This window comes from Bacillus sp. RB3, assembly GCF_030164735.1.
Taxonomy (GTDB): Bacteria; Bacillota; Bacilli; order Bacillales; family Bacillaceae_G; genus Bacillus_A; species Bacillus_A cereus.
In genome coordinates this window covers 173,014-224,621 of sequence record NZ_JASNGE010000007.1, presented here as the reverse complement: position 1 = coordinate 224,621, position 51,608 = coordinate 173,014, and the positions used below count along the sequence as shown (strand labels likewise).

Genomic DNA, 51,608 nt, shown 5'->3' with positions numbered 1-51,608 from the left:
TACAATACCGGGCTCATACCCTAGAGGCTGCCTAATGAAACGACCTGTCTAACTTTCGGGGGTCACTTCAAATTAGATGGCTTTTGTATGTTACTCTATCGTTTCAACTTCACGTGGATTTTTCATCTCTTCCACATACACAACTCTAAATCCGTGATCTTCTAAATCTTCCAATAATGTCTCTAATTCACCGTCGTTAAACTCTTCTCCTAATGTAAACATAATTCTACGAACTAATAAGGCATCATTATCAAAAGTCATCAAACTTTGAATACCAGTGTATTTCTTTAAAACTGTCGATAACTTTTGGATTGCTCCATTATAGTCTTGCGTTCCAATCATGACAGAGTATTTACTAGAGTGAACGCCCCATGCATCCTCTAATAACTCAAAAACTTTTTTATGCGTTAAAATTCCAAGGAAAACCCCTTTTTCGTCAACTACTGATAAATAAGGCAATTTTTTTATTGTAAAAAATACTTTAAAGAAAGATGAATCTTCTCTCACAAACCCTTCTTTATCGTTTAATAATTGTATTACACTCTCATCAAGTGATCCTTTATATTCTAAAATATCTACTTTATATATATTCCCTAAAAATTTCTCTTTTTTTTCATCTAAAACTGGTACACAACGATACCCCGTTTTATTTAAATGCTCTAACGCTTCCCCTATCGTAATTGAACTTGAGCACAGTAAAACTTCCCTTTTCGGCACGTAATTCCCTTTAATCCTCATAAAAAGCCTCCTTATGTTAAAATACTTTCTGTGCCATAACTATATTATATTTTCAGAAAAAAATAAATAATTTATTTTATTTTCTGAAAATTATTCATTTTCTTGTCATAATTTATTCATGAATCCTTCACTTGTATATTTTTGCTATCAAATCTTCTCTCTGAATTACTAAATGAAAAATATATTGTAACTTCTTTCAAAAAAAGCTAAAATAAGAATAAGAATTTTCTGAATATTCTAAGAGTAGGTGGTTATATGTCCTTATTACGCTCACATATATGTAAATTTATAATTGGTATTATTGTTATTTTTGCCATAAGTCCTATTCCAGCTCTTTTTATTACACACAATTATTCTTATCAAAATGGATTTATTAGCATTTTTCAAAACTTCGCACAGCTTTCTTCTATATCAATTCCAAAGGTTGATTGGATGCATGAATCTATCTTTTTCTCAGCAAACCAAATGATACATACTTCTAATCATTCAACACCATTATTCCCTTACATATGGGAAATATATTTTATATCGATTGTTCGTTTTACTTTTACCCTTGCGATCGGATTTTTCATAAGTTTGGGTATCGGCCATTTATTTTTCAAAGTACCTAATTCGTTTAAAAAGTTTACTACTGTATTGAAATGGATACCTTACTCTTTTTGCACTGTAGTATTACAATGTTCAGTCTTATTACTACTTCTATACATCGCACAATTTATAAACCTTCCTTACTACTCATCATTTATCATCGTATGTAGTACTTCCATGATTATCGTTATGCAAGCAGTAAAAAAATGGATTCCTTTCTTAAAAAACACAAATGAATATGAAATAAAACATGATTCTTTTCTTGTGGATACATTGTTTTTGGCGCTTACTTCGAATCATAAATCAATTTTAGGTTCCATTATTCTTTCATTCGTTTTTATGGAATGCGTTTTTCATGCAAATGGACTGTTACAATTTATCGTTCAATTTGGCGGAAATTCACCCATAATTGTTACAATCGGCTTATTACTACTCTATATCCCATATAGCATACTTTCTTTCCTTCAAACACTATGGACCACAAACTACTCCAAGCAACAGTCATACACTTTAACGAGAAGTGTTCCAAAACCTTAATTTAAAATAACCCTCTATAATCTAAAAGTAGGGGGTTATTCCTTTTGTATAGCGGACAAAATAACAGCAAATTCAAAAACTATTACAGAAACATACCAATATTTACCCTTTTCCTTTGACTATTCTTTTCATTTGGATTTATTATAAAAGTATAACATAATTGCAGGAGGTGACATCTTTATTCCAAACCTTGGAATGGAGAACACGCTTGGACATATTAAATATTTTTCTCATCTTTGTACTTATTCTTATTTCTGGCTTTTTCGTTGCATCAGAATTCGCTGTTGTAAAAGTACGAAAAAGTCGAATTGACCAACTTGCAAATGAAGGTAATAAACAAGCTTTAGCTGCAAGAAGCGTCCTATCTAATTTAGATGTTTATTTATCAGCTTGTCAGCTCGGAATTACAATCACTTCTTTAGGGCTTGGTTGGCTTGGTGAACCGACTGTGGAACATATACTACGACCGCTCTTTGAAAAAATTAATATTACTGGAACAATGGCTAACACTTTATCTTTTGTTATTGCTTTTAGTGTTATTACATTTTTCCACGTTGTATTAGGTGAATTAGTTCCAAAGTCTTTCGCAATTCAAAAAGCAGAAGCAATCACACTCAAATTTGCAAGACCGCTTATTTTATTTGATAAAATTATGTACCCATTCATTTGGCTACTCAATAGTACAGCTATATTTTTCACAAAATTACTCGGATTAGAACCTGCGAAAGAAAGTGAACTTGCTCATTCTGAAGAGGAATTGCGACTCATTTTAGGTGAAAGTTTTAAAAGCGGTGAAATAAACCAAACCGAATATAAATATGTAAATAACATTTTTGAATTTGATGATCGAGTTGCAAAAGAAATTATGGTTCCTCGTACCGAAATGATTTGCTTATCTACTGAAAATACGTTAGAAGAAAATATGGATATCGTCGCTACTGAAAAATATACACGCTATCCAATTATCGAAAAAGATAAAGATGATATCATTGGGATGATCAATACGAAAGAAGTATTCCATGATCAAACGAAAGGTATTTATAAGCCACTTGAATCTTATATACATCCTGTTCTAACTGTATTTGAAACAGTTCCAATTCGTAAAACGTTAGTCCATCTTCAAAAAAATCGCGTTCAGATGGCAATCGTTATGGATGAATATGGTGGTACTGCCGGACTTTTAACGATGGAAGATATTCTTGAAGAAATCATTGGAGAAATTCAAGATGAATTCGATGCGGATGAATCACCTATGATTGAAAAGCGTACACCTAAGCTTACTGTTTTAGATGGAAAGGTGCTTATTTCTGAAGTAAATGATATGTTTGGCCTACATATTGATGATAGTGATTTAGATACAATCGGAGGATGGCTTCTTTCTCAAGCAGTTGACTTAAATATTGAAGCTGGCTATTCCATTGAATATGCTGGTTTTCAATTTAAAGTATTAGAACTTGATGGCCATCAAGTCAAAAAAGTTGCTGTACATAAACTAGATATTAAAAAGGAGCTATAAAGTGACTGTTTTATTAACAATTTGTATCATTGCCTGTTTCGTTGTTTCATTTCTCGCCTTTATTTATCCAATTATCCCTGGCATACTAGCTGTCTGGGCTGGATATTTGATTTACCATTTCGGTATAAATGGAGGCGAATTAACAACTTCTTTTTGGATTATTCAAGTCATTTTTACTCTTTTCATTTTCGTTGCTGATTTTATTGCAAATGGATATTTCTTAAAAAAATACGGTAGTTCTAAATGGGGCGAACGTGTCGGAATGATTTCTATCATTGTCGGATCGTTCTTCTTCCCACCATTCGGACTTATTATCATACCGTTCTTATCAGTATTTATAACAGAACTAGTGCATAAAAAAGCGCCAAAAGATGCCTTTCTAGTTGGAGTCGCTACTGTAGTTGGTTTTTTAAGCAGTACAGTAGCGAAAGCAATTCTCCAAATCATTATGATTATCATCTTCTTGTGTTATATCATCTTTTAACCATCCCGACTTCGGGATGGTTTTTTAATATGCAATACCTACTCGACTATTTTCATATATGTTTTTCTTACATAGATCCCATGCAAAGTGTGCTGTATCACCCACTGTAATTTTTGATCCACCCTCTGGCAATATATCTTTTTCAGTTCGATATACCTCTGTCGCCTCACCATCTATTAAATGTGTCGGACAAACAACTGTCCAACATAAATTATTACTATTACTTAGTACTTTATATGCAGCCAAATGATCTTCCGCTGCCGTTGTCGTTTTCCTTTTGGATTCCGTTGATTGAAAACGATATAAATTTAGATTTGTTCTTGCTTGTAAAATACCAGCTGTTCCTATTGTTATGATTCTACGAACCCCTTCTTCTTCCATTTGCTTAATGATTTGTGGCATACTCTTCCCTAATGTTCCATTTTGATCCGTTCCAAGTGCACTAATTACTATATCGCTTCCTTCTATCACTTTCTTTATATCATTTTCGTTCAATACATTACCTTCTATCACTCGTAGCCTTTCATGTTGTATTTCTATTCTATTTAAATCACGCGCTAATGCAGTCACTTCAGCTGAATCCTTTAATGCTAAATTAATTATGTTTGAACCTACTCGTCCTGTTGCTCCCAATATACATACTTTCATTTGTTTTCCCCCTCTTTCATTCTCTTTCTATTTTTCAATAATCTCAATAAATTTACAACAAAAAAGCTTCCTCATATATGAGAGGAAGCTTTATTATTACTTTATTTCTTTTCTTTAGAATCAGTAGACTTCTCGGTTCCGCTTGTTTCTTTATCCTTTTTATCCTCTTGTTGTGTTGTTGTGTCGTCTTCTTTCTTCTTGTCCTCACCTTTACTACAACCTACCATTAATAAAGAACTTGCAAGTGCCATAGCAGTTAATGATTTAACCCATTTGTTCATTTGCGTTTCCTCCTTGTGATAGAATATGTACAACCTCATATTACTCTCTATTTTTAAAGGAGAGATTGAAAAACAGTAAATATACGGTAAATTTTTGTAAATTTTCTGATAACAAAACCTGATTTTATTTCATTTCCAATCGATACACAATAAAACTAGTTTTTTCTCTCAATGGACGTAAAAAAACTAAGGCGCATACCATTTCGCCTTAGTTTCTCATGCAAACTTTTCATTTTCATATAGATGTGTAATATTATATTCCTTCTTCATAACATATTGCCACACACTATAAGCGTAACGGTTCATTTTCAGGAAACAATTTTCCAAAAATGAGCGAAACTCTGGATTAGCAACTTCCACTGCAACTTGAGCAAACTTTAAAGCTAATCGTTTCAAGTGCGCAATATAACTGGTTGCAATATGAATATCCCCTGTATATTTACTAACTGTTTCCTTTTCCATTTCATGCAAATCAAACTCCGTTGTTTCACAGGTTATATGCTGCACATTCTCTCCTTCTTGAAAATTTACTTGTTCATTATATGCTTGTAACATATATGGTAAATGGTGCTGTAATAGATTTTTTAATTCTTCGTCTCTGACCTTTCCAGCATACTCTCCAACCTTGTATATTAGCATATAACTATATCTCATTAATTCTTTCATACAGTCCATTAAAGCGCCTCCCTTCTCTTTTGTCCATATACTATAAATATGATGCTAAAACATTCGCTATTCTTGCTAAAAACCAATCCCATCTACTAATTTTCTCAAAATCTTCTTCAGAAAATCGTTTTGATTTATGAAAGTCTACCTGTAATCGACTCCATACTTCATCAACAACTGTTTTATCATATATGATACAGTTAGACTCGCAATTTAAATAAAAACTTCTATTATCAAAATTCGCTGTCCCAATATCAACAATTTCTCCATCAATGATTGTTACTTTCCCATGAAAAAATCCATTTCGATATTGATAAATCTCCGCTCCAGCATGTAACATATCTTTCAAATATGGATAGGCAGCTTGTTTTAACAATATGGCATCACTTTTAAATGGCACGAGAATTTTCACATTAACACCACGATTTAATGCAGCTTTTAACTCTTTCACCATTTCTTTACTTGGTACAAAATATGGTGTAGCGATAATTAAAGACTTTTTAGCTTTTTTTAAAAGTGCCCCATACTTTTCCCATAAGCCTTTTCCATTTGAAAATAAATATTGATATTTTATATTCCCTAATGTAGGTATACTTTCATGTATAGGCATTTTTTCTCCTGTATCTTCTTTCCAATCTTCGGCGAACTTTCTTTCCATATCCGATGCACCCTCACCATGGATACGCACGTGATAATCACGCCATGGCCCAAACTTTGGATTTTGTCCAAGGTACTCCTTTCCGATATTAAAGCCACCGACGTATGATACCTTTCCATCTATCGTAACAATACGTCTATGATTTCGTTGATGCAAAGAATAGAACATATTTTTCAGTTTCGGTTTTTTACTAAATGTAAACTTCACACCGTTTTCTTTTAATCGGCTAATTACCTTTTTCTTCAGCTTATATCCGCCTACCCGATCGACTGACAATTTCACTTCTACTCCGCTAGATGCTTTTTTCTCTAATAACTGTAAAAACTCTTGGCTTATTTCGTCTTTTCCTACAATATAAAAATGGATATATATATACTTTTCTGCATCGTTTATATCGTCAAATAATTTTCTATATAACTCTTCACCGTTCGTATATAGTTGAAATTCACCTAATCGAACTTGTCCTAATTCATATTCACTAGCCATTTCCTTCCCCATTTCCACATCGATGTTCATCCAAATGAATACACCTATTAAACAAAGGATTATAGCGAAAAAGTGCTTCATGGATAAATTCCTTTCTCCACTTACTGTTATTTCTATATCTTCCCTTTTTTATTACATTATCATTCAAGAAAATATGTCATTGCATGATATATGTCCATATCAAACAATAGCTCATTTGCATATTGTATGTTGTATCTTAAAATAAAAGGAGGAAATAACAATGGGCTTCGCACATGGTAATGGATTTGCGCTATTAGTCGTATTATTTATCCTCTTAATCATCGTCGGTGCTGCTTGCTTCTGCTAAGTAGCTACTGTCATATGATATGTGGATGAAAAAACTATAAAAGCGGACACCTATTTTAGGTGTCCGCTTTTCATTTTAAAACCATTTACGACTGCTATAGTAACTTAAATGGCTAAATATTCATCTCAAAAGGTTAACAATGTGGCTACTTTCTTACTCTCTGCCTTACGTATATGACGCTGTTCTGCACGTAACACAGCAATACGATGTAATTCTTTCTCTTCTTCGGTTTCAGGGATAACACGCGGTACTGGAACTGGATTATTTTCCTTACTAAGTGCCACAAAAGTAACGAATGACGTTGCCGCTATACGCTTCTCGCCTGAAATTAAATCTTCAGCCACTACCTTCACAAACACTTCCATCGAAGTTCTTCCCGTCCAAATTACGAAAGATTCATAACTAACACAATCTGAAGAACGAACAGGATGTAAGAAATCGACCCAGTCCATAGATGCTGTGACACATTCCTTTCTTGAATGTCTGGATGCTGAAATAGAAGCAACCATATCCATCTCCGCTAATATCTTCCCACCAAATAGCGTGTTATGATCATTTAAATCTGTTGGGAAGACTCGGCTCGTTTTGAACACCCTTGACTCATTGGCTGTTTTCCCCTTTACTTCTGTCATTGTTATCACCCCTTTAATGATCTATCCCTAATATTTCAATAATCACTATACTAAATGAACTACACGTTTAATATTAACAACATTCAGAACTTTCAGTCCACAAAAAAGAACCGATTTTATCAATCGGCTCCTCTAAATACATATTGTTCTTTCGGCTGTTCAACTTTATTCCATTTTGTTACTTCTAATACAGGAATATTCGCATGAAACGGCTGATAAAACTCAGTAGTTATCTCTCCTTCTACTTGAATCCAGTCATCATTATTCCACTCTACGCCTTCTGGTTTTTTCACTAACATACCATACACACCAGAATCTGCTACGCAATGTATAATACCGAAACGGAATAAGAAGTATTGTTCTTTTTTAGAAGAATCATCTCTAAAAACAAACCCTTTAAAAGATAATTTTTTCCCAGTAAACTCGCCAGGATAATTATAAATTGTTTCCATACCCTTTAGGAAGTCTTCATCTTTCAAATTAATATTGTCTTTCGTAACAAACTCTTTCTTCCCTTTTTCCATTACACCGCGGTATCCTTCTTTCCCGTAATAAATGCTCGTATCAGGTCTTAGGAATTGTCTTGTCATAAATGGATCCTTACTTTCTGCTTGTGCAACAGGAAAGTGAAAGCCCTTCGCTTTAACAATATCCGAATCTAGCGTCGCAATTGGGAAAAATAACCCTGAGATAATTGGAAAACAAAACAATGAGTACGAAAATGCTTTTTTCCACCATGTATTCTCATCTTTTGAATGATCATGCCCGCAATGGCTATGGTCGCAACTGCAATCATTTTTCTCTTTTTCCTTTTGGTGCTCTTTTTGGAAAACGACGATAATTTGTATAATCGTTAAGAAACCTAAAATAATTGCTGCTGTTGTTGATAAATAGGCATACTTCATATTGATATACTTCGTAATGTTACCAGAAATATGAAGCTGCGCAATTAATATTGTAAAACCTAATAATATATATGCTCGAAACATAACCTACCACCCCATCGCATAAATGAGTAGTGAGCTTGCATAAACAACAAGAGTAACTGTAACTATAACAACAATTACAAATTTCGTTTTAAATGTCGCAAGCATCATAAACATATTTTTAATATCCACCATCGGTCCGTAAACGAGGAACGCGACAAGTGAAGCTGTTGAAAACGTACTTTGGAACGAAGAAGCGATAAATGCATCTGCCTCTGAACAAAGTGATAATATATAAGCAAGTCCCATCATAACAGCTGATGAAGAAAACGGACCTTGTCCAATAGCAAGAAGTGTTGAAGTTTGTACAAACGTTTGTACCGCTGCTGCAATTAACGCACCTAGTACTAAATATTTTCCCATTGAGAAGAATTCCTCAACAGCGTGTGTACATACATCCCACATTTTTTTACGCAGTGGACGCTTATTATTCACTTCTGGGAAGTGATCATCTCTTAATTGATGTTCTTTAAACATAAAGGATAATATAATTCCAACGATAATGGCTACGATAATCGCTACAATAGAACGATACCATACCATGTGCATACTACTCCCAAAGGCAACATAAGTAGCAAATAATACAACTGGATTAATAATAGGTCCAGTTAACATAAATGCAATCCCTGCGTATGGTGGAACGCCTTTTCCAATTAATCGTCTTACAATCGGAACAATTCCACATTCACAACCTGGAAACAACATGCCTAAAAAAGTAGCTAATAAAACAGACAGAAATCGGTTCTTCGGCATCCATTTTGCCACCATATCTTCTGTCACAAACATTTGAATGAATCCTGAAATAAATACACCAATTAGCACAAACGGAAGTGCTTCGATTAATATGGAAATAAAAATTGTATTCATTTGCAGGAATGCTTTCGGTAATTGAAACAATTCCATGATGTATTTCCTCCAACTTTTCATTAACAATATGTAATTTTAACCCCATTTCATTAATTGAACAAGGCTTATATGGAATACATACCCTTTATATACATTACATTGTACAAGTTATATTCTATTCAAAATTTGAGATTTCATAGCAAAAAAGCTGCTCTAGCGTAGTTGTATAACTATGCTAGAGCAGCTTTCTTATCGTTAAAAGTAACGTTTCTTCCAAAAAACAAAAGCTAACGTGAAAGATAGTGTTACACATATGATGAGTACAATTACAAAACCGTGGGCTTCTCCTTCAAACGGAACCTTTACGTTCATTCCAAAGAAACTAGAAACCATCGTCGGTAAAGATAAAATGATCGTAATTGACGTTAACAGTTTCATAACACTATTTAAATTATTTGATATAACGGAGCTAAAAGTATTCATCATTCCACTTAAAATGTGACTATATATTTCCGCCATTTCAATAGCCTGTTTATTTTCAATTAATACATCTTCTAATAAATCTTGATCGTCTTCATACATTTTTAAAAATGTACTATTACGCATTAACTTTTGAATTACAATTTTATTAGCCTTTAATGACGTTGTAAAGTATACTAAACTTTTCTCAAGGCCTAACAATGTGAAAATCTCTTTATTTTTCATTGACTGATTTAATTGATGCTCTAAATCAATTGTTTTTCGATTTATTTGCTTTAAGTATCTTAAATAATAAGTAGAAATTGTATATAAGAGCTGAAGTGCAAAGCGCGTCTTCTTAAACGTATAAAATTCTTTAATACGTTGATTAATAAAACGTTCAAAAATTGGATTCTCTTCTAAGCAGATTGTAACAAAACAATCCGGCATCACAATCATACCTATTGGAATCGTGTCATAAATCGAATTTCCTTCTTCGTCATGTCTAACTGTCGGAATATCGACGATAATTAAAGTATTATTGTCTTCCTTTTCAATACGAGAGCGTTCTTCATCATCCAAAGGGTCTTTAATGAAATCTAAGTCTACATTTAAAGTTTGTACTAGATATTGAATTTCTTCTTCTGTTGGATGAAGTACATTAATCCAGCACCCCTTTTGCATTTCCTCAATCTCTTGTAGTTTTCCGTTTCGGTCTGTTAAATATATATTTAACATACTATCACCCCGATTCTTTTTACATGTAGGAATCTACCTCTCTTAAATCACAGTTTTTAAACCGCCATTCTCAGCATATGAAACATACGTTTAAATTTCAATAGAAAAATTATTTTGAAAACGTTTTTATAAGAAAAATATTATAAAGTGAAACTTTAATCAGTGGGGGCTTCATCCCCCCCACTGATTTTCAGCCCTCACCAATCGGGCTTTTACAGGCTGCCCGCCCCCAACCAAACTTCTTTTCTTTCGCTGAATTTTGAGATGAGGATCTTACTGCCCGTTAGAGCGGGATAAACATAGAAAAAGACAGAGTGCTCTCTGCCTTAAAAGCTTATGTTGCCTTTATAACATATTTAGAAAGCATCCACAAGTTAAACCCGACTGAAATCGTATAGCCCGCGTATGTTGAAATGATAAAACTTACATAATCGAAATACGGAAGCAATACAATATTTAAAACTATCTTCACAATAATTCCAATCACTAGTCCTAGCACCGTCTTCTGCTGTTGATTGATTCCTTGTAGCATAGCAGCCGTTACTGTAAAAAGAGAAAATAGTATGCAAGCAGGAGCATAATACTGTAAAATGATTCTCCCCATCTCTGGATCATTTCCAGCACCAAATAAAAGGGTATATACAGGCTTGGCTAACACCATCATTCCAATTGCCGCCGGTACCGTAATTGCTACTACTAATACATTTGTTCTCGTAAAATGTTTGTACAATAGCTTCGTATTTCCTGCTGTGTAAGCTTTCGTCATCTCTGGTACGAGAGACATACTAAAAGCTGTCGCAACGGATACCGGGATAAGCACAACCATTTGAACAAGGCCAATTATCGCATTAATTTTTTCCGCTTCGCCTTGCATATACCCTATCTGTATAAGTAGTTTATTAATTGTAAATGTATCAATCGTCTGATACAACGGAATTGCTAAGCCTACTACAACAAAAGGAATAGAATATGTAAAGAGCTCCTTATAAAGCGAGAAAAAAGATTTCGTTGTTTGTGGTATACTTGCCATTTCTTTTTTCTTTAAGTGCCTTCTCCTTCTCATATAATACGCACTTAAAACAGTTAATCCACCTACAGCTCCCATAAAGGCACCGAACGTTGAAATACCAACTGCTAGCGAAACAGAAGCTTTTAAAACATATAAAACGACAAAGCTTCCTATTAAAATGGTTAAAACCCGAAAAAATTGCTCTACAACGACACTTAATGCAGAAGGCCCCATCGATTGGAATCCTTGAAAGAAGCCCCTTAATAAACTCATTACTGGCACAAGTATTAACGCAAAACTTACAATTCGAATATTAGTAGTAACCGCTCCTACACTATTCCCCGTTTGATCATTCCCATCGATGACAAGTTTAGCTAAATGCGGAGCTAGCATATATAACGTAAAACACGAAATGACTCCCATTATAAACATAAACACGATTCCACTTTTCAACACTCTCTTAACCGTATGATAATCATTCAGTTGATCATATTTTGATACCATCTTTGAAACAGCTAGCGGTAATCCCATTGTTGCTATGCTGAGCATGATGGTATAAGGACGATATGCGTATGTGTATAGAACGTAACCACTCGTACCGACCATCGCTGTAAATGGTATAACATATATAAACCCTAACATTTTTGATATCATCGTTGCCATCGTTAAAAATATCGTTCCACGTATAAACGGTGACCCTTTCATCACATTCCTCCGCTACGCTTTATTATTACACATTATGGACAACTCCTTTTCTTTAGAACCGAAACAAACAAAAAAAGCCAATGAAAAATCATTGACTTTAACGCGCTGCTTTTTTCTTTTTGAAATACTTTAAACCAAAGTATAGAGCAATAAAAAGAACAGCTCCTATAATTATGTAATGTGTGTAATCAGATGCATACTCTTTAATTTGTCGCCAATTCCCACCAAGTTTTTCACCTAAGTATATAAATAGAATTGACCATGGAATGATCGCTACAACCGTATAAAGTGTAAATAGTTTTAATGGCATCTTAGCTAGTCCTGCTGGAATAGAGATCGCATGACGTACTACTGGGATAAAGCGCGCAGAAAATATTACACCTGCTCCATAACGCTTAAACCAACCTTCCGCTATGTCTAAATGATGTTTATTAATAAGTAGATATTTCCCATATTTCTCTACAACCGGACGCCCTCCGTAGTATCCAAGCCAGTATAAAAAGATTTGCGCTAAAGTACCACCAATCGTTCCGGCGATAACTGCACCCACAAAACTAATTTTACCATTTGCTACTAAAAAGCCAGCATACGAAAGTACAATTTCACTCGGGATTACTTCAATCATTAAAGCAAGAGCTACTCCAAAGTAACCTAAGCTTGCAAAAAATTGCAATAACTGATCTATTATGTTTGCTAACATGTTCTTTTTTATCTCCTTTTTTCTTCACATACCATCCCATTATTACATAAAGGCTGCAATCTGCCAATATCTTCATTTTAACAATATGTACAATTCAAGCAGGATTAATCTATTAATTTCTCTTTCTGCGGGTCTTTCATGTAGGCAAACATCTCTTTAATTTGGTCTTCTGTATTTCTAGCAATTGATAAATTAGGCAATTCATTTTCACCAAAAAACTCCACCTCTTCTGTTTCAATGCTAGTTTTCTTTTCTCCACCAATAATCTCGCATCCAATGAAAATCTTATATACATGCGTCGCCGATGGAGATGGTTGATGTTTTTCTTTATCAAATATAGCTAGTAACTTAAAATGATCTACCTCATAACCAGTCTCTTCGAAAACTTCTTTTGCTGCAACTTCGGTTGGCGTATAACCGACATCAGCCCATCCACCTGGCAATGCCCATTTCCCATCGCTTTTTTCTTTCACAAATAATAACTTTTCATTTTGAAAAACAACCGCTCTTATATCAACTTTAGGTGTTTGATAGCCTGTCTCACTTGCAAATAACTTCTCTACGATTTCCCAATCTGTTTTCGTGTAATGTGACATCATTGAAATAGAAATATCTCGTAATTGCTGGAAACGTTCAATATCATACACATCCTTAGAATACGTTAAACCTGCTTGAGCTATAGATTGTATTTGTTTTACCCAATCAATCCATTTAATCGTCATATATCCGCATCCCCATTCTCTATCAAATATATTACTTCATTTTTATTGATACATCTTTATTATACAAAAAAAAAAGAGATTGATAACGTTTCAATCTCTTTCAAAATTAATCCAATTCATGTAAGTGGTCTTGTATATACTTTCTTCTCTTATTTATATATTCATAAATCATATCAGCCTCTTGATCAAATGTTTCTAATTTTTCTTTCATGTATGGATCTTGTAGTAAATATGGACGAATCAATTCACACAACCCTTCTACTTTCGGCCTCATAAACGAAACTGTAAATTGATCTTCTAATATTTCTTCCAAAATACTTCGATACTGCTTTCTAAATACAGGTATGTCTAGCAATCTTGCACTTAACGTATTATACCCTTGAATGCGAATATATTCATGATTAAGTGGTCTCCCTTGTACATCTCGCCCCCAAGTCGCATCATAATCCCACGGTATAACTTCAAATAAATTTGTTTCATCGTTATGATATAGTGCATAGTTATGAACGAAACCATCAAAGTTTTGCGTAAAAATAACTCCTGCTAACCATCGTAAATATTTATCTACATGTAGAAACTTCCCAATCTCTTTTTCATAGGCTTCCCTCGTCAAAGTATTCGCTTGAAATACAAATTCACTCAGCTGTTCTTCACTATTTTTATTCGAATATTTAAATTCATAACCCGCAAAGAGCTCTGTCTTAACATCTTTATCTCGTTCACTCATTAATGAAAAATTCGCATCATCATCTATCGCATAATAAATAGAACCACTCGGTAATCCTCTATTTTTTAAAAAATTTTCATCAACCGATTCTAACTGTAAATACACACCTTGAATTTGACCATTAATTTTTATAAATACATGTTGTGATTTTGGCGAAAGTACACCAATATCATGAAAAAAATCTAAAGATAATTTATTTCGTATGAGAGACGGATCCATAAACTCCGAATTCAAATGAAACTCTTTCGCACCTTGAAATTTTTTAGGCTTATAAAACATAACATGATAAGACTTTTTCTCAAATTCGCGAATATGAGCTCCTCTGTATACGATATCAATATCATACTTCTTTTTTCCATAAGTCAATTTTGCTGGTACTGGACTATCTGACCAAATGTCCTTTTTCAATTCCACTAAGTACATTGGATGAACAAAAAAATCATATGAAGGCAGCATGTTTTCTCATCCCTTCTCAGTTCTCTTCATTCAATGTATGCGCCTTGTCTTGTCCATACATCCGCAATCATCTATTTATATAAAATTACACTCTTGTCCTGTTCAGAAAGATGCCTACATACATATCATGTTAAGGAAAAAGAATACCTTTTCACTTTAATACATGATAAGGAGGATTTCTATGAAACGTGATATTAGAAAAGCTGTCGAAGAAATCAAAAGTGCTGGGATGGAGGATTTCTTACACCAAGATCCAAGTACATTTGAGTGCGATGATGATAAATTCACTCATCATCATTGTACAACTGGATGTAAATGTACAACTGGGGGTAAATGTCCTAGAACAAGATGTACTCGCGTGAAACATTGTACGTTCGTTACAAAATGTACGCATGTAAAAAAATGGACATTTGTTACGAAATGTACACGTGTACGTGTTCAAAAATGGACGTTCGTTACGAAAGTAACGCGTAGAAAAGAATGCGTATTAGTTACAAAACGTACTCGCAGAAAACATTGTACATTCATTACAAAATGCATACGCTTTGAAAAGAAATTTTTCTGGACAAAACGAAGTTTCTGTAAAAAATGCGAATTCTTCCCTAACAGACACGGTCACTCTTGCGATGATTCATGTGATCATGGTAAAGACTGTCACGATAGCGGACACAAATGGAATGATTGCAAAGGCGGACATAAATTCCCATCTTGCAAAAATAAGAAATTCGATCACTTCTGGTATAAAAAACGTAACTGCTAGTTTTTATACCACCCAAAAAAGGCCGTTTTGCGGCCTTTTTTACATTTATTGAAAGTGACTTATATCTGCAAATTGTTTCACTTTACCAATACCCTCTTCAAATTCTATTATGCTCAAACTGGCACTATGCATAAATGGATCATCCCACACATTTTCTATTTCAATTCCCGCGAAATGCCCTACAAGTAATTTTGCTGCTGCCGCATGAGAAACAATCAATATGTTTTGTCCTTTATGCTTCTCTAAAAGAAGCTGCATCCCTTCAATTACTCTTTCATAAACGGCCTCAAAATTTTCGCCTGATGTTGACTGAAAAAGATGTGGCTCATTCCAAAACAGATGTACTTCTTCTGGAAATTGCTTTTCTATATCCGCGATTGTTTGTCCTTCCCATATACCCATGTTGATTTCATAGAAATGCTCATCCGCTATAATAGGTATATCACGTTCCCCCTTTATTAACTCTGCCGTATGAAGTGTTCTTTCGCTCGGACTACTATAAATCGCATGGATTGGTAAATCTTTCATTCGATTCCCTAATTGTTTCGCCTGAACTATACCATTTTCAGTTAAAGCAGAATTTTTCCGTCCCTGCATTCGCTTCGCTACATTCCACTCTGTTTCACCATGCCTTGTTACATATATAGTTGTTTTCATTTCTTACTCCCCCTCACCATGTTGGTCGTAATTCCCACGGTTCAACTCTCCCTACAATCCACTCCGCTCGTTTACTTTCAATCCCTTTTATAACTCCATCAGCTATCTCTTCATGAGTAAGCCATCTTCCATATGTATCTTCTAAAATAAAACCTAAAATAATTCTATGATAAATACATCGCATACTCCCTATTTTTTGTGCAGGCATACGTGATGCTTTACTACCTAAAATATGAAATAAACTATATGTTTTAGACGACAAATTTAGTTCTTTACAAATATTTGATAGTGCATGCTTTGCACTTGTGTGTACCCATGCAACAACTAATGTGATCGGGCCATTTTTCTTAATTGTACTTTTAATAGCTAGCTTTACATCTTCATCATTATGATAATCTAACGAAAGGCATGTAATATTTTCTGGTGCAGAACTCATTCGCTTAACATTTTCTAATTTCACTTCATCTCGCCCGATAATAGAAACATAAAATCCTTTCTCACAAAGCCACATAGAAACTTTCTTTAGCATTCCTGTTCCACCAATTACAAGTGCATGCAAATGCTATCCCTCCCTAATAAAATGTCATATGAGGTTTCTCATCTCTATAATAATTTAAACGGTCTTGCAGTGTCCCTGAGTGAAACTCAAATTTATGACCGTCAGGATCAACAAAGTATATAGATTCGCAATCTCTTACATCACGTTCTCTTCCTTGTAAAATATGAACATCATTTTCTTCTAATCGCTGTATTAGACATTTAAAGTCTTCTTGTTCAACAGAAAATGCAATGTGCGTATAAGATTGATGAATCTCATTTCTCGGAATATGCGTCTCTTCATTAAGCGCTATCCATACTCCACATATGTTAAAATAAGCTAATTTTCTTCCTTTAACTAGTAATTCTCCTTCTAATACTTTTTCATAAAACATAATAGAGTTTTCTAAATTAGATACCGAAAAACAAATGTGATTGATTCCCCTTAACAACTATAATTCCTCCTTATACAAATAAAAGATGAGCGAAAATTCACTCATCTTTTATTATACTATTTTTTTGTAATATATGCCCATTTATAACTGAAGTCCCCGCCAAACGTATGGTTAGCAATGCCTTTTACAAATGGCTTCTCTAAATAAGCTGTACTTTGTTGGTACGTAGGAGAAATTGCTGCGTCTTGACCAATTAAGATTTTTTCAGCTTCCGCAAGTGCATTCCAGCGTGCTTTATCATCTTTTAATAGCTCTCCTTTTGATTTCGCTACTAAATCATCATACTTCGGATTAGAATAATCCATTTCATTAAATGAGCTTCCAGTAACAAACATATCAATATAAGTCATTGGATCCGGATAATCAGGGCTCCATGCAGATAATGAGAATTCATATTGGAATTTCTTTTCTAAATCTAGCTTCTGCTTGTATGGTTGCTGTTTCAAATTCACTTTAATACCAGGCAAGTTTTTCTCTAGTTCTTCCTTAATAAAGTCGCCTACTTTTTTACGGCTACCGTTATCATCGTTTAGTAATTCAACCGTAATTGTATCTTGACCAAGCTCTTTCTTCGCTTCTTCCCATAATTTTTTTGCTTTCTCTGCGTTATCTTTACTATCACGGAAGTTTTTATTTACAGAGCGGAAATCTTTTCCATCCGGACCTGTCGTGAATTTTTCAGGTACTAAGAAATATGCTGGCAATGAACCGTCATTTAAAATGACATCAGCAATTCCTTTTTTATCGTATGCTAAATCAATCGCTTCACGTACTTTTTGGTTTTTAAATGTTGCATTTTTTTGGTTAAAACGTAAGAAATATATGCGTGGATCTAACTTCGTTTTAAATTCATCTGGTTTATTCTTTTTATATTTATCAACAAATTCAGAAGTTAAAATAACTCGATCTGCTTGATCACTATCATATAAATTTACTCCCGTGCTTGTTTCCTTCACAATACTTACATTAATTTCGTCTAACTTTACAGTATCTTTATCCCAATAATTAGGATTTTTCTTTAACTGATAATTTTGTTCATGTTTCCATTGACTCATTGTAAATGGTCCATTATATACTAATTTATCTGCTTCTAATCCGTATTTATCTCCTTGCTCTTTCACATATTTTTCATTTAATGGGAAAAATGTAGGGAACGACGTAAGCTCAAGAAAATAAGGTGCTGGTTGCTCTAATTCTACTACCAACGTTTTATCATCCTTCGCTTTAACACCCAGTTGATCTAATGGTAATTCTCCTTTATTTACTTTCTGTGCATTTTTCACATCAAATAAAATGAATGCATATTCTGCCGCTGTTGCTTTATCTAATGTACGTTGCCATGCATATACAAAATCTTGTGCTCGAACTGGATCACCATTTGACCATTTCGCATCACGTAATTCAAATGTATATGTCTTTTTATCTTCACTAATCTTCACATCTTTTGCCATACCTGGTGTTGGTTTATTATCTTTATCTAGACGATATAAACCTTCCATTGCATTTACAAATACACGGAAAGATACAGAATCCGTTGATTTAGATGTATCCATTGAAGGAATTTCAGCTGTTTCTAGCAAATTTAAAACTTGTTTATCGGCCATTCCCTTATTCGATTCTTTCTTCGTTGTCGAAGCCTTCTCACCATTCCCACACCCTGCAACCAATACACTCGTCGTTAACGCAAGTGCAGCAATTGTTGTTGTCTTTCTCTTCATTCTTCCTTCCCCCAATCTATATGTATAAGTTAAATCCTATATAATATATTTTATTATACAAAAGATTCTGATTATTTTAAATATTTATTTTAACAAACATAGAAAAAAGCGATCGGAAATTTCTTTCCAGCCGCTTTCTTGAATAGCATTTACTTGTAATCCATCCTCTATATCAAATGGATTTTGAACTTTAAATATTTCTTCCATTAGCTTCAAAAACTCTTCTTCAGTTTTAGATTCACCATTAACCATAAATGAGTATGGTTCCACTTCACCTAATTTATAATCGACAACAAATTGAATCTTCACCTTTTGTCTTGGCGTTCCGGTGTTATATCCTTGGAATTCTACTAATTCTAACCCTTCCGTTCCACGATAATATATCCAACCTGAATTTTGAAAATAATTTTCGAAAGATTCACCTATTGAAAAGAAAGGATATTCATAAAGCGAGCTTGTACGAACCTTTTGAATAACGTCTCGATCAGTCGGAAAAAAGAAATGACTAAAAAATATGCTAGCAACTGCTAAAATAGTAACAATTGTCGCTCCCATTTTGCTCGTTCCGCCGCTATCATTGATTAGATAGTTTTCAACTGATTTATCTTTTATTTCTCTTGCTTTTATTCGGTATATACGTCTTTCCGCAAATTGATAGTACAATCCATTTGCAAAAATCCCCATTCCAAACAGAATAAAAATGAGTAATAAAAACGTAAGAGGCACCATATTAATGATTGGCAACGCTACATTAAATCCCATATAATACGAAAATGCATCACACGCTACTAATAACAACATAAATAAAGCAGCTGGTACATAATACTTACGATATCCTAGCCAGCCTATATTGAAAATAGCAGCCCAACCATTCCAGCTCCACCTAGCAATCCGCTTATTCTCAAGCTCCCATTTCCTTTTGTAATACGGATATTGTCTCCCTACATATACTTCTAGTTCTTTATCTATTAACGAGCTACCTTCATCTTGTTCATTATCCAAGTTTCGCTGACAACTTGCACAATTTAACTGTTCCTCCTCGCAAGGTTGCCCACAATTTATACATTTCAAAACAATCCCTCTTCCCATCCATACGTCATTTCAAAATACCTTCGTGTTTTAATAACCACTCTTTCCTCCATAAACCACCAGCATATCCAACAAGCTTTCCACTCTTCCCTATTACACGGTGACATGGAACAATTATTGAAATTGGATTCCGACTATTTGCCCCTCCTATTGCCCGTACAGCTTTTGTATTTCCAACTTTCTCTGCAATATCTAAATATGAAGCACTTACGCCGTATGGAATAGTATAAAGTGCATCCCATACATTTTTTTGAAATGCTGTTCCCTCCGCAGACAGCGGGACCGTAAACTCTTTTCTTTTCCCTTTAAAATATTCATCTAACTCATTTATACATTGTTCTATCATTTCATTTTTATTTTCTTCTTGTCGTTCATCAACAAATATAACAGACGTAATTCCTTCTTGATTCGCTGTAATTTCAAGCAAACCTACTTCGCTTTCATAATAAGCCTGGTACATATGCCATCCTCCAATTCAGTTCATATTAGTCATTGTAACACGAATATACAAAATTTTTCGTATAAGCGTTTTATTAGAGAAACAAAAAAGAGAATGATACAATGTAAGAAAATTCAATCTAGGAGGCTATTGGATGAATTCCGAACTTTTTTCACCTTATACAATTAAGGACGTTACATTAAAAAACCGGATTGTTATGTCACCTATGTGCATGTATTCATCGGAAAACAGGGATGGCCAAGTAACGAATTTCCATCTCATTCATTATGGAACAAGAGCTGCCGGTCAAGTTGGTTTAGTTATGATTGAAGCAACAGCCGTGTTACCTGAAGGTCGAATTTCAAATAAAGACTTAGGCATTTGGGATGACAACCTAATTGAAGGCTTACATAAAACGACTACTTTTATACATGATAATGGTGCAAAAGCTGCCATTCAACTCGCTCACGCCGGAAGAAAAGCAGAATTAGAAACAGATGCGTTAGCTCCTTCAGCCATTCCATTTAATGAAACAATGAAAATGCCAATAGAAATGAGCAAACACCAAATTAAAGATACTGTATTAGCTTTTCAGCAAGCTGCAGTACGATCAAAACAAGCTGGATTTGATGTTATTGAAATACACGGTGCTCACGGTTATCTTATTAATGAATTTCTTTCTCCGCTTTCCAATAAGCGGACTGATGAATATGGTGGTTCACCTGAAAACCGCTATCGTTTCTTACGCGAAATCATCGACTCTGTAAATGAAGTTTGGGACGGACCAATATTTGTCCGTATTTCAGCAAATGATTATCATCCTGACGGGCTAACGGTTCAAGATTACGTTCAGTATACAAAGTGGATGAAAGAACAGGGAATAGATTTAATCGATTGTAGTTCTGGCGCAGTTGTACCAGCACATATTGATGTGTATCCTGGTTATCAAGTACAATATGCCAAACATATTAAAGAGCATGCTAACATTGCAACTGGTGCAGTTGGATTAATTACGACCGGAGTACAAGCAGAGCAAATTTTAAATAATAACGAAGCAGATTTAATTTTTATCGGACGTGAATTACTTCGCAATCCGTATTTTCCGAGAATAGCGGCCAATGAACTTGGCTTTGAATTGCAAGAACCTCACCAATATAAGCGAGCATCAGGAAAAATTCATACGAATAAATAAAACCGAGAAGTCATTCTTCTCGGTTTTATTTATTCTATCGTTGTAATTTCATTTGAATTATAAGTATGGATACCCGATTCTTCTCGCAGCGCGGTTATATACATCCCTTTCGCCACATCTTTAGCTGAAATTGGTTTATATTTTTTGAAAGCTCCTTTAAAGATAAACGGAATAATACGAGATAACTTTTCGGCCATTCGTTCGCCGAAACGAAATTCTTGTCGATTTCCTACTAATAATGATGGTCTAAAAATGTGAATACCACCAATCACTAACTTTTGCAATTCTTCTTCCATTTTTCCTTTCACTTGTGAATAAAAGAAGAATGATTTAGGATTCGCTCCCATAGAAGACACGACAAGGAAATTTTGTACCCCTTGTTTTTCAGCTAAACAAGCAGCTCGTAACGTATATTCATAATCTACTTTTTTAAAATTTGCTTTTGTTTTTGCTTTTTTTATTGTTGTTCCTAAGCAACTAAAAACATCATCCACAGCAAAGAACTCTTTATATTCCTCTAATACCGAAAAATCAACTTGTTTCTGCTGTAACTTCTCATGTTGCAATTGCATTGGCTCTCTTACAAAAATAGTAACCGAATCGTAGTAATCTGATTCAAGTAATAGACGCGTTATCTCTTGTCCAACTAAACCACTTGCACCGAGTATTAACGCTGTTCGCTTATTCATATATGCATATACCTCTTATTTTACTTTTCTCTCCTTTAGTAAAATACAACCTTTAGGAGTTTCCTGCTCTTATTTTACCACAAGTAAAACACTATGCGTACGCATAGTGCTTTACTCACTCTTTTTTCTCATCTCTCTCTTGTAATTTCGTTATTGTTGTAGCGTCCCCTAAATTACTTATTAATCTTCTTAAAAAAATTAATACGAAAGATAATGGCAATACTACCGCTAATATTAATAAAATAGCTTCCATTAAGTAACCCAAGCGCTCATCCCCCTCTTTACCTCCTTTTCAATATATGAAAACAGCGTTGTCACATATGCATGCATTTGCAAAAATAATACCCCTATATTTGACAACTTTATAACAAAAACAAATCGGAATGATTATTATTTATTGCAACTTTATTAAAGATGTATTATACTAAGTTCGCAAACTAAAACGTAATTATTCCGTTTTGTATTAAAATGATATTTTTCTTCTATAATTGGGGAAAATATATCCGTAAAAAAGAAAAGAGGAGAACTTCATGCCTAAAAGATTGACTATATTTTCATTCTTACTTATTTTTACCTTAATTTTCGCTGGCTGCTCAAATAAAAAAGAAAGTAATGCCAAGAAAGATGGAAAGCTAACAGTTTATACAACGATTTTTCCGCTTGCTGATTTCGCAAAGAAAATCGGTGGCGACTATGTAAATGTTGAAGCGATTTACCCACCTGGTGCAGATTCACATACATTTGAACCAAGTCAAAAACAAACAGTACAAGTTGCAAAAGCCGATTTATTTGTTTATAACGGCGCTGAATTAGAACCATTTGCTGAAAAAATGGAAAAAACATTACAAAAAGAAAATGTTAAAATTGTAAATGCATCTAAAGGTATTGAGCTTCGTGCTTCTACTGAAGAAGAGCATCATGATCATGGAGATGGCCATAAAGAAGATGAACATCATCACGATAAAGACCCGCATGTTTGGTTAGATCCTACTCTAGCAATGAAACAGGCAGAAAAAATTAAAAATGCACTTGTAGAGTTACAACCTGAACATAAACAAGAATTCGAAAAAAACTTTGCAGCACTTCAAACTAAATTTACTGATTTAGACGATGGATTTAAGGCAGCTGTAGCGAACGCAAAAACGAAAGAAATTTTAGTTTCTCATGCTGCCTATGGTTACTGGGAACAACGATACGGCCTAAAACAAATTCCTATCGCTGGAATTTCAGCTTCTGATGAACCATCTCAAAAGCAGCTTGCTGACATTACAAAAACAGTAAAAGAACATAATCTAAAATATATTTTATTCGAAACATTCTCTACTCCAAAAGTAGCATCCGTAATTCAAAAAGAAACTGGTACAAAAGTTTTACGCTTAAATCACTTAGCTACTATTTCTGAAGATGATGCAAAAAATAATAAAGATTACTTTACTTTAATGGAAGAAAACGTAAACACATTGAAAGAAGCAACAAACTAATCCATTATACTTTCTAGGCAACTGAATTTGTTATTCAGCTGCCTTTTTATGTATTTATCCTTGACTTGACCAAAATAACAAGTAAAATTATCCATATTAGCTTTAAAGCTATATTAATTTAGAAGGTGAGTTGGAATTATGAATCTTCACATTTGTGAAGTAACAGCAAAAAATTGGCGTTCAGTAGTTGCTTTAGACGTCGCAAAAGATCAGCAACAATTTATTGAAAGTAACGCGTTTTCTTTAGCAGAATCATTATATGAAGGAAACGGAACGTCAGTAGGTTTATATGATGGAGAAACACTTGTAGGATACGCAATGTATGGATGGTATTCAGTAAAACATAAAAGTGTATGGCTCGATCGCTTTATGATTGACCAACAATATCAAGGAAAAGGATACGCAAAACGTTTCCTTCGCTTACTCATTCAATTCTTACAAGAAAAATTTGAATGCAAAATAATTTACTTAAGTTTACATCCAGACAACAAACTTGCAATTGGACTGTATGAATCATTTGGTTTCCGCTTAAATGGGGATATTGATGATGAAGGTCCAGTTGTAGGTGTTGTAATGGAGTTACTAATAGACGAAAATACAAGCCTGTGAAAACAGGCTTTTTATTATACATTTATCAATTTTTAGTTTCTCCCCCTTATTTAATTCTGTTTTGCAATCTAATAGAATGCTCATAAAAAATAAGCCTGCAATTTACGCAGACTTATTTCACACACTCCTCGAAATGTTCTTGGAACCACTCTTTATTAATATCTCTTCCGATAAAAACTACTTCACTTACTCGCTCTTCGCCCTCTTGCCACTCTCTATCGTACGAAGCAGCAAATAACGTATGTACGCCTTGGAAAACGATACGTTTATCTACTCCATCTATCGATAAAATTCCTTTGTAACGATATAAATATTCCCCTAGCTCTTGAACGACAGCTGACATCCACTCATTAAGCTTTTGTAAATCCAGCGGACGTTCTTCACGTAATACAAATGATTTCACACCTTCTAAGTGGTTATGTTCTTTATGAGGGTAAATTTGCAACGTATCTTTCGTTTTAAACGTTTGGATTTGTAATAAAGATGGTATATCTACCTCACAGTTAGTCGCCTCAATTAACTTTGCAGTCGGGTTAATTCCTTGAATTTCATGCAAGAGATTTTCTTTCTCATTCTCTTCAATTAAATCTAATTTATTTACTAAAACGACATCAGCAAACGCAATTTGCTCTTTTGCTTCTAATCCTTTTTCAAAATGTTTATGTATATGATAACTATCTACCACCGTTACAACACCGTTAATTTGGTAAGCAGATTGGATGACTGGATCTAAAAAGAATGTTTGAATAATCGGCCCTGGATTTGCAAGGCCAGTCGTTTCAATTACTAAACCATCAAAATCCATTTTCCCTTCTGCTTTTACGTCCAATAACTGTTTTAAAGCAACAAGTAAGTCTTCACGTACAGTACAGCATAAACAGCCATTTGTCATTTCCATAATTTCTTCTTCCACATTCATAATCAACTGATTATCAATGCCAATTTGCCCTATTTCATTTACAATCACCGCTAATTTCTTACCGTGATTTTCTGATAAAATACGATTTAATAATGTCGTTTTCCCCGATCCAAGAAAACCAGTTAATATTGTTACTGGAATCATTTCGTACATCTCCTTATAGCTATATGTTTCTACATTATAGCATATAGAGAAAATCGTTTTTGTAGCAAAACATATTTATTGTCTGTACACCTAATTAACTATATAATAACATGTAGTAAGAAAGCCTTTTCAAAACATTATTATTCTTCTAGGAGGTACTTATAATGGAGCGAGTTCAAATGGCTGAGACGCTAGAATTTTCTCGTATTATTCAAGGATTTTGGCGTTTAGCAGAATGGAATATGACGAAACAAGAATTACTTTCTTTCATTGAAGATTGTATGGATATGGGAATTACTACTTTTGATCACGCTGATATTTACGGCGCATATACGTGTGAAGGGTTATTTGGCGAAGCTTTACAATTAAAGCCTTCCTTACGAGAAAGCATGCAAATTATTACAAAGTGTGGAATCGCTCCCCCATCACCGAAATTTCCAGAGCGATATGTTGCTCACTACAATACTAGTACAGAGCATATTATGCAAAGTGTAGAAGCATCACTTAAAAATTTACATACAGATTATATTGACGTATTACTTATTCATCGTCCCGATCCTTTTATGGACCCAAATGAAGTGGCAAAAGCATTTTCACAATTAAAACAAGAAGGAAAAGTTCGTCACTTCGGTGTATCTAACTTCTTACCTTCACAATTTAATATGTTAAGTTCGTACTTAGATTTCCCACTTATTACGAACCAGATTGAAGTTTCTGCATTACAGCTTGAGCATTTTGAAAAAGGGACAATTGATTTATGCCAAGAAAAACGAATCAATCCAATGATTTGGTCACCTCTTGCTGGTGGGGAGATTTTTACTGGTCAATCAGAACGCGCCGTACGTGTACGTGAAACTGTGCAAAAAGTTGCTACTGAGCTAGGTGTTTCTAGTATCGATACGGTTATGTATGCTTGGTTACTTGCTCATCCAGCTAATATGATGCCAATCGTTGGCTCTGGTAAATTAGATCGCGTAAAAACTGCCGCTCTTGCTACAAAAGTTAACTTAGACCGTCAACAATGGTTTACAATTTTCGAAAGCTCTAATGGACATCCTGTACCATAATGCATAAAAAGAAGAGCTGTTTTTTTACAGCTCTTCTTTTTCATATGTATTTCTAGTCATGGCAAATACACACATATCCCTTAATCCGTTTCCATCTACCGCAACACTCGCACTTTCTAACGTACCTTCTAACTTAAAACCTAATTTCTCAGGTATCGCTCTACTCTTCTTATTGAAAGAATCACAACGAATTTCTACACGATTTGCTTTTAATTCAGAAAAAGCGTAATCCGTTATACCTTTCGCAGCCTCTACCATATAGCCTTTTCCGCTAAACCTTGTATCAATCCAATATCCGATTTCAAATTGAGGTATATCCCAATTAATACGATGTAATCCGGCTGAAGCAATAAATTCACCTGTTTCTTTCGAAAATACTAGTAATCTTAAATCCTCACGTTGCAAAAATTGAATATGTGATTTTCTAATACTTTCTTCTACTTCTTGCTCTGTTTGCTCTTTTTGTGCAAACACCATCCAAGGTTTTAGTTCTTGTATTGAAGCCTGAATTGCATCATATACAACTTTACCATCTCCTGGTTTCGGCATTCGAATAAAAAGCCTGTCAGTATAAAATTCAGAAGGAAAATCGAATAATAACGGATTCACTGTAAACACTCCCTATATTTCTTTTATATATAATAATATCCATCTGAAGTTATATAGTAAAGAATTTTCTGAATTGAAAACCTTTTACTCATTCACTTCCACCGCTACACGAATTCCAGATTCAATCGCACCTTGAATCCATCCGTGATATAGCGTTGTATGATCTCCAGCGAAGAATATTCTCCCCTCTGGTTTGACAATCGCTGGTTGCAGCTCAGATTCTTGACCTGCTTGAAAAAGTGCAAATCCTCCAAGCGCATACGGATCCAATGTCCAGCTTTTTGAAATTCCAGATATGAACTCATCATACACTTGACCACCTAATATTGTTGCTAAGTTGTGTAATGCGTAATAAATACGATCCCCTTTTGATAAACCATCCCATAACAACGCGTCATAAGACCATGTATAGCTACCTAACATCATAGCCGGTCCTTTCTCCCCAATTCCATAACTTGGATAATAGGCATAACGAATTGGCAAATCTGTTATAATTCTGCCACCTAATTGTCCTTGTTCTTCCCAAAATCGGCTTTTAAATTGAATTCCTATTTTCGTCGCAGGCATATAATGTAATTCACGAATTGCTTTCCATTTTTCATGAGATATAGAATCAAACGGATCTACTTCTACAAAACGCATTGTCGAAAACGGAATGGTAACAATAACTAAATCTCCTGTAATACTACTATATTCAAAAGTTTCCTCGTTCCGATAGAAAGCTGTCACACCATTATCGTGTTGATGTAACTTCATTAATTTTTGATTATATATAATATTCTCTTCTAATTGCGGTAAAAATGACTTTGGCAATCTATCATTCCCGCCCACAATTTCACAAAATCCGCTCTCCTCTTGCATAATGTATAGAAAGCGTAAAGTCTCTACAAACGACCGTTCCAAAAAACCTTCTAAATCTAATAAAACACCAATCATCTCAATTGTTACTGGCGAAAAGTAAGTATTATACTGATAAGGATGATACTTTAAAAATTGTCCAGTAGAGTATCTCCCAAAATCCTTTACAACAATATCCCAATTTTTTTCTGGGTTCTTTTTTATAAAATTTATAATGGGCTGTACCGCTAACAATAATAATTCCTCTGACGTTTTTCCAACTTCATTCATTTCCACAGGATATCTTAGAATACTTGGATCTTTTTCATATTGTTTTAACGTCGTTTTCCGTCCATTTACGTATATAATATCCGTCTCATTCCTATTAATAAAAGGACTCACCTGTAGCCCAAATTTTCTTATATATGCCATCGTTAATGTATGCGAATACGGAATTCTCATTGCTCCAACATCTAAATATAATCCGGTATCTTCCATTCTCACTGTTTCTATACGGCCACCTACCCGGTTATTTGCTTCAAAAATTTTCACATCATGTCCTGCAGCCTTTAATAAAGATGCTGAAACTAACCCAGCCATACCAGCTCCCACTACAATAATCTGTTTTGGGCTTATCGTCTTCTTCAATCCTTTATCTATAACTTTTAACGCTTCATCCATTTCAGTGTTATACATTATATCTTTCTGCACAATTCCACCCCTTACTTCATCAAATGGACGTTAGTGGTTTAGTGCATTTTATTCATAAATCCCCATAAACATAACACCATTGCAATTTGAATATTCACTAAAAGTACATAAGAGACAGATCTCACTTTTCTTTATACTTCGTATAATATAGCAACTACAAAGAAGGAGTGGTTAAAAATGAAACATACTTATGACTACGATGCTACAAAAAAACATTTAGAATTAAAGAAACAAAACTTATGTAAAAAACTTAGCAATATGACACTATCTGAAAAAGAACGTGAACAACTAAAGCGTGAAATTGACAACTATGAATATATTTTAAATCTAGTCGAAATGAATCATTATGAACGCGGATTTTCTCGTTAAAAGCGGAAATAAGATTATCCGCTTTTCATTTTGAGCATTTCACTACGCATTTTTCATAAGTAAATATATAATAGGATGTACATTAAGATTGAGAGGTATATTCTATGATCAAGTTAAGTGTATTAGACCAATCACCTATTTCAGATGGTAGCACAGCAGCCCAAGCTTTTTCACATACAGTTACGCTTGCACAAGAAGTTGAAAAACTCGGATTCACACGTTTTTGGGTATCCGAACATCATAATTCCGTAAGCTTAGCTGGTTCAAGTCCAGAAATACTTATTTCTCATATTGCCGCAAAAACGGACCGTATTAGAGTCGGTTCAGGTGGTGTTATGTTACCGCATTATAGCCCATATAAAGTTGCTGAGAATTTCCGTGTTCTAGAAGCATTGTATCCGAACCGCATCGATCTCGGTGTTGGTAGAGCACCTGGTGGTATGCCAATAGCAACTCGCGCACTTCAAGAAGGGAAAATGGTCTCACTTGATCAATATCCAGAACAAATTGCAGACGTTGCAATGTACTTACATGATCAAATACCAGAAAACCATCACTATGCAAACTTAAAAGCCACTCCAGTTATCCCAACATCTCCTGAAATGTGGATGCTCGGTTCTAGCGGAGAGAGCGCTAAAATTGCTGCAAACAACGGAGCTTCTTTCGCATTTGCACAATTTATTAATGGCTTCGGAGGCCCTGAAGTTATGAGGGCTTACCAAGAACAATATCAACCTTCATTTTTAGGAGATAAGCCTGATTCAATCGTTGCCATCTTTGTTATATGCGGAGAAACAAATGAAGAAGCGGAAAAAATTGCTTCTAGTTTAGATTTATCAATCTTATTATTAGAGCAAGGAAAACGAACTACTGGTACACCTTCTATTGAAACTGCTCAAAATTATTCATACAGTGCTTATGATTTATTCCGTATAAAAGAAAATCGTCAACGTATGATTGTTGGTGATCCGTCTTCTGTAAAAGAAAAAATAATAAACTTAAGCAAAGCATACAATACTGACGAATTTATGATTGTCACGATTACTCATCAATTTGAACATAAATTAAAGTCTTATCGCTTACTAGCAAATGCTTTTAATTTATAATTCTAAAAAGAGATGCATCACATGTGATGCATCTCTTTTTCTTACTACTTATTGTTTTCATTTCCTATATATTCAATAGCTTCTTTTAATAGCTCTTCAAAGTTAATAGGATAATCATGATCTAAGTCAGGCACAACTTTATACTTATGTTCTATATTTTTCTCTCTTAATAGTTGTACAAATTGCTGCGTGGATTCGAAACAATCTTCATCTTGATCCCCGCATACTATATATCCTTTTATATGTTTATCCTTCAGCACTCTTAGCAACTCATCCCATTCTTCAATCTCGGGAAGCCATGGTGCCATAAAAACAAAACCATCTACATTTATATCTTGTTGTAAAATCGTATATAAAGCTACTCTCGCCCCTGCAGAAAAACCACCAATGATTACACTTTCTACTGTATGATTTTCTATAAACTTATTGTAATGCTCTTTTAATTCCTCTTTCCCTCTCTCTATATCCTCCCAAACAAATCCATCTGAAAACTCAATTTGTGAAGACTGTGGTAAAGCTAACATATAATCTTGTATCAAAACAGATTTCCAATATGGTTCTACTATTTGTATATTTTCTTGGTTACCATGCAATGTAAGTAGTAGATTTCCCTCTTTCTTACTGTATATATATTTCACATCTGGTCTTTCCTTTTTATGTGCTAATTCTTCTCTTTCTTTACATAATTGCACCATTGTATGAAATTCTTCAAATTTATGTAGTGATTTTAAATCTTCGTCGGAAATTAAATACTCATTTCCATACCAGAATCCCTTTTCTATAATGGCCTCTCTCATTAAATGTAATGCTTCTTTTTCAAGTCCCGATGCACTTGCGAGTGCATACTTAAAATTATATATTTGCGCCTCATTCCCTATTACACCTGTAGCGTTTTCCATTATATAATTGTACGCTTCAAAACTTCCTTTATTTGCATAACAACGTAACGTTTCATTTAATAATTGAATGTAAGTCATACTATTTTTCATGTACCAATTCCCCCGAAACCTTTTATAATATTTGTTTGCGAATCTTTATACCACTTTGTATAACCCACGCTAACAATACCTTATTCTCAGAATGATGCTTAATAGTTGCTCTTCCCTGTCCAATACATTTAGTATAAATAAGAATAGACTGAAAAATCGATATTTTAACAAACAAAAAAAGACAACAATATATGTATTGTTGTTTTCATTACGTCTACCCACTCTTTTGTTTTTTTCTATCTGGTTTACTTGAAACTAAATAATGTTTTTCTGAAATATATAAGTCTCTTTTTAAGCTACGATTTAAGTAAGGTCCTAATTTCATTCCACATATGAGGCGATCTTCGCTACCTTCAACAATTGGGAACATTTCTTTTTCTGTTACGTATTGATCTACTGCTTTTTGTACGACATCAATTTCTTTCACTAGGTTTAAATTTTCTGCTGTATGTTCAAATACCTCAAGCGTTTCCTTCGTTATGAGAAAAACATTTGTTGGAAATGCAGGTAAATATGGTTTTAACAAATCATAATTTACTGTATAATCATCATTTACTAATACTGTATAAACGATATTAGCATTCGTTTCTAAAAACTGAGCCATCGCTTGTTCTAATTCATCTTTCGTAATTTCCCGCTCTTCTTTTCCAGTTCTGAAAAAGCGAAACATCGCATCGCCTCCTTTTTACTATATTATAGCATAAAAGAAAACTGAAAAATCATAAAAAAACCCATTGAAATAATTTTTCAATGGGTTTCTATATATTTATCGTTATTTTAAGAATGCACTTAGCATCCATACATGCTGTTCTAATGTTGTATGAATTGCTAACAGCATGTCAGCTGATGTTTCATCGCCAGCTTCACCCGCAACTTCCATACCTTCTTTTAATTCTTGAATAAGTGCAGAATAATCATTCACTAATGTTTGCACCATTTCTTCTGCAGATTCTTTGCTTGTCCCTTCGCTGACACTAGATGTTGCGAGATATTCTTTCATTGTCGCTAATGGTTTACCTTCTAAAGCTAAAATACGTTCTGCTAACTCATCAATATACGTTCCAGCCTCATTATAAAACTCTTCAAATTTCTCATGTAATGTAAAGAAGTGTGGCCCTGTCACATACCAGTGATAATTATGTAATTTAACATATAACACATTCCAGTTTGCTACCTGCTTGTTTAATACTTCAACAACATTTGTTTTCGTACTCATACAATCACTCCTCTTATCATTTTGTAATGTTTATCTTTTAATTACTTAATTACATTTTACCATACATTCCCTTTCCTTTCGAACAATTGGCTTATATGTAACAAAGTTTTAACACCTTTAATGCTTCCCTAATATCATTTAATTCATGTATTTTTTCAACCACTTCATACGTCTAATTGTCCAAGCTCATACATATGCATAATAGTACATCAAGCTCATCATAGTAGAAAGAGGGATAACATGGACAATCAACAATGGCAAGTAGCAAAGAAAGTAGCTGCTACTTATATCGGAACTGTCGTTGGAGCTGGATTTGCTACTGGACGAGAAATTGTTGAATTTTTCACAGTGAATGGATTATACGGGACAATTGGCATATGTGTAAGTGGATTTTTTTTTATTTGGCTTGGTACAAAGATGATGTTACTTTCATCACAAATCGGGGCATTTTCAGCGCAAGAATTTAACAAATATTTATTTGGGGATGTATTTGGGAATGTTGTAAACACATTATTATTACTCGTTTTATTCGGCGTAACGAGCGTTATGTTATCAGGCGCTGGTGCAGTATTTGAAGAGCAACTTCGCTTACCAAGACAACTCGGTATTCTCATTACAGTTATCGCTTGTCTCATTATAAGTAGCCGCGGGTTACAAGGTGTTTTTGAAGTAAATACACTTGTCGTACCTATTATGATGATTTTTATTATAGGACTTGCTATTACAACCTTTTTTCACGGTACACCTCCTATTAATAACACTATTCCTGCAGAGAGCTGGAATATGAAATGGATTACTAGCCCTATTACATATGTCGCCTTAAACCTTTCTCTCGCCCAAAGTGTTCTCGTCCCATTAGCCAGTGAAGTAAAGGATCGAAAAGCCATTTTTTGGGGTGGGATTTTAGGTGGTGCTGGACTTTCTTTAATTTTATTATGCAGCCATTTAGCAATCTTATCAGTCGATCAATTTTATCAATATAACATCCCAATGGCTGAAGTCATAAGAAGATTTAATGCAACTTTTCACTTCTTCTTCGTTCTCATTATTTTCGGTGAAGTTTTCACAACTTTAGTTGGTAATGTGTTCGGAATGACAAAACAGATGCAATCTATTACTGGGTGGAAAAATCACAATATTATTTTCTTCATTTTACTAATTAGTTATTGCTTTAGTTACATCGGTTACAGTGACTTACTTCACATTCTATATCCTATCATCGGATGGGTAAGTATTGTTATACTTCCAATCATTGCGTTTAAACAACTTCAAAAAACATAAAAAAGCATCCATGTTATTGGATGCTTTTTTATGTTCATTCACAATCATCACATACTTCCCAGTACGGTCCCATTTCTAATGCTAAATACGGCTTTAACTGCAACCGGATCATTCGACTAGGCATGCGTTCTAAAACAAATTGAATACCTTCTTCATCTTCGTCTAATTCAACTTTTGAAATCGTAATTTTTTGCATAGTCGTAATGGGAATTCCATCTTTATATAAAGTGATTTTCACCTCATCGTATTCATTAAAATACAATTCGACACTCATTTGATTTTTCAGTATTTCATCACCAATTTTAAATGTATCATTTTGTTCTTGGATTATATATTTCCATCCGCCTCTATCTTCTTTCGGAGCTGTTTGAAATAATGTCTCCAAATCCTCGTATAGCATAAGATAACCCCTCTCTTACTAAAAAACGATGAGTATTTTATATACCCTTTATCTCTATCACTATCCATAGCTATTGTACCATATATCACCGTTCTTACCGTATTCATTTGCTTCATACACACTTATAAAATAACTAATTCTATCTCCATTATTATGTATATTACCTCATTACTCCATACACTCTTACAAGTTCAAATAACGACAGACTTTAATCCATGCAAATATTGTCTACTCTCCGCTTTTATTAGCTCACAGCATTCACACTTTTACATATAGTAAGACTACCACAAATAAAAAAGGAGAGTGACTTATACCACTCCCCTTAAAAGAACTTCCCTATAGCTGCTAAAACTAATACGATTATTAAAATTGCAAATAATAATGAGACAATGAAACTAAAAATAGGTAACGCTTTCTTTTCATTCTTCTTAAATAGTAACTTTAAACTAAGAAAAATATTTACTGGTACAAGTATAAAATAAAAATATTTAACAATTTGCACCGAGCTATTCGAAAGTGTTTTTAATATAAACACTTCAATTAGAAAAACAATAAAAAATGAAATACTTAGCCAAAATGAGACGTAACTAAGCCAAGAATGTCTTTTTGTCCCCCAATACACTCCCATAATACTCTCCTTTTATTTGTATTCTATAGGTTAATAATTATACACAAAGCTAACAAACACCTCTATTTTTCGACAAATATTATGCGAAATACCATTTTAAACGTCATAAAGGAAGTTTACATCTCCATTTGATTTTACATAATAAAACAGACTACCCTCTAGTGTCATAATGCTACTAGGGGGAGTCTGTTCTCTATTAAACTTTAAATCTCTCAATTAATACTTGCAATTCTTCAGCCATTTGAGATAGCGTACCCGCCGCTGATCCAATTTCCTCCATCGAAGCTAGCTGTTCTTCAGCTGAAGCCGCAACATTTTGTGTGCTTGTCGCATTATTTTGTGCTGTCATTGCAATTTGTCCTACTGAAATAGATACTTCATTTGCACCTTTTGACATTCCATTAGCCGTTTCAACCATCGTCTTAATTTGATTAGCTATTTCATTTGTAGATTGTAAAATTTCAGCAAAATTTTGCTTCGTTTCATTTGCAATAACAAGTCCAGATTGAACTTCTTCATTTACATGATTCATTGATTTGACTGTCTTACCCATATCGTCTTGTATTTCGCCTATTAATTTACTAATTTCACTGGAAGATATGCTAGACTGCTCTGCCAATTTACGTACTTCATCTGCAACAATTGCAAAACCTCTTCCATGTTCACCAGCTCTTGCCGCTTCAATTGCCGCATTTAAAGCTAGAAGATTTGTTTGATCTGCAATGTTTTGAATTACTTCCAATATATCACCAATTTGTTTTGATTTATTATTTAATAACTGTATAACAGCATCTGATTGTGAAACCGATTCTGCAATAGACTGCATCTGGTTTACTGTTCTTCCTACTAGTTTCCCACCATCTTCTGCTTTTTCACGAGTATGAGCAGAAGCGATATTAATAGATGATGAACTATTTGCTACATGCTGAATTCCTTCCGTTACATCAAACAGTAACATAGCACCATTTTCTACACTTGTTGTTTGCGTCGTTGCCCCACTTGATATTTCATCCATTGCTGTTGTAATTTGCTCAGTTGCTTCACTCGCTTGTCTTACACTTGCAGTTAGTTCTTCTGATGCTGCTGCAACATGTCCTGCCGAAGTGTTAATCCTTCCAATTAACGTCCGTAATGAATTTGTCATCTCGTTAAAACCTTTCGCAAGTTGACCAATTTCATCATTAGAATGAATTTCAATTGTTTGCGTTAAATCCCCTTCACTTATTTCTTTAGAAGTGATAACTAATCTCTTTAAAGGCTTCGTAATTGAAAGTGTCACAAAATAAATAAGTACTCCACCTACTACTAACGAAATAAGCATAACAATTAACATATTATAAAATACAGGTTGAGCAGCTTCAATTACTTCAGTTGCGTACATCGTCCCACCAATTTTCCAACCTGTTTTTACGTTTGTAGCAAATACCATATTCTTTTCACTACCACCATAAGAATATGTAAAAGCACCATGATTATCTTCATAAATTTTCTTTGCCCAAGAATCAGCTGCTTTATCCCCTGATTTTTCTTGTGGATGAGCAATGATTTTTTGCTTTCCATCTAAAATGAAGGCATATCCTTTTTTACCAATATTGATTAACTTTGTTGTTTTTAATAAATTGTCTAAACTTAAATCTAGCGCAACAACCCCATTTTTATCTTCTGTTTGTTTTGCAATCGTTACGACAATATGTCCATTTCCTTTTGCCTTATATGGCTCGCTAACAACAATACCACCTTGTTTTGCCACTGCATCTTTATACCAAGGTCGTGTTGTTGGATCATAATCTGCTGCCATTTGTATATTTGGTTCCTGTACAAATTTCTTATCATTACCGGCAACATACACTTGTTCAACATCTATATTCAAATTGATATACTGAGATAATGTCTTTCTTAGCTCATCCTGATTATCCCCTTGATACATATTCCCTTGAATTACTCGTGCAAAGTTATTCACATCGTTAAATTTTGCTTCAATCATTTGATTGATTAAATTATCTAATATTTTTATATTATCGTTAGCACTACTCGTAATTTGTGATTCAAAATTCTTTTTAGCAGTTTGATAAGACATGCCCCCGATTATAGAAACGGCTGCAATTAAAATTACAAAGAATGAAATTAATAGCTTTTTTGCTACTTTCATATCACGAAACAAATTTAATAGTTTACCCATTATGAACCTCCTAATTTTCAAATTTAAAAGTTAAATTGAGTTAATTATGAATATTTCCCGTTCCCTAATTATTATTTTCATAACCTATTATGGTGAATACTTTGTAAAGTTTAAACAATTAATTTCCTTTTGTCTATATATACGAATAATATTATTATAAAATTTACAAATAGAAAAAACCAAAGGGGCCCCTTTGGTTTTTACATTTTTTTATGTTGTTTAGAAATTTTCTTCCATTTATCACGCTCTGCTCTGGCAAGGATTGCATCTTGTTTCCTCATAAAATACGCCAGTTCTCTTTGTAATTTTTTATAGCTTTTCAAACGATCTATCGTAATAAGTCCATTTTCAATTGCACTATACACCGCGCATCCTGGTTCATTCTCATGCTTACAATCACGGAAACGACATGTTGTCGCAAATTCTTCAATATCAGAGAATGCTGTTTGAATCGCTTCGCTGCCTTCCCAAAGTTGCAATTCCCTCATGCCAGGCGTATCAATCACGAGAGCGCCACTAGGCAATTGGAATAATTCTCGATGCGTTGTCGTATGCCTCCCCCTACTATCCTCTTCACGTATATCTCCCGTTTTTGCTACATCAATTCCTATTAGAGCATTTAACAAAGTTGACTTTCCTACCCCTGATGATCCAACTAAAGCAATTGTTTTCCCTGAAGAAACGAATTGTTTCAACGAATCTATACCTGTATGCTCTAAACTATCAACAACGAAAATAGGAACACCAATTGCTATAGCTTCCGTTTCTACAATTTTCTCTTCCACATCATTACATATACTACTCTTTGTTAAAACAATAACTGGCATAGCGCCGCTTTCATACGCTAATAATAAATAACGTTCCATCCTTCTAACATTAAAATCATGATTAAGTGCATTCACTAAAAATAAATAATCTACATTTGCTGCTATAATCTGTTCTTCTGTTCTTGTTCCAGCCTCTTGTCTTGAGAAAGAGCTTCTTCGCTGGAAAATACGATGAATAATCGCTTTCTTTTCATCTTCTATTTTCTTTATATACACCCAATCACCAACTGCTGGATAATCGCCTTTCGTAATCGCTTCATGCCGAAACTTCCCAGACAGTTCTGCCATATATTCACCATCATTACAAATAATGCGATATATATGCTTATGCTCAAGTAAAATACGACCTACTTCATAATTTTTCTCTGTAACTTGTTCTTCAAAAAATGAATCCCAGCCGAAAGATTCTAAAATATTTTGATTCAAATAAATATCCTCCCTAGTTTGTACTAAGTGGAAGGATTGCGAATTACCTTATATAATATCGCCCTTTCCATCCACCTTTGTATTTGGTTGATTATTCATATAAGTTATTTTCGCCATAATACATCACCCCGTTCTTATTTTAATTATTCTCATTATATGGAATTCTCCTATAAAAAGCTACATTATTTTACGTAATTTTCAAATAACTTGTTTTTGAGCATTCTAATTTGTCCTCGATGACTAATTTCATCTTCTAGCACATGAAACCATAGATAGTGCTGGTTATATGCTACACCGTTAGGCCACTTTCTTTCTAACATGAGCCACTCATCACCTTGTTCACTTAAATACTTCAGAGATTCTTCTCGAACACTTTGTAGAAGTTGTACATAATACTTTATTTCATGACCACGGATTGCTCTACCCGCTTCCCCTAAATACAGTGCATCTTCCCATATTTCTAATTCTTCTTTTGTAAAGTCACGATCTTGAAATGAAATAAGCTGATGAACTTTTTCAATAGCTGCTATATGCTTTAATAAGGCGCCAATTGAATTTCCGCTGCTTTGCATAATTAAATCTAATTGCTCAACTGATAAATTTTTTACTTCGCCTAATGTTACAGCTCTCGTATGCTCAAACAGGCTTACTAATTCCCCTATTTTTTTTGTATAACCATCTACACTTCTTATTCGATAATCTATATTCATATCACGCACCCCTTTCTGCATTCATATTATTGTAAAAATGATTCATATAATAGACTGAAATCTATCTAAATTTTCTGTTATAATTAATTTGAATACAAAATATACCCAAACAAACTTTCTCAATATGCTTATATGAAATATTAAAAGGAATCAATATGAAATAATCGAATCTTATTCACTAAAAGGAGTGGATTCGATGGAAATGTATCAATGGCTAACCGCTGTTCTCGTTGGTGGCATTACCGGCTTCGTTTCCCATCTAATCAATAACCAAGGTAAGTTATTGCTTCCACGCCGTTTGAAAACATTTTTTCATTTTGGATTTTTAACTGATATTTTTACTGGTAGCCTAGCCGCACTTCTTGGGCTCGTTTTATTCGATGTCACCGCAATAAAAGAAATTATAAAAGTATCCATTGTAACTGCTATTTCCGGTCAAACTTTTTTACTACATCAAGCTCTTGGTGGCGAACAGGCTAAAAATACGCAAATTGGGAAAGCTGATGAGAAGATTCAAGAAATTGACAAATTATTGCGACGTTAGTGTATACTTTCTTTTAAAATTATTGTTATAATGAGAAATAAATATTTTCTATTGCGTCGTTTGTCAGGAGAAAGGGTGTTTCGTATGACAAAAAAGAAAATAGAAGATTTCTTAACAAACTCCGAAAAAGAGGAACTGCTAGAAAACTATAAATGTTTACGAGAAGCCCGCACAAAAAGCGAAGCTAACTATTTTGGCGAAGCAGTAAACCATCTATTAAATAAAGCAAAACAACGAATTATTAAAGATGCAGGTATACATGATGAAAATGCTGCAACTGTTCAATCAAAGAGAAAAGCACTGTTTTAGCTACATTAGCTAAAACAGTGCTTTTTATTTAGAATTTTTTTCTTTCCATGCTATATTCTCTCTGCCTTTATCTTTCCATTTTTACAGTTTCAAAAGTCATCTAGACCTAAAGATCAACCTAATAATATTAGCCCACGCAAACCATTTTAATAATAGATAAAATAATTGAACTAGTAATGCTACAAACTAAATAAGTTTATTAAATCGCTTCTTTTAAATCTGAATGCGGATTTGGTCCGTATTGATTGTCATTTTCTTCACTTTCAATGATAAAAAATACAAGTAAAACAATGCTACCAAACGGTACAAAATTTAATAGTTGCCACCATCCCGTTTTCCCAATATCATGTAATCGTCGTGCACCAACCGAAAAACTTGGTATAATCATTACTAACATAAATAGCAACGCAATAATAGCAACTAACACCTCTGAAAATGATGATAAAAATAACAGTAGCCAAAAAATTACGATATTGGATAAACTAAAAATCCAGTACTCTTTTCGCGTAGCTCTACCACTAAAATTCCCATAATTCTTTAGAGCTTTCAAATACCATTGCATTTAAACCTCTCCCTTTTATCCCCAATAAAATTAAAATATGTAATTATTAACAGATAAGTAGAAATATAACACAACATTTATGTAAAATCCATATCCCCATCTAAATTGCCCTCTATTTAAATAGTTTTTTCCTTCGGCATTTTTCACATTACTTTCACATCTATTTCACAAATATAAGTAGTCCGATATGCTAAACTAAGTATATCTTTTTCCAAGGAACTATATGCCGATATATAAATCCCTATCTTTATAGGGATTTTTATTTTTTGATTCCTCATAACTTTGTTACAATACATTTCTTCTACTATTTCTATACTTTTAGTAACCACTTTAATTAAAAGCACATTCATGTATTCACACTCTTATTAATTCTGATTTGCGAAATATTTATACAAGCTTTATGATGCAATTCCTGTTTCACTACTTTCAGTAAGTTTTTCACTTTTTCTAAACAAAAATAAAGCTCCTATATATAGTAACGCAGTAAAACTACCTATAAGTATAAAATTGTGAGATACTGCAAATAACATTCCTGCTATTGCCGCACCAATCATTTGACCAATATACATAGAAGCATTTGCAAGCGCGGCTCCTGTTCCTCTTGCTACACTAGATATGTTTTGTAAGTGCCTCATCATTAATACAAACAAAATTCCTGTCCCAAAAAATAAAACAAAGAAAAAGTATTCAACAAAAATAAGACTCTTTAAATAGGGAAGTATTACATGCGACAGAGCCATATTAAAAAAACATCTCATATGAATATGAGATGTTTTTTTAATATGGCTATTCTTTTAATAAATCTATTAATCCATTCCCTTCAGATGTACGTTCGTACCCTAAAGGTACAGTTCTTTTAATGAGTTGTGCATATATTTCCGGCTCCGATAACTTTCGACCGTATTCTTTCTCACACTGTTTAATGAGCAAGGCGAGCGCTCCAGCAACATGCGGCGTCGCCATGGAAGTTCCACTTAGCACAGCATATTTTCCTTCTGGATACGTAGATAATATTTCATCACCTGGCGCTACTAGATCAATTTCTTGATTTGAATTACTAAAACATGCAATCTTCCGCTCTAAATTAACGGCACCAACTTCAATTACCTCGAAGTACGCACCCGGAAAGTCTAGTTCCTCTGTTTCATCATCGCAATCTCCATTATTTCCAGCAGCACATACAACGAGAACATCCTGCTTTACCGCATTTTGAATTGCTTCATGTAATTCTGGAACATCTTGCGGACCACCAAGTGACATTGAAATAATTCTCACTTTCTCTTGATTCGGCCCTCTCCAATTTACAGCATAATGAATTGCCTCAATAATTTGCTCATAACTTCCAGAACCATCTCCCGCTAAAACTTTTAATACTAACATTTTAGCAAGTGGTGCAACTCCTAATACACCGACACCATTTTCAGTCGCGGCAATCGTTCCCGCAACATGAGTACCATGTCCGTTATTATCAAGATACACATTTGGATCAGCTTCATAATCTTTTGTGAAATTTCTTCCGCCGATAATACGATCTTTTAAATCTATATGATTAGTATCACACCCTGTATCTAATACGGCAACGACTACATCTTGCCCCTTCACACTCTTTTCCCATACTTGCGGAGCGTGAATCAGTTGTACACCTGGTGGAATTTCATTTACTTGTTCTACCACCTTATTTACGGTAAACGGAATCAATTGTATACCTTTTTGTTTATTCACTGTACTACTCATCGTAATCCCTCCTGAAAATGTATTATTTTCATTTCAGACCACTTTTGAATACGTGTAAATGTAACATTCGTTTTATTCTTTTTGTTTTCCTTCTTTTCAAATATTTCTCAACATCATTTACTACCTCTATAATACTTCTTTATTTTCCCTATGATTTGTAGGAAGTAACAACCCGAGTCGTTCAACTAATAACCAAAATAAGAGGACCAATTAATGGTCCTCTTACAGTCTTTTAAAAGAATGATATGTATTTGAAAAATAATATAAATTAAGACTAAACCTCACTCTTGTTTAAAAACTTTTCTATTTCTTTTACTAAATATTCCGCTCCCTCTATGCCAACTGTAATATTTCCATTTGCTAATGTAATATTCTGCCCTGAAACATCACCTGTGATTTGGCAAGCATTGTAAGGTTGATATTTTTGTAAAATGATTTTATCTGCTTCTACAAAAATTTCAAGCGGTGATTTGATTTGTATTCCCAATACATCGCGTAATTCTTTAGGGATAACAATTCGTCCTAATTCGTCTACTTTTCGAATAACTCCTGTTGCTTTCATATTTCTCCCCCCTTACTCTCTATTAATTTTTTCACCTCGCTTTTTCCATTTTATCACTTTTTGACAATACTTGCCTCTTTTTAGAAAATTTTGTACTCGAGTTAAAAAAACACATTTAATGCATACGTAATCTCTCTTTTAATTGTTTTACATAACGGGATCTTATAAGTAAGAAGTATACAACTTGAATAACTATGAAAATACTTAATACAACTGTATTTTCTTTAAACAATGAGTACTCAAACATTTGCCCTAACGCCGTTAAGGCTACTGCTCCATGTAATGTTGCAACACCAATTGGAACGAAGAATAAAAGCGCCAATCGAATTGTAACTACCTTCGATAATTCCCTACTTGTCAATCCAACTTTACGAATCATTTCGAACAAACGAACATCATCCTCCAAATCGGAGAATAAACGGAAGTAAAGGAAACTTCCTGCGCAAACGAAAAATACTATACCAATAAAGAAACCTACAAATAAAATCGGTCCTGCAATTTGTAAACTTTGGTTTTGCTCGTACTCTTCCGCACTAAACGTTGAATATTCTTGATACGGTTTAATTTGATGCGTAAGCTCTTTACCAATTTCAATCTCATCTTTCGTTCTTTCAGTTTTATACATATAATCTTTTGTCTCTATAAACCCATCTTGTAATGAATCATATTGACTATTAGAGATTACATAAACATTTCCTCTTAATATTTTCCCCAATGAAGATGAAGTAACTTTTTTCACTTTTAAATTTTCATTCATATTAGGTAAAGTAATTTCTTTTCTTTCTTTCATCGTTGGCCCTGGTATATTAGCTGACAAAAATACAACTTCTTTATTTGCTACAGTATTAAATGGTTCTTCTGTTAACTTTGCATATTTCTTATAGTCTGATTCTTTTATAAAAATGGCGCTTCTTAACGACTGTTCCTCCGTTTTCTTTGTCGAAATATTAGTTTTTGAAGCTGCTATACTATGTTTCTTTAATCCTTTGTCAATCATTTGTATATGCTGTGATTCGTTACTATTCCCTTGCTTAGAATGGTAATGAAACGAAATCGGTCTCTCCATTATCCCTTTCGTCATGGATGCGAAGCCAACTAATGTCCCTATTGCGGAAAATGCTACAGTAGAAATAATGGTTACAATAAAGAACATTCTTGCGTTATCTCTCATGCGATACGCTAAATCTGATAACGTAATAATATTAGTCTGTGTCCAATAGAAACGTTTACTTTTTTTACATAATCGAATAATAAAGACACTCAGCTGCTTGTACAACAAATACGTCCCAATAATAACTACCGTTGTAACAGGAATCATCATAATAAATACCATTGCTCCATGTGATAGAAGAGCTCCTACATAGCCAGCACTAAGCAATACTACTGCTAATATGGAAGAAATGATTGATGCTTTCGGTTCCGGTTTCGCCTCTGCTGATCCTCTAAACAACTTCATAATCTTATTTTTACGAATCATTCCTGCACTAAACAATGATATGATCATAAATAAAATAAAAAACATAATACTCGTTACAACAATTGCTTTCATCGGTATGTAATAGGATAAGGAGATATCTAGTTTCAATATCATCGGAGCGACAAATAGTAATCCCCCTGAAAATAACATACCTGAAAGAATACCAAAAATAATTGCCCCTATTCCAATCATAATATTTTCAAAAAAGATCAGACGCTTTAATTGATATTTCGTCATACCTAGCATCATTAAAATTCCTAGTTCACGCTTTCTCGTTTTTAAAAACATTCCCATCGAATATAAAATAAAGAAGAATGTAAATAAGTAAATAATAGACTGTGCAAAAGACATACTTACGAATACGTACTGACCTAATTCTCCTGCACTTAATGCCGGATGAAACGCAAAAAATGAATACACAAAAAAGGCCATAATTGCAAATGCACTACTCAAAAAATAGGCTGAGTATGTCCGTCTATTTCGGGTTACATTCCGATATGCTAGTTCTCTAATGTTCATATTACTTCTCCGCCCTTCTACTATCTATGTTTTTATATTAGTAAAGTGCGGAAATACCTTCCATCGATTCAAATGACAAAAACCTTACATTTTTGAAAGGTTTAAAAAAATTGCTTATACGTAGTACTTTATTTATAATGACTACATTCATATTCATACACACATCCTATTGTATATTCGTTAATTTTGCGAAATAATAAAGGATAGAAGTATGTACCATTATACATATAAACTTAATTACCGCTTTAATATGAATAGGAGGAAACATAATGACATTACAAGAACAGATTATGAAAGCATTACATGTTCAGCCTGTAATTGATCCAAAAGTTGAAATTCGTAAACGAGTTGATTTCTTAAAGGATTATGTAAAAAAAACAGGTGCAAAAGGATTTGTACTTGGTATTAGCGGCGGACAAGACTCTACATTAGCAGGACGCTTAGCACAACTTGCAGTTGAAGAAATTCGTAACGAAGGTGGTAATGCAACGTTTATCGCCGTGCGTCTTCCTTATAAAGTACAAAAAGATGAAGATGATGCACAATTAGCATTACAATTCATTCAAGCAGATCAATCTGTTGCATTTGATATTGCTTCAACTGTTGATGCTTTTTCAAATCAATATGAAAACTTATTGGGTGAATCATTAACAGATTTCAATAAAGGTAACGTGAAAGCACGTATCCGTATGGTTACTCAATATGCAATTGGTGGACAAAAAGGGCTACTTGTTATCGGAACAGATCACGCTGCAGAAGCTGTAACAGGGTTCTTTACAAAATTCGGAGATGGTGGTGCAGATTTATTACCATTAACGGGATTAACGAAGCGCCAAGGACGTGCATTATTACAAGAGTTAGGTGCAGACGAGCGACTTTACTTAAAAATGCCAACAGCTGATTTATTAGATGAAAAACCAGGTCAAGCTGATGAAACAGAGTTAGGTATTACTTATGATCAATTAGATGATTATTTAGAAGGTAAAGCAGTTCCAGCTGACGTTGCAGAGAAAATTGAAAAACGTTACACAGTGAGTGAGCATAAAAGACAAGTACCAGCGTCAATGTTTGATGATTGGTGGAAATAAATTAAACATAAAAAAGAAGCTAATCTTCATTTAGCTTCTTTTTTATATGTTAACGATATACCCCTACTCTTTTCTCCAATAAATCTTGCAGGCAATCTTCATGTTGTTTACAAAATAACGGTGGCATGTCGTCTAACGGGAAAAACTTCAAATCCAGCGTTTCATCACCATCTACTTTTTTGTCACCTCCAACTATTGAGAATGAAAAGAACATCACAATTGACTGAGCCTTGTCTCCATTTGGATATGATTGAAAATATTTTGTATACACTCCAATAAGCTCATTTATTTCTACATCATACCCGGTTTCTTCTTTTATTTCTCGGATTGCAGTTTCCGCAGCTGATTCTCCTATCTCCATTGCACCACCTGGAAATCCCCAAGCGTTAAAGTCTCCTCTTTTTTGCAGTAATACTTCTCCTTCTTTATTAAATACACAACCACCGGCAAAGTTTAAGAAAACATAATCATGTCCTACTTTTTCACGTAATTCTTTTATATAATTGGCCATTCTCTTTCCCCTTTTCATACCTCTTCTATCGCTATTTCTTATCTTTTTCAAGCAATTCAATGATTCGATCTAGCTTCTGGTTCATATTAATCACGTGGTGTTTCTTTGCAGCACTGCTTTGTAATACTCTTCTAATAAACAAAGTAAATGATATGAAAAACAAAACGATAAGTCCGATTACTAAACAAGTATATATCAATGTAAAAATATTACTTTCGAACAAGTTCATTCCACATTCACATCCTTATCCATTTATTCTATCACACAATTCTTAATATTCAAAAGCAATCAATTAATAAAAAAAGCACCTTTTACAGATGCTTTTTCCCATTGCTTAATACGTAAATGTAATTGTCGCTAATGAATAACCCGCCAATGCACTGTAAGGCGCTACTTGATAAGACACACGCTTTGCACCTTTTGGCCAATTTATTTCATTTAATACTTTCTTTATATCTTGCATCGTTCCATCCATGGACTGCTTATATCGCACTTCTACTTTTTCTGGCTTGGCTGCAAACTGTTGCTGCAACTTTTTCTTAAATTCATTATAATTTTCTGCTCCGTATTCTGCAGATAAGTATTGTAAATTTGTTTCTTTTAACATCTGCTCATATAAGACAGTTTTTGAGCTACCAGCTTTTATTTTATTTGTTAATTCACCAAAATAACTTGTAGTTGCCGCTGGATATTTGCTACGATCCCATTCATGATCTTTACTTAACTGTTCGTCAGACATATTAAAATATGAGTAAGTTACACGCCCTGCTTTATCTGGTACTGGATCATCAAATGTAGTATCTAGGTGATACCATTTGTTTTCAATGTTCACTAAATTCCACGCGTGAGCTTGTCCATTTCCTGTGCCTGTTACAATATGATTTTGAATACCTGCCTCTTTTAACAACTCATACGTTAATAATGTATATCCTTGGCAAACGGCAGAACGATTCGCTAATGCTTCATATGCTGTATACGCTTGATAAGACGTATCATAAGACACATGCTTAACAACGTAATCGTGAATAGCTTTTACTTTCTCATGCTCATCCATCCCTGGTTTTACAATTGATCCAACAATTGATTTCGCCTGAGCTTTTACATATTGAGTTTGTTCTTTTGATTCACGGTATTTTACTTGCAGTGTAAACGTATAGTCCCCTGGCATTCCTTTAATGGAATATCTAGTAGACGCTACATTATATTTTACATACTCATCAGCATCTACAATTTTATTAAACTCACCATACAATTGATCCATAATATTTCTAGCATTTCTATCTTTTGTTTTATATGTGATTGTAATATTTTCTTCTCGATTATCAATCTGTTTTTTTAATTCTTTTCTGAAATCATCTAATAACTTTACATCTGATTGTGCTGTCACTGTAGTCGGATTTGTAGCTGCATAAGATACAGATGACGCTTGTAAGCCTCCCATTACTATAGTTGAACAAAGTGCGGCAGCTGTCACATACTTACTTGTCTTTCCCATCTTGTCACTCCTTATATTCTATAACTATACGAAAAAGTATCGTATAGTTTCAGAGTATACAATACTTTTTCGTATAGGTCATATGAGATTATGCATATTAACTAATTCACATAAAAAGGTTGTTCTTTTAAAAAGAACAACCTTTTTTCATTAGCATGTTTGTAATACGCAGCATGTATTTTCAAAACGTTGATTTTTCAAATCTTCATTACTAATACAGAAATATAGCATCCCTAGTTCTCCCCAAACCATATTACAATTTTTATGATCTGAATCAATTTGGAATAAAAGAGTCATTTGCTGCGGGTCTACTCCCATATATTCTCCCGTCTCATATAACACTTCTTCTTGTACAGAGAATGGCTCACCAAACATTTGATGGTTATCGTAGTTATCCGGAATTAGCTCTTCAAGTAATTGCAAGAAACGATCTGAATCAGCCTCATCTTCAATGAAAAGTTCTGGTAATTTGTATGTCAGTTCAAAAGTAATTGCACACTGGTTATATTTCGCTTGTACTTCATTTCCTCTTCGTAATTGCTCTACAGGAACATCATAATAAAGTACACGCCCACCCTCTGTTAGCTTCACATTTTCTTCAAAATAATTTTCAATGCAAAAGAAATACAGCATCCCCGTCTTAGGAAGATTGTGATCCATACCAACGTTTTGTAAATCACTTAAGTTAAATTGCGCGATAAATTGTAGTGGATTTCCTTTATGCTTTGGATATTCAAATAAAGCTGGTAAATCAGGAACTCCTCCCATTTTCGAACTACCTATCGCAACAGTTTCCTGCTGCTTTGGCACAACTTTTATACAAGGAAATACAGTATTAATAAGTTCCTCTTTCAAGTGTGTTAGTTCATATTTATCAATTAATACTTCAATTTTTTTATTCATAAATTCTCCTTACATTTACATACTTATTTATATCATAGTACAAAGATTATACTTCATTCTTTACAAAATCAACAAGCCTCCAAAAACGGGCTTATCCTTCGTACGCGAACAAGTTTAAAAAAGCATACTATACATTGTTCCTACAAACACGATAGTTCTTTAGTTCTTCCAGTACATTTTCCCCTCGTTCATTTTTATTTTTAATATAAGGAGGAATTCCACATGGGTTACGGATATAGTTGCGGCGGTTACGGTTACGGCGGTAGCTGTGGTGGTTGTGGTTACGGAGGTTTCGCTTTATTAATCGTTTTATTCATCCTTCTAATCATCATCGGAGCTAGCTGTTGGGGCGGCTTTGTAGGCTGCTAGTAAACTTAAAAACCATTGTAAAAAAGCACGTACAATACGTGCTTTTTTGCCATTTCCAAATCTTTTATTTGAAAGGAAGTATGTTTAATGAAGATTGATGGTGTTTTTGAAGGAGGCGGTGTGCGCGGTATTGCGCATGTTGGGGCAATTTGCGCGTTAGCCGAAAAAGGTTATGAATGGGAACGTGTAGCTGGAACATCAGCTGGTGCAATTATCGCGGCACTTTTAGCTGCAGGATATTCTTGTTCAGAGCTAAAAACCATTATAACTGATATCGATTATAACAAATTTACGAAGAAAACCTTTATTGACAAAATCCCCTTTATCGGAAAAGGACTAAGTGCATGGACTACTCTAGGTATATACTCTAATGTATTTATAGAAGAATGGATTGAAGAATTACTTCGAAAAAAAGGTGTTCATTTATTTACTGATTTACCGGATCTAAACAAACTCAAAATCATCGCTTCTGATATTAGTAATGGTAAAATGGTTGTCTTTCCTGACGACTTACCAAACTATGGATTTTTAAATTATCGCTTCTCTATCGCTAAAGCGGTAAGAATGAGTAGTACAATCCCCTTCTTCTTTGAACCCGTAAAATGGAGAACTCCAAAATGGAAGCAGCCTTGTTATATGGTTGACGGAGGAATTCTAAGTAATTATCCAATTTGGATCTTCGATTCACCTACCGCTCCTCGCTGGCCGACTTTCGGATTTCATTTTGTAAAAGATGAGATTCAAGCTGACCCTGCTCACTATAACGAGCCTATTTCTATGTTCAAAGGACTATTTAAAACAATGATGCAAGCTCATGATTTACGTCATTTAGATAAGGAATCAAAAGCAAGAACGATTACAATTCCAACAGGAACGATTACAAGTACTAATTTTGAACTGACGAAGGAAGAAAAAGACTGGCTTTACAATTCTGGTTATAACTCTGCTAATAAATTTTTACAAGCTTGGAACTTTAGGCAATATATTGATGAGTATAGAAAAGGAAATCAAGACCGAAAGACAAATCGATTTTTTCGTCAACTTGACTCATAATATTATTACTTTGCGTATAAATACGAGAACGTTTAACAACTTAATAGTAAATAAGCCTAGTAAATTCTTATATTACTAGACTTATTTACTTCCTATATAATCTCATACATTGTTTAAGGATACGTTAAGCCTTCGGCTTCTTCTGCAGTTATAACTATGTAACGATTTCCCGTTCTTAATCCTAACAGTTCTGCTTTTTCAATCGCCTCTTGCTTCGTCTCCGCATAAGCAGCTAAATATTTTTCTCCATTGATCATTTGGCAAATTACATATTGTTTCATTACTTTCTCCTCTTACTTTTTCATTAGTTGTGCAAGTTTTTTTATACCTATTTCAATTTCTTCTAACGTTGCGTATGAATACGATAGGCGCAAAAATTGATTTGCACTTCTATCATATAAAGTACCTGGGTTTAATAAAACCTTTTCTTGCAGAGCTTTATCAAATAAACTGCGATATGAAATGGGTACTTTTATATGTACCCATATATAAAACCCGCCTGTTGGTTCATGCCAAGTTGCTATTTCACGAAGATATTTATCTAACATTAGTAACATAAAATCTCTTCGTTTTTTCAATTCACTTCTTACAAATCGCAAATGCTCATCATATAGACCATTTGTAAACCACTCTGCTGCAATTTGCTGGGATATAGTGCTTGAACCATAATCTGTTTGCATCTTTATGTCTGACAATCTTTGAATTACTGGCTCGGGTCCAACAATCCATCCAATTCTTAAACCTGGACTAATTACTTTGGACATGCTTCCAATATGTAGTACGATTCCATTTTTATCATAGGCTTTTAAAGGTTTCGAACTAGGTGCATCAAACCATAAGTCTTGATACACTGCGTCCTCTATAATAGGTAATCCAATTTCATTACATATTTCCATCACTTCTATTCGTTTCTTCGCATTCATACTAAAGTTCGTTGGATTATGAAAAGACGGGATTGTATATAAAATAGAGGCATTAAATTGCTTCTTATATTTCTTAATATATGATGTATGTAACCCGCTTTCATCCATTGGGATTCCAATTAAACGTACTCCTGCTGATTGAAAAACATTAAGCGAATATAAATAGGATGGTTTCTCTAATAAGATTGATGCCCCTTTCGAAAGAAGCCCCATAGAAATAAGTTGCAGCGCTTGAATTGCTCCTGAAACAATTAATATAGAGTCAGGAGATACATATACGCCATGCTCCTTTAAGTATTCGGAAATCTTTTCCCTTAAATAAAGATTTCCTTTCGGCTCTTCATACCCAAGCGTCACATTTGACTTTAAAAGGTTATTCATAATTTCTTTCATCTTTTTCTCAGGTAAGAGACTCGGCGCGAGCTCACCTGTTCCTAACCGAATTACATGTGGGTAAAATTCAGCTTGATTAATCTCTTGAATAGCTGGGAGATTCGGATAATGAAGTCCTGTTTCTACATAAGACTGCCAATTAGGCGGGGGTGCGTAAGTTGAAACATTCTCATTATTATTTACAACAATTGTTCCTTTCCTGCCATTCCCTT

The 51,608-nt window shown here is 34.0% G+C and carries 60 protein-coding genes and 1 pseudogene (1 of these 61 running past the window's edge); 17 read left to right on the top strand and 44 right to left on the bottom strand.

What is annotated here, in order from left to right; translation table 11 throughout:
- Nucleotides 1-90 precede the first annotated feature (90 nt).
- Nucleotides 91-738, bottom strand: coding sequence for a cyclic di-AMP binding protein CbpA (gene cbpA, locus QO049_RS12595; RefSeq protein WP_001220524.1), 648 nt, complete (start codon nucleotides 736-738; stop codon nucleotides 91-93).
- A gap of 255 nt (nucleotides 739-993) precedes the next feature.
- On the opposite strand from cbpA, the gene QO049_RS12590 reads away from it, so the two are divergent.
- The 3 genes from QO049_RS12590 to QO049_RS12580 all read left to right on the top strand — a co-directional run bounded on the left by QO049_RS12590 (nucleotide 994) and on the right by QO049_RS12580 (nucleotide 3,863).
- Nucleotides 994-1,863, top strand: coding sequence for a hypothetical protein (locus QO049_RS12590; RefSeq protein WP_000055260.1), 870 nt, complete (start codon nucleotides 994-996; stop codon nucleotides 1,861-1,863).
- Between the two features lie 208 nt (nucleotides 1,864-2,071).
- Complete coding sequence (locus QO049_RS12585; RefSeq protein ID WP_000353738.1) at nucleotides 2,072-3,379, top strand: hemolysin family protein; 1,308 nt, start codon at nucleotides 2,072-2,074, stop codon at nucleotides 3,377-3,379.
- A gap of 1 nt (nucleotide 3,380) precedes the next feature.
- The gene (locus QO049_RS12580; RefSeq protein WP_000217338.1) at nucleotides 3,381-3,863 is read left to right on the top strand and encodes a DUF456 domain-containing protein; all 483 of its coding nucleotides are present in this window, start codon (nucleotides 3,381-3,383) and stop codon (nucleotides 3,861-3,863) included.
- A gap of 24 nt (nucleotides 3,864-3,887) precedes the next feature.
- On the opposite strand, the gene QO049_RS12575 is transcribed toward QO049_RS12580, so the two are convergent.
- From QO049_RS12575 to cls, 4 genes are all read right to left on the bottom strand, one after another.
- Nucleotides 3,888-4,511: an NAD(P)-dependent oxidoreductase gene (locus tag QO049_RS12575; protein WP_000861653.1), complete on the bottom strand. Its 624-nt coding sequence runs from the start codon at nucleotides 4,509-4,511 to the stop codon at nucleotides 3,888-3,890.
- 101 nt (nucleotides 4,512-4,612) lie between these two features.
- Complete coding sequence (locus tag QO049_RS12570) at nucleotides 4,613-4,792, bottom strand: hypothetical protein (RefSeq protein WP_001045960.1); 180 nt, start codon at nucleotides 4,790-4,792, stop codon at nucleotides 4,613-4,615.
- 216 nt (nucleotides 4,793-5,008) lie between these two features.
- Nucleotides 5,009-5,467, bottom strand: a complete 459-nt coding sequence (locus QO049_RS12565) for a spore coat protein (protein WP_098607330.1) — start codon at nucleotides 5,465-5,467, stop codon at nucleotides 5,009-5,011.
- A gap of 31 nt (nucleotides 5,468-5,498) precedes the next feature.
- The gene (gene cls / locus QO049_RS12560; RefSeq protein ID WP_141539860.1) at nucleotides 5,499-6,683 is read right to left on the bottom strand and encodes a cardiolipin synthase; all 1,185 of its coding nucleotides are present in this window, start codon (nucleotides 6,681-6,683) and stop codon (nucleotides 5,499-5,501) included.
- Between the two features lie 160 nt (nucleotides 6,684-6,843).
- Between cls and QO049_RS12555 the strand changes: the two genes are divergently transcribed.
- Nucleotides 6,844-6,930 carry a YjcZ family sporulation protein gene (locus QO049_RS12555; RefSeq protein ID WP_000505094.1) on the top strand — a complete coding sequence of 29 codons (87 nt, stop codon included), beginning with the start codon at nucleotides 6,844-6,846 and terminating at the stop codon, nucleotides 6,928-6,930.
- Between the two features lie 125 nt (nucleotides 6,931-7,055).
- On the opposite strand, the gene QO049_RS12550 is transcribed toward QO049_RS12555, so the two are convergent.
- From QO049_RS12550 to cotH, 8 genes are all read right to left on the bottom strand, one after another.
- A complete protein-coding gene (locus tag QO049_RS12550; RefSeq protein ID WP_000141164.1) occupies nucleotides 7,056-7,562 on the bottom strand; it encodes an acyl-CoA thioesterase in 507 nt (168 codons plus the stop codon).
- Between the two features lie 119 nt (nucleotides 7,563-7,681).
- Nucleotides 7,682-8,551, bottom strand: a complete 870-nt coding sequence (locus QO049_RS12545) for a TIGR03943 family putative permease subunit (RefSeq protein ID WP_000488043.1) — start codon at nucleotides 8,549-8,551, stop codon at nucleotides 7,682-7,684.
- Between the two features lie 3 nt (nucleotides 8,552-8,554).
- A complete protein-coding gene (locus tag QO049_RS12540) occupies nucleotides 8,555-9,451 on the bottom strand; it encodes a permease (protein ID WP_000418716.1) in 897 nt (298 codons plus the stop codon).
- 198 nt (nucleotides 9,452-9,649) lie between these two features.
- Complete coding sequence (locus QO049_RS12535) at nucleotides 9,650-10,591, bottom strand: magnesium transporter CorA family protein (RefSeq protein WP_000932389.1); 942 nt, start codon at nucleotides 10,589-10,591, stop codon at nucleotides 9,650-9,652.
- Nucleotides 10,592-10,925: 334 nt separating this feature from the next.
- The gene (locus QO049_RS12530; RefSeq protein ID WP_000678847.1) at nucleotides 10,926-12,305 is read right to left on the bottom strand and encodes a putative polysaccharide biosynthesis protein; all 1,380 of its coding nucleotides are present in this window, start codon (nucleotides 12,303-12,305) and stop codon (nucleotides 10,926-10,928) included.
- Between the two features lie 97 nt (nucleotides 12,306-12,402).
- Nucleotides 12,403-13,005, bottom strand: coding sequence for an undecaprenyl phosphate transporter UptA (gene uptA, locus QO049_RS12525; protein ID WP_000880691.1), 603 nt, complete (start codon nucleotides 13,003-13,005; stop codon nucleotides 12,403-12,405).
- A gap of 104 nt (nucleotides 13,006-13,109) precedes the next feature.
- Nucleotides 13,110-13,727, bottom strand: coding sequence for an NUDIX hydrolase N-terminal domain-containing protein (locus tag QO049_RS12520; RefSeq protein ID WP_000153576.1), 618 nt, complete (start codon nucleotides 13,725-13,727; stop codon nucleotides 13,110-13,112).
- Nucleotides 13,728-13,833: 106 nt separating this feature from the next.
- Nucleotides 13,834-14,910 (bottom strand): spore coat protein CotH, encoded by a 1,077-nt coding sequence (gene cotH / locus QO049_RS12515; RefSeq protein WP_000937999.1) that lies wholly within the window; start codon nucleotides 14,908-14,910, stop codon nucleotides 13,834-13,836.
- A gap of 181 nt (nucleotides 14,911-15,091) precedes the next feature.
- On the opposite strand from cotH, the gene exsB reads away from it, so the two are divergent.
- The gene (gene exsB / locus QO049_RS12510; RefSeq protein WP_000817498.1) at nucleotides 15,092-15,670 is read left to right on the top strand and encodes an exosporium protein ExsB; all 579 of its coding nucleotides are present in this window, start codon (nucleotides 15,092-15,094) and stop codon (nucleotides 15,668-15,670) included.
- Nucleotides 15,671-15,715: 45 nt separating this feature from the next.
- Here exsB and QO049_RS12505 read toward each other — a convergent pair whose 3' ends face one another.
- The 6 genes from QO049_RS12505 to QO049_RS12480 form a co-directional block, all read right to left on the bottom strand.
- Nucleotides 15,716-16,327, bottom strand: a complete 612-nt coding sequence (locus QO049_RS12505; RefSeq protein ID WP_000858827.1) for a phosphoserine phosphatase 1 — start codon at nucleotides 16,325-16,327, stop codon at nucleotides 15,716-15,718.
- Between the two features lie 13 nt (nucleotides 16,328-16,340).
- Nucleotides 16,341-16,886 (bottom strand): short-chain dehydrogenase, encoded by a 546-nt coding sequence (locus QO049_RS12500; RefSeq protein ID WP_246962590.1) that lies wholly within the window; start codon nucleotides 16,884-16,886, stop codon nucleotides 16,341-16,343.
- A 13-nt stretch (nucleotides 16,887-16,899) separates the two neighbouring features.
- Nucleotides 16,900-17,316: a FosBx1 family fosfomycin resistance bacillithiol transferase gene (fosB, locus tag QO049_RS12495; RefSeq protein ID WP_000943769.1), complete on the bottom strand. Its 417-nt coding sequence runs from the start codon at nucleotides 17,314-17,316 to the stop codon at nucleotides 16,900-16,902.
- A gap of 59 nt (nucleotides 17,317-17,375) precedes the next feature.
- Complete coding sequence (locus QO049_RS12490; RefSeq protein WP_000824281.1) at nucleotides 17,376-19,037, bottom strand: peptide ABC transporter substrate-binding protein; 1,662 nt, start codon at nucleotides 19,035-19,037, stop codon at nucleotides 17,376-17,378.
- Between the two features lie 84 nt (nucleotides 19,038-19,121).
- The gene (locus QO049_RS12485; RefSeq protein ID WP_002196418.1) at nucleotides 19,122-20,126 is read right to left on the bottom strand and encodes a DUF2628 domain-containing protein; all 1,005 of its coding nucleotides are present in this window, start codon (nucleotides 20,124-20,126) and stop codon (nucleotides 19,122-19,124) included.
- A gap of 7 nt (nucleotides 20,127-20,133) precedes the next feature.
- The gene (locus QO049_RS12480) at nucleotides 20,134-20,586 is read right to left on the bottom strand and encodes a methylated-DNA--[protein]-cysteine S-methyltransferase (RefSeq protein WP_000283913.1); all 453 of its coding nucleotides are present in this window, start codon (nucleotides 20,584-20,586) and stop codon (nucleotides 20,134-20,136) included.
- Between the two features lie 133 nt (nucleotides 20,587-20,719).
- On the opposite strand from QO049_RS12480, the gene namA reads away from it, so the two are divergent.
- Nucleotides 20,720-21,757: an NADPH dehydrogenase NamA gene (namA, locus tag QO049_RS12475; RefSeq protein WP_097842613.1), complete on the top strand. Its 1,038-nt coding sequence runs from the start codon at nucleotides 20,720-20,722 to the stop codon at nucleotides 21,755-21,757.
- A gap of 29 nt (nucleotides 21,758-21,786) precedes the next feature.
- On the opposite strand, the gene QO049_RS12470 is transcribed toward namA, so the two are convergent.
- Nucleotides 21,787-22,446 (bottom strand): oxidoreductase, encoded by a 660-nt coding sequence (locus QO049_RS12470; RefSeq protein ID WP_001042736.1) that lies wholly within the window; start codon nucleotides 22,444-22,446, stop codon nucleotides 21,787-21,789.
- 115 nt (nucleotides 22,447-22,561) lie between these two features.
- The gene (locus tag QO049_RS12465; protein WP_000540932.1) at nucleotides 22,562-22,711 is read right to left on the bottom strand and encodes a hypothetical protein; all 150 of its coding nucleotides are present in this window, start codon (nucleotides 22,709-22,711) and stop codon (nucleotides 22,562-22,564) included.
- Between the two features lie 265 nt (nucleotides 22,712-22,976).
- Here QO049_RS12465 and QO049_RS12460 point away from each other — a divergent pair, with 265 nt between their 5' ends.
- Together QO049_RS12460 and QO049_RS12455 are read left to right on the top strand one after the other, a co-directional pair.
- Nucleotides 22,977-23,927 carry a metal ABC transporter substrate-binding protein gene (locus tag QO049_RS12460; RefSeq protein WP_001126151.1) on the top strand — a complete coding sequence of 317 codons (951 nt, stop codon included), beginning with the start codon at nucleotides 22,977-22,979 and terminating at the stop codon, nucleotides 23,925-23,927.
- A 138-nt stretch (nucleotides 23,928-24,065) separates the two neighbouring features.
- Entirely contained in the window at nucleotides 24,066-24,536 is a 471-nt protein-coding gene (locus tag QO049_RS12455; protein ID WP_284489284.1) for a GNAT family N-acetyltransferase, read from the top strand.
- A gap of 112 nt (nucleotides 24,537-24,648) precedes the next feature.
- Here the strand turns inward: QO049_RS12455 and QO049_RS12450 are convergent, their stop codons facing one another.
- Nucleotides 24,649-25,599: a CobW family GTP-binding protein gene (locus QO049_RS12450; RefSeq protein ID WP_000613422.1), complete on the bottom strand. Its 951-nt coding sequence runs from the start codon at nucleotides 25,597-25,599 to the stop codon at nucleotides 24,649-24,651.
- A 164-nt stretch (nucleotides 25,600-25,763) separates the two neighbouring features.
- On the opposite strand from QO049_RS12450, the gene QO049_RS12445 reads away from it, so the two are divergent.
- Nucleotides 25,764-26,666: an aldo/keto reductase gene (locus QO049_RS12445; protein WP_097796798.1), complete on the top strand. Its 903-nt coding sequence runs from the start codon at nucleotides 25,764-25,766 to the stop codon at nucleotides 26,664-26,666.
- A gap of 24 nt (nucleotides 26,667-26,690) precedes the next feature.
- Here the strand turns inward: QO049_RS12445 and QO049_RS12440 are convergent, their stop codons facing one another.
- Together QO049_RS12440 and QO049_RS12435 are read right to left on the bottom strand one after the other, a co-directional pair.
- Nucleotides 26,691-27,275, bottom strand: coding sequence for a GNAT family N-acetyltransferase (locus QO049_RS12440; protein ID WP_001068749.1), 585 nt, complete (start codon nucleotides 27,273-27,275; stop codon nucleotides 26,691-26,693).
- A gap of 84 nt (nucleotides 27,276-27,359) precedes the next feature.
- Complete coding sequence (locus QO049_RS12435) at nucleotides 27,360-28,823, bottom strand: flavin monoamine oxidase family protein (protein ID WP_048568920.1); 1,464 nt, start codon at nucleotides 28,821-28,823, stop codon at nucleotides 27,360-27,362.
- A gap of 177 nt (nucleotides 28,824-29,000) precedes the next feature.
- Here QO049_RS12435 and QO049_RS12430 point away from each other — a divergent pair, with 177 nt between their 5' ends.
- Both QO049_RS12430 and QO049_RS12425 read left to right on the top strand, forming a co-directional pair.
- The gene (locus tag QO049_RS12430; protein ID WP_000683359.1) at nucleotides 29,001-29,192 is read left to right on the top strand and encodes a DUF3896 family protein; all 192 of its coding nucleotides are present in this window, start codon (nucleotides 29,001-29,003) and stop codon (nucleotides 29,190-29,192) included.
- Nucleotides 29,193-29,296: 104 nt separating this feature from the next.
- Nucleotides 29,297-30,298, top strand: coding sequence for an LLM class flavin-dependent oxidoreductase (locus QO049_RS12425; protein WP_000594039.1), 1,002 nt, complete (start codon nucleotides 29,297-29,299; stop codon nucleotides 30,296-30,298).
- Between the two features lie 44 nt (nucleotides 30,299-30,342).
- On the opposite strand, the gene QO049_RS12420 is transcribed toward QO049_RS12425, so the two are convergent.
- From QO049_RS12420 to QO049_RS12410, 3 genes are all read right to left on the bottom strand, one after another.
- Nucleotides 30,343-31,287, bottom strand: coding sequence for an alpha/beta hydrolase (locus QO049_RS12420; RefSeq protein ID WP_000798319.1), 945 nt, complete (start codon nucleotides 31,285-31,287; stop codon nucleotides 30,343-30,345).
- Nucleotides 31,288-31,501: 214 nt separating this feature from the next.
- The gene (locus QO049_RS12415; RefSeq protein ID WP_000488206.1) at nucleotides 31,502-31,957 is read right to left on the bottom strand and encodes a DUF3939 domain-containing protein; all 456 of its coding nucleotides are present in this window, start codon (nucleotides 31,955-31,957) and stop codon (nucleotides 31,502-31,504) included.
- Between the two features lie 102 nt (nucleotides 31,958-32,059).
- Nucleotides 32,060-32,503 (bottom strand): Dps family protein, encoded by a 444-nt coding sequence (locus tag QO049_RS12410; RefSeq protein WP_000105199.1) that lies wholly within the window; start codon nucleotides 32,501-32,503, stop codon nucleotides 32,060-32,062.
- A 240-nt stretch (nucleotides 32,504-32,743) separates the two neighbouring features.
- On the opposite strand from QO049_RS12410, the gene QO049_RS12405 reads away from it, so the two are divergent.
- Nucleotides 32,744-33,784, top strand: a complete 1,041-nt coding sequence (locus QO049_RS12405) for a YkvI family membrane protein (protein WP_000370203.1) — start codon at nucleotides 32,744-32,746, stop codon at nucleotides 33,782-33,784.
- Between the two features lie 34 nt (nucleotides 33,785-33,818).
- Here QO049_RS12405 and QO049_RS12400 read toward each other — a convergent pair whose 3' ends face one another.
- The 5 genes from QO049_RS12400 to QO049_RS12380 form a co-directional block, all read right to left on the bottom strand.
- Nucleotides 33,819-34,184, bottom strand: coding sequence for a DUF3979 family protein (locus QO049_RS12400; protein WP_000965059.1), 366 nt, complete (start codon nucleotides 34,182-34,184; stop codon nucleotides 33,819-33,821).
- A gap of 322 nt (nucleotides 34,185-34,506) precedes the next feature.
- Nucleotides 34,507-34,812, bottom strand: a complete 306-nt coding sequence (locus tag QO049_RS12395; protein ID WP_000539571.1) for a hypothetical protein — start codon at nucleotides 34,810-34,812, stop codon at nucleotides 34,507-34,509.
- Nucleotides 34,813-35,008: 196 nt separating this feature from the next.
- Complete coding sequence (locus QO049_RS12390; RefSeq protein ID WP_000517294.1) at nucleotides 35,009-36,991, bottom strand: methyl-accepting chemotaxis protein; 1,983 nt, start codon at nucleotides 36,989-36,991, stop codon at nucleotides 35,009-35,011.
- Nucleotides 36,992-37,191: 200 nt separating this feature from the next.
- Nucleotides 37,192-38,244, bottom strand: a complete 1,053-nt coding sequence (gene rsgA, locus QO049_RS12385; RefSeq protein ID WP_001073074.1) for a ribosome small subunit-dependent GTPase A — start codon at nucleotides 38,242-38,244, stop codon at nucleotides 37,192-37,194.
- A gap of 182 nt (nucleotides 38,245-38,426) precedes the next feature.
- The gene (locus QO049_RS12380; protein ID WP_284489283.1) at nucleotides 38,427-38,954 is read right to left on the bottom strand and encodes a DinB family protein; all 528 of its coding nucleotides are present in this window, start codon (nucleotides 38,952-38,954) and stop codon (nucleotides 38,427-38,429) included.
- A gap of 196 nt (nucleotides 38,955-39,150) precedes the next feature.
- Between QO049_RS12380 and QO049_RS12375 the strand changes: the two genes are divergently transcribed.
- Together QO049_RS12375 and QO049_RS12370 are read left to right on the top strand one after the other, a co-directional pair.
- Complete coding sequence (locus QO049_RS12375) at nucleotides 39,151-39,498, top strand: DUF4257 domain-containing protein (protein ID WP_000426317.1); 348 nt, start codon at nucleotides 39,151-39,153, stop codon at nucleotides 39,496-39,498.
- 84 nt (nucleotides 39,499-39,582) lie between these two features.
- A complete protein-coding gene (locus QO049_RS12370) occupies nucleotides 39,583-39,807 on the top strand; it encodes a hypothetical protein (protein WP_000162602.1) in 225 nt (74 codons plus the stop codon).
- Between the two features lie 199 nt (nucleotides 39,808-40,006).
- Here the strand turns inward: QO049_RS12370 and QO049_RS12365 are convergent, their stop codons facing one another.
- From QO049_RS12365 to QO049_RS12345, 6 genes and pseudogenes are all read right to left on the bottom strand, one after another.
- Nucleotides 40,007-40,369: a DUF805 domain-containing protein gene (locus QO049_RS12365; protein ID WP_001198794.1), complete on the bottom strand. Its 363-nt coding sequence runs from the start codon at nucleotides 40,367-40,369 to the stop codon at nucleotides 40,007-40,009.
- A 143-nt stretch (nucleotides 40,370-40,512) separates the two neighbouring features.
- Nucleotides 40,513-40,719 (bottom strand): hypothetical protein, encoded by a 207-nt coding sequence (locus tag QO049_RS30735; protein ID WP_001101741.1) that lies wholly within the window; start codon nucleotides 40,717-40,719, stop codon nucleotides 40,513-40,515.
- A 48-nt stretch (nucleotides 40,720-40,767) separates the two neighbouring features.
- Nucleotides 40,768-41,106: pseudogene (locus QO049_RS12360) on the bottom strand (MFS transporter permease); the annotation flags it as partial.
- Between the two features lie 49 nt (nucleotides 41,107-41,155).
- A complete protein-coding gene (locus tag QO049_RS12355) occupies nucleotides 41,156-42,103 on the bottom strand; it encodes a serine protease (protein ID WP_246962586.1) in 948 nt (315 codons plus the stop codon).
- A 274-nt stretch (nucleotides 42,104-42,377) separates the two neighbouring features.
- Complete coding sequence (locus tag QO049_RS12350; protein ID WP_000648325.1) at nucleotides 42,378-42,665, bottom strand: AbrB/MazE/SpoVT family DNA-binding domain-containing protein; 288 nt, start codon at nucleotides 42,663-42,665, stop codon at nucleotides 42,378-42,380.
- Nucleotides 42,666-42,780: 115 nt separating this feature from the next.
- Complete coding sequence (locus QO049_RS12345; protein WP_001025977.1) at nucleotides 42,781-44,661, bottom strand: FtsX-like permease family protein; 1,881 nt, start codon at nucleotides 44,659-44,661, stop codon at nucleotides 42,781-42,783.
- Between the two features lie 269 nt (nucleotides 44,662-44,930).
- Between QO049_RS12345 and nadE the strand changes: the two genes are divergently transcribed.
- Entirely contained in the window at nucleotides 44,931-45,749 is an 819-nt protein-coding gene (gene nadE / locus QO049_RS12340) for an ammonia-dependent NAD(+) synthetase (protein ID WP_000174901.1), read from the top strand.
- 49 nt (nucleotides 45,750-45,798) lie between these two features.
- Here nadE and QO049_RS12335 read toward each other — a convergent pair whose 3' ends face one another.
- The 4 genes from QO049_RS12335 to QO049_RS12320 form a co-directional block, all read right to left on the bottom strand.
- Nucleotides 45,799-46,260 carry an NUDIX hydrolase gene (locus QO049_RS12335; RefSeq protein WP_000024999.1) on the bottom strand — a complete coding sequence of 154 codons (462 nt, stop codon included), beginning with the start codon at nucleotides 46,258-46,260 and terminating at the stop codon, nucleotides 45,799-45,801.
- A gap of 31 nt (nucleotides 46,261-46,291) precedes the next feature.
- Nucleotides 46,292-46,489 (bottom strand): DUF4083 domain-containing protein, encoded by a 198-nt coding sequence (locus QO049_RS12330; RefSeq protein ID WP_001048102.1) that lies wholly within the window; start codon nucleotides 46,487-46,489, stop codon nucleotides 46,292-46,294.
- A gap of 105 nt (nucleotides 46,490-46,594) precedes the next feature.
- Nucleotides 46,595-47,755: a transglutaminase domain-containing protein gene (locus QO049_RS12325; RefSeq protein ID WP_284489282.1), complete on the bottom strand. Its 1,161-nt coding sequence runs from the start codon at nucleotides 47,753-47,755 to the stop codon at nucleotides 46,595-46,597.
- A 150-nt stretch (nucleotides 47,756-47,905) separates the two neighbouring features.
- Nucleotides 47,906-48,658 (bottom strand): YwqG family protein, encoded by a 753-nt coding sequence (locus tag QO049_RS12320; RefSeq protein ID WP_001034837.1) that lies wholly within the window; start codon nucleotides 48,656-48,658, stop codon nucleotides 47,906-47,908.
- A gap of 222 nt (nucleotides 48,659-48,880) precedes the next feature.
- Here QO049_RS12320 and QO049_RS12315 point away from each other — a divergent pair, with 222 nt between their 5' ends.
- Nucleotides 48,881-49,027 carry a YjcZ family sporulation protein gene (locus QO049_RS12315; protein WP_000540425.1) on the top strand — a complete coding sequence of 49 codons (147 nt, stop codon included), beginning with the start codon at nucleotides 48,881-48,883 and terminating at the stop codon, nucleotides 49,025-49,027.
- A gap of 87 nt (nucleotides 49,028-49,114) precedes the next feature.
- Complete coding sequence (locus QO049_RS12310; RefSeq protein ID WP_000686789.1) at nucleotides 49,115-50,080, top strand: patatin-like phospholipase family protein; 966 nt, start codon at nucleotides 49,115-49,117, stop codon at nucleotides 50,078-50,080.
- A 113-nt stretch (nucleotides 50,081-50,193) separates the two neighbouring features.
- Here QO049_RS12310 and QO049_RS12305 read toward each other — a convergent pair whose 3' ends face one another.
- Both QO049_RS12305 and QO049_RS12300 read right to left on the bottom strand, forming a co-directional pair.
- Complete coding sequence (locus tag QO049_RS12305; protein WP_000816389.1) at nucleotides 50,194-50,361, bottom strand: DUF3933 family protein; 168 nt, start codon at nucleotides 50,359-50,361, stop codon at nucleotides 50,194-50,196.
- Nucleotides 50,362-50,373: 12 nt separating this feature from the next.
- A protein-coding gene (locus tag QO049_RS12300) for an aminotransferase-like domain-containing protein (protein WP_000439399.1) crosses the window boundary here: on the bottom strand, nucleotides 50,374-51,608 show its 3' portion. It continues 208 nt past the right edge of the window; only the last 1,235 of its 1,443 coding nucleotides appear in the window; its start codon lies off the right edge, out of view — the gene reads right to left on this strand; the stop codon is at nucleotides 50,374-50,376.

Excerpts from the sequence above, each read along its gene's own strand:
- QO049_RS12540 (WP_000418716.1), bottom strand. The coding sequence starts at position 9,451 with ATGGAATTGTTTCAATTACCGAAAGCATTCCTGCAAATGAATACAATT.
- QO049_RS12505 (WP_000858827.1), bottom strand. The coding sequence starts at position 16,327 with ATGAAAACAACTATATATGTAACAAGGCATGGTGAAACAGAGTGGAAT.
- cls (WP_141539860.1), bottom strand. The coding sequence starts at position 6,683 with ATGAAGCACTTTTTCGCTATAATCCTTTGTTTAATAGGTGTATTCATT.
- QO049_RS30735 (WP_001101741.1), bottom strand. The coding sequence starts at position 40,719 with ATGAATGTGCTTTTAATTAAAGTGGTTACTAAAAGTATAGAAATAGTA.
- QO049_RS12410 (WP_000105199.1), bottom strand. The coding sequence starts at position 32,503 with ATGAGTACGAAAACAAATGTTGTTGAAGTATTAAACAAGCAGGTAGCA.
- QO049_RS12470 (WP_001042736.1), bottom strand. The coding sequence starts at position 22,446 with ATGAATAAGCGAACAGCGTTAATACTCGGTGCAAGTGGTTTAGTTGGA.
- QO049_RS12420 (WP_000798319.1), bottom strand. The coding sequence starts at position 31,287 with ATGAAAAATAGTATGACTTACATTCAATTATTAAATGAAACGTTACGT.
- QO049_RS12485 (WP_002196418.1), bottom strand. The coding sequence starts at position 20,126 with ATGGGAAGAGGGATTGTTTTGAAATGTATAAATTGTGGGCAACCTTGC.
- QO049_RS12520 (WP_000153576.1), bottom strand. The coding sequence starts at position 13,727 with ATGACGATTAAATGGATTGATTGGGTAAAACAAATACAATCTATAGCT.
- cotH (WP_000937999.1), bottom strand. The coding sequence starts at position 14,910 with ATGCTGCCTTCATATGATTTTTTTGTTCATCCAATGTACTTAGTGGAA.
- QO049_RS12425 (WP_000594039.1), top strand. The coding sequence starts at position 29,297 with ATGATCAAGTTAAGTGTATTAGACCAATCACCTATTTCAGATGGTAGC.
- QO049_RS12565 (WP_098607330.1), bottom strand. The coding sequence starts at position 5,467 with ATGGACTGTATGAAAGAATTAATGAGATATAGTTATATGCTAATATAC.
- QO049_RS12330 (WP_001048102.1), bottom strand. The coding sequence starts at position 46,489 with ATGAACTTGTTCGAAAGTAATATTTTTACATTGATATATACTTGTTTA.
- QO049_RS12310 (WP_000686789.1), top strand. The coding sequence starts at position 49,115 with ATGAAGATTGATGGTGTTTTTGAAGGAGGCGGTGTGCGCGGTATTGCG.
- QO049_RS12405 (WP_000370203.1), top strand. The coding sequence starts at position 32,744 with ATGGACAATCAACAATGGCAAGTAGCAAAGAAAGTAGCTGCTACTTAT.
- QO049_RS12575 (WP_000861653.1), bottom strand. The coding sequence starts at position 4,511 with ATGAAAGTATGTATATTGGGAGCAACAGGACGAGTAGGTTCAAACATA.
- QO049_RS12305 (WP_000816389.1), bottom strand. The coding sequence starts at position 50,361 with ATGAAACAATATGTAATTTGCCAAATGATCAATGGAGAAAAATATTTA.
- cbpA (WP_001220524.1), bottom strand. The coding sequence starts at position 738 with ATGAGGATTAAAGGGAATTACGTGCCGAAAAGGGAAGTTTTACTGTGC.
- QO049_RS12325 (WP_284489282.1), bottom strand. The coding sequence starts at position 47,755 with ATGGGAAAGACAAGTAAGTATGTGACAGCTGCCGCACTTTGTTCAACT.
- QO049_RS12370 (WP_000162602.1), top strand. The coding sequence starts at position 39,583 with ATGACAAAAAAGAAAATAGAAGATTTCTTAACAAACTCCGAAAAAGAG.
- QO049_RS12415 (WP_000488206.1), bottom strand. The coding sequence starts at position 31,957 with ATGTTTCGCTTTTTCAGAACTGGAAAAGAAGAGCGGGAAATTACGAAA.
- QO049_RS12335 (WP_000024999.1), bottom strand. The coding sequence starts at position 46,260 with ATGGCCAATTATATAAAAGAATTACGTGAAAAAGTAGGACATGATTAT.
- QO049_RS12550 (WP_000141164.1), bottom strand. The coding sequence starts at position 7,562 with ATGACAGAAGTAAAGGGGAAAACAGCCAATGAGTCAAGGGTGTTCAAA.
- nadE (WP_000174901.1), top strand. The coding sequence starts at position 44,931 with ATGACATTACAAGAACAGATTATGAAAGCATTACATGTTCAGCCTGTA.
- QO049_RS12590 (WP_000055260.1), top strand. The coding sequence starts at position 994 with ATGTCCTTATTACGCTCACATATATGTAAATTTATAATTGGTATTATT.
- namA (WP_097842613.1), top strand. The coding sequence starts at position 20,720 with ATGAATTCCGAACTTTTTTCACCTTATACAATTAAGGACGTTACATTA.
- QO049_RS12450 (WP_000613422.1), bottom strand. The coding sequence starts at position 25,599 with ATGATTCCAGTAACAATATTAACTGGTTTTCTTGGATCGGGGAAAACG.
- QO049_RS12430 (WP_000683359.1), top strand. The coding sequence starts at position 29,001 with ATGAAACATACTTATGACTACGATGCTACAAAAAAACATTTAGAATTA.
- QO049_RS12460 (WP_001126151.1), top strand. The coding sequence starts at position 22,977 with ATGCCTAAAAGATTGACTATATTTTCATTCTTACTTATTTTTACCTTA.
- QO049_RS12390 (WP_000517294.1), bottom strand. The coding sequence starts at position 36,991 with ATGGGTAAACTATTAAATTTGTTTCGTGATATGAAAGTAGCAAAAAAG.
- QO049_RS12530 (WP_000678847.1), bottom strand. The coding sequence starts at position 12,305 with ATGAAAGGGTCACCGTTTATACGTGGAACGATATTTTTAACGATGGCA.
- QO049_RS12570 (WP_001045960.1), bottom strand. The coding sequence starts at position 4,792 with ATGAACAAATGGGTTAAATCATTAACTGCTATGGCACTTGCAAGTTCT.
- QO049_RS12345 (WP_001025977.1), bottom strand. The coding sequence starts at position 44,661 with ATGAACATTAGAGAACTAGCATATCGGAATGTAACCCGAAATAGACGG.
- QO049_RS12480 (WP_000283913.1), bottom strand. The coding sequence starts at position 20,586 with ATGTACCAGGCTTATTATGAAAGCGAAGTAGGTTTGCTTGAAATTACA.
- QO049_RS12455 (WP_284489284.1), top strand. The coding sequence starts at position 24,066 with ATGAATCTTCACATTTGTGAAGTAACAGCAAAAAATTGGCGTTCAGTA.
- QO049_RS12365 (WP_001198794.1), bottom strand. The coding sequence starts at position 40,369 with ATGCAATGGTATTTGAAAGCTCTAAAGAATTATGGGAATTTTAGTGGT.
- QO049_RS12380 (WP_284489283.1), bottom strand. The coding sequence starts at position 38,954 with ATGAATATAGATTATCGAATAAGAAGTGTAGATGGTTATACAAAAAAA.
- QO049_RS12375 (WP_000426317.1), top strand. The coding sequence starts at position 39,151 with ATGGAAATGTATCAATGGCTAACCGCTGTTCTCGTTGGTGGCATTACC.
- QO049_RS12395 (WP_000539571.1), bottom strand. The coding sequence starts at position 34,812 with ATGGGAGTGTATTGGGGGACAAAAAGACATTCTTGGCTTAGTTACGTC.
- QO049_RS12490 (WP_000824281.1), bottom strand. The coding sequence starts at position 19,037 with ATGAAGAGAAAGACAACAACAATTGCTGCACTTGCGTTAACGACGAGT.
- uptA (WP_000880691.1), bottom strand. The coding sequence starts at position 13,005 with ATGTTAGCAAACATAATAGATCAGTTATTGCAATTTTTTGCAAGCTTA.
- QO049_RS12315 (WP_000540425.1), top strand. The coding sequence starts at position 48,881 with ATGGGTTACGGATATAGTTGCGGCGGTTACGGTTACGGCGGTAGCTGT.
- QO049_RS12555 (WP_000505094.1), top strand. The coding sequence starts at position 6,844 with ATGGGCTTCGCACATGGTAATGGATTTGCGCTATTAGTCGTATTATTT.
- QO049_RS12400 (WP_000965059.1), bottom strand. The coding sequence starts at position 34,184 with ATGCTATACGAGGATTTGGAGACATTATTTCAAACAGCTCCGAAAGAA.
- QO049_RS12320 (WP_001034837.1), bottom strand. The coding sequence starts at position 48,658 with ATGAATAAAAAAATTGAAGTATTAATTGATAAATATGAACTAACACAC.
- QO049_RS12545 (WP_000488043.1), bottom strand. The coding sequence starts at position 8,551 with ATGTTTCGAGCATATATATTATTAGGTTTTACAATATTAATTGCGCAG.
- QO049_RS12445 (WP_097796798.1), top strand. The coding sequence starts at position 25,764 with ATGGAGCGAGTTCAAATGGCTGAGACGCTAGAATTTTCTCGTATTATT.
- exsB (WP_000817498.1), top strand. The coding sequence starts at position 15,092 with ATGAAACGTGATATTAGAAAAGCTGTCGAAGAAATCAAAAGTGCTGGG.
- QO049_RS12355 (WP_246962586.1), bottom strand. The coding sequence starts at position 42,103 with ATGAGTAGTACAGTGAATAAACAAAAAGGTATACAATTGATTCCGTTT.
- QO049_RS12535 (WP_000932389.1), bottom strand. The coding sequence starts at position 10,591 with ATGTTAAATATATATTTAACAGACCGAAACGGAAAACTACAAGAGATT.
- QO049_RS12350 (WP_000648325.1), bottom strand. The coding sequence starts at position 42,665 with ATGAAAGCAACAGGAGTTATTCGAAAAGTAGACGAATTAGGACGAATT.